Source organism: Accumulibacter sp. (genome assembly GCF_036625195.1).
In the GTDB taxonomy this organism is placed as follows: domain Bacteria; phylum Pseudomonadota; class Gammaproteobacteria; order Burkholderiales; family Rhodocyclaceae; genus Accumulibacter.
This window is the reverse complement of record NZ_JAZKUG010000001.1, coordinates 2461497-2519167: the sequence shown is the minus strand read 5'-3', so window position 1 is coordinate 2519167 and position 57671 is coordinate 2461497. Positions and strand designations below refer to the sequence as shown.

49 protein-coding genes and 4 pseudogenes are annotated in these 57671 nt (G+C 63.6%); 25 read left to right on the top strand and 28 right to left on the bottom strand.

Annotated elements, in window-relative coordinates; all coding sequences use genetic code 11:
• The first annotated feature begins 18 nt into the window (after positions 1-18).
• The 8 genes and pseudogenes from V5B60_RS11165 to V5B60_RS11130 form a co-directional block, all read left to right on the top strand.
• Positions 19-1140 carry a PDDEXK nuclease domain-containing protein gene (locus V5B60_RS11165; protein ID WP_332347067.1) on the top strand — a complete coding sequence of 374 codons (1122 nt, stop codon included), beginning with the start codon at positions 19-21 and terminating at the stop codon, positions 1138-1140.
• Positions 1137-2372: a Shedu immune nuclease family protein gene (locus V5B60_RS11160; RefSeq protein ID WP_332347066.1), complete on the top strand. Its 1236-nt coding sequence runs from the start codon at positions 1137-1139 to the stop codon at positions 2370-2372. Before V5B60_RS11165 ends, V5B60_RS11160 begins: the two co-directional genes overlap by 4 nt.
• 55 nt (positions 2373-2427) lie before the next feature.
• Positions 2428-2649 (top strand): annotated as a pseudogene (locus V5B60_RS11155) (BREX-1 system adenine-specific DNA-methyltransferase PglX); the annotation flags it as partial.
• 169 nt (positions 2650-2818) lie between these two features.
• Positions 2819-3865: a PDDEXK nuclease domain-containing protein gene (locus V5B60_RS11150; RefSeq protein ID WP_332347065.1), complete on the top strand. Its 1047-nt coding sequence runs from the start codon at positions 2819-2821 to the stop codon at positions 3863-3865.
• Positions 3862-6474, top strand: coding sequence for a BREX-1 system phosphatase PglZ type A (gene pglZ, locus V5B60_RS11145; protein ID WP_332347064.1), 2613 nt, complete (start codon positions 3862-3864; stop codon positions 6472-6474). The genes V5B60_RS11150 and pglZ overlap by 4 nt, the downstream gene beginning before the upstream one ends.
• Before the next feature lie 8 nt (positions 6475-6482).
• Positions 6483-8525, top strand: coding sequence for a protease Lon-related BREX system protein BrxL (brxL, locus tag V5B60_RS11140; protein WP_332347063.1), 2043 nt, complete (start codon positions 6483-6485; stop codon positions 8523-8525).
• 24 nt (positions 8526-8549) lie between these two features.
• Positions 8550-10046 carry an NYN domain-containing protein gene (locus V5B60_RS11135; RefSeq protein ID WP_332347062.1) on the top strand — a complete coding sequence of 499 codons (1497 nt, stop codon included), beginning with the start codon at positions 8550-8552 and terminating at the stop codon, positions 10044-10046.
• Between the two features lie 117 nt (positions 10047-10163).
• A pseudogene (locus V5B60_RS11130) lies at positions 10164-10514 on the top strand (phosphohydrolase); the annotation flags it as partial.
• Positions 10515-11851: 1337 nt separating this feature from the next.
• Here the strand turns inward: V5B60_RS11130 and V5B60_RS11125 are convergent.
• From V5B60_RS11125 to V5B60_RS11070, 13 genes and pseudogenes are all read right to left on the bottom strand, one after another.
• Positions 11852-13531, bottom strand: coding sequence for an IS1634 family transposase (locus V5B60_RS11125; RefSeq protein WP_332346579.1), 1680 nt, complete (start codon positions 13529-13531; stop codon positions 11852-11854).
• A gap of 475 nt (positions 13532-14006) precedes the next feature.
• The gene (locus V5B60_RS11120; RefSeq protein ID WP_332350391.1) at positions 14007-15203 is read right to left on the bottom strand and encodes an IS4 family transposase; all 1197 of its coding nucleotides are present in this window, start codon (positions 15201-15203) and stop codon (positions 14007-14009) included.
• Positions 15204-15274: 71 nt separating this feature from the next.
• Positions 15275-15901, bottom strand: a complete 627-nt coding sequence (locus tag V5B60_RS11115) for a hypothetical protein (protein ID WP_332347061.1) — start codon at positions 15899-15901, stop codon at positions 15275-15277.
• A 181-nt stretch (positions 15902-16082) separates the two neighbouring features.
• On the bottom strand, positions 16083-16349 hold the full coding sequence (locus tag V5B60_RS22215) for an IS4 family transposase (RefSeq protein WP_434735300.1): 267 nt from the start codon (positions 16347-16349) through the stop codon (positions 16083-16085).
• Positions 16277-18148: pseudogene (locus V5B60_RS11110) on the bottom strand (IS4 family transposase); the annotation flags it as partial. The pseudogene V5B60_RS11110 and the gene V5B60_RS22215, both read right to left, overlap by 73 nt.
• 136 nt (positions 18149-18284) lie before the next feature.
• Positions 18285-19481, bottom strand: coding sequence for an IS4 family transposase (locus V5B60_RS11105; protein WP_332350391.1), 1197 nt, complete (start codon positions 19479-19481; stop codon positions 18285-18287).
• A gap of 538 nt (positions 19482-20019) precedes the next feature.
• Positions 20020-20304, bottom strand: a complete 285-nt coding sequence (locus V5B60_RS11100; RefSeq protein WP_332347059.1) for a helix-turn-helix domain-containing protein — start codon at positions 20302-20304, stop codon at positions 20020-20022.
• Positions 20301-20624 carry a type II toxin-antitoxin system RelE/ParE family toxin gene (locus V5B60_RS11095; protein WP_332347058.1) on the bottom strand — a complete coding sequence of 108 codons (324 nt, stop codon included), beginning with the start codon at positions 20622-20624 and terminating at the stop codon, positions 20301-20303. Before V5B60_RS11095 ends, V5B60_RS11100 begins: the two co-directional genes overlap by 4 nt.
• A gap of 33 nt (positions 20625-20657) precedes the next feature.
• Positions 20658-21992 carry a tyrosine-type recombinase/integrase gene (locus V5B60_RS11090; protein WP_332347057.1) on the bottom strand — a complete coding sequence of 445 codons (1335 nt, stop codon included), beginning with the start codon at positions 21990-21992 and terminating at the stop codon, positions 20658-20660.
• A gap of 351 nt (positions 21993-22343) precedes the next feature.
• A complete protein-coding gene (locus V5B60_RS11085) occupies positions 22344-23009 on the bottom strand; it encodes a DNA-3-methyladenine glycosylase I (RefSeq protein ID WP_434735323.1) in 666 nt (221 codons plus the stop codon).
• A gap of 7 nt (positions 23010-23016) precedes the next feature.
• Positions 23017-23328 (bottom strand): hypothetical protein, encoded by a 312-nt coding sequence (locus tag V5B60_RS11080; RefSeq protein ID WP_332347055.1) that lies wholly within the window; start codon positions 23326-23328, stop codon positions 23017-23019.
• On the bottom strand, positions 23258-24715 hold the full coding sequence (locus V5B60_RS11075; protein ID WP_332347054.1) for a thioredoxin domain-containing protein: 1458 nt from the start codon (positions 24713-24715) through the stop codon (positions 23258-23260). The genes V5B60_RS11080 and V5B60_RS11075 overlap by 71 nt, the downstream gene beginning before the upstream one ends.
• Before the next feature lie 501 nt (positions 24716-25216).
• Complete coding sequence (locus tag V5B60_RS11070; RefSeq protein ID WP_332347053.1) at positions 25217-26083, bottom strand: YicC/YloC family endoribonuclease; 867 nt, start codon at positions 26081-26083, stop codon at positions 25217-25219.
• Positions 26084-26186: 103 nt separating this feature from the next.
• Here V5B60_RS11070 and V5B60_RS11065 point away from each other — a divergent pair, with 103 nt between their 5' ends.
• From V5B60_RS11065 to hemW, 5 genes are read left to right on the top strand one after another with little or no spacing between them, the layout of a single operon-like run.
• Positions 26187-27146: a serine/threonine protein kinase gene (locus V5B60_RS11065; protein ID WP_034933291.1), complete on the top strand. Its 960-nt coding sequence runs from the start codon at positions 26187-26189 to the stop codon at positions 27144-27146.
• Complete coding sequence (locus tag V5B60_RS11060) at positions 27143-28066, top strand: PP2C family protein-serine/threonine phosphatase (RefSeq protein WP_332347052.1); 924 nt, start codon at positions 27143-27145, stop codon at positions 28064-28066. Before V5B60_RS11065 ends, V5B60_RS11060 begins: the two co-directional genes overlap by 4 nt.
• Before the next feature lie 8 nt (positions 28067-28074).
• A complete protein-coding gene (gene rph / locus V5B60_RS11055; RefSeq protein WP_332347051.1) occupies positions 28075-28791 on the top strand; it encodes a ribonuclease PH in 717 nt (238 codons plus the stop codon).
• 8 nt (positions 28792-28799) lie between these two features.
• Entirely contained in the window at positions 28800-29387 is a 588-nt protein-coding gene (gene rdgB, locus V5B60_RS11050; protein WP_332347050.1) for an RdgB/HAM1 family non-canonical purine NTP pyrophosphatase, read from the top strand.
• The gene (gene hemW / locus V5B60_RS11045; protein ID WP_332347049.1) at positions 29387-30625 is read left to right on the top strand and encodes a radical SAM family heme chaperone HemW; all 1239 of its coding nucleotides are present in this window, start codon (positions 29387-29389) and stop codon (positions 30623-30625) included. The genes rdgB and hemW overlap by 1 nt, the downstream gene beginning before the upstream one ends.
• Before the next feature lie 38 nt (positions 30626-30663).
• Here hemW and V5B60_RS11040 read toward each other — a convergent pair whose 3' ends face one another.
• A complete protein-coding gene (locus V5B60_RS11040) occupies positions 30664-31815 on the bottom strand; it encodes an ankyrin repeat domain-containing protein (protein ID WP_332347048.1) in 1152 nt (383 codons plus the stop codon).
• Between the two features lie 89 nt (positions 31816-31904).
• Here V5B60_RS11040 and V5B60_RS11035 point away from each other — a divergent pair, with 89 nt between their 5' ends.
• Complete coding sequence (locus tag V5B60_RS11035) at positions 31905-32429, top strand: energy transducer TonB (protein ID WP_332347047.1); 525 nt, start codon at positions 31905-31907, stop codon at positions 32427-32429.
• On the opposite strand, the gene trmB is transcribed toward V5B60_RS11035, so the two are convergent.
• From trmB to thiS, 3 genes are read right to left on the bottom strand one after another with little or no spacing between them, the layout of a single operon-like run.
• Positions 32388-33131, bottom strand: coding sequence for a tRNA (guanosine(46)-N7)-methyltransferase TrmB (gene trmB / locus V5B60_RS11030; protein WP_332347046.1), 744 nt, complete (start codon positions 33129-33131; stop codon positions 32388-32390). The genes V5B60_RS11035 and trmB overlap by 42 nt on opposite strands.
• Positions 33132-33133: 2 nt before the next feature.
• Positions 33134-33928, bottom strand: coding sequence for a thiazole synthase (locus tag V5B60_RS11025; RefSeq protein WP_332347045.1), 795 nt, complete (start codon positions 33926-33928; stop codon positions 33134-33136).
• A gap of 24 nt (positions 33929-33952) precedes the next feature.
• The gene (thiS, locus tag V5B60_RS11020; RefSeq protein ID WP_332347044.1) at positions 33953-34153 is read right to left on the bottom strand and encodes a sulfur carrier protein ThiS; all 201 of its coding nucleotides are present in this window, start codon (positions 34151-34153) and stop codon (positions 33953-33955) included.
• A 155-nt stretch (positions 34154-34308) separates the two neighbouring features.
• Here thiS and V5B60_RS11015 point away from each other — a divergent pair, with 155 nt between their 5' ends.
• Positions 34309-34842, top strand: a complete 534-nt coding sequence (locus V5B60_RS11015; protein WP_332347043.1) for a lipocalin family protein — start codon at positions 34309-34311, stop codon at positions 34840-34842.
• Between the two features lie 142 nt (positions 34843-34984).
• Here V5B60_RS11015 and V5B60_RS11010 read toward each other — a convergent pair whose 3' ends face one another.
• The gene (locus V5B60_RS11010; RefSeq protein ID WP_332347042.1) at positions 34985-37273 is read right to left on the bottom strand and encodes an SUMF1/EgtB/PvdO family nonheme iron enzyme; all 2289 of its coding nucleotides are present in this window, start codon (positions 37271-37273) and stop codon (positions 34985-34987) included.
• Positions 37274-37500: 227 nt separating this feature from the next.
• On the opposite strand from V5B60_RS11010, the gene V5B60_RS11005 reads away from it, so the two are divergent.
• Positions 37501-37743: a hypothetical protein gene (locus V5B60_RS11005; protein WP_332347041.1), complete on the top strand. Its 243-nt coding sequence runs from the start codon at positions 37501-37503 to the stop codon at positions 37741-37743.
• A gap of 54 nt (positions 37744-37797) precedes the next feature.
• Here V5B60_RS11005 and V5B60_RS11000 read toward each other — a convergent pair whose 3' ends face one another.
• Positions 37798-38949 carry an aminotransferase class V-fold PLP-dependent enzyme gene (locus V5B60_RS11000; protein ID WP_332347040.1) on the bottom strand — a complete coding sequence of 384 codons (1152 nt, stop codon included), beginning with the start codon at positions 38947-38949 and terminating at the stop codon, positions 37798-37800.
• Between the two features lie 193 nt (positions 38950-39142).
• Here V5B60_RS11000 and V5B60_RS10995 point away from each other — a divergent pair, with 193 nt between their 5' ends.
• The gene (locus V5B60_RS10995) at positions 39143-40099 is read left to right on the top strand and encodes a DUF808 domain-containing protein (protein WP_332347039.1); all 957 of its coding nucleotides are present in this window, start codon (positions 39143-39145) and stop codon (positions 40097-40099) included.
• 14 nt (positions 40100-40113) lie between these two features.
• Here V5B60_RS10995 and V5B60_RS10990 read toward each other — a convergent pair whose 3' ends face one another.
• Positions 40114-40692 carry a peroxidase-related enzyme gene (locus V5B60_RS10990; RefSeq protein ID WP_332347038.1) on the bottom strand — a complete coding sequence of 193 codons (579 nt, stop codon included), beginning with the start codon at positions 40690-40692 and terminating at the stop codon, positions 40114-40116.
• A 309-nt stretch (positions 40693-41001) separates the two neighbouring features.
• On the opposite strand from V5B60_RS10990, the gene V5B60_RS10985 reads away from it, so the two are divergent.
• Complete coding sequence (locus V5B60_RS10985) at positions 41002-42474, top strand: patatin-like phospholipase family protein (protein WP_332347037.1); 1473 nt, start codon at positions 41002-41004, stop codon at positions 42472-42474.
• 151 nt (positions 42475-42625) lie between these two features.
• On the opposite strand, the gene V5B60_RS10980 is transcribed toward V5B60_RS10985, so the two are convergent.
• Positions 42626-43507 (bottom strand): DMT family transporter, encoded by an 882-nt coding sequence (locus V5B60_RS10980; protein WP_332347036.1) that lies wholly within the window; start codon positions 43505-43507, stop codon positions 42626-42628.
• A 456-nt stretch (positions 43508-43963) separates the two neighbouring features.
• On the opposite strand from V5B60_RS10980, the gene V5B60_RS10975 reads away from it, so the two are divergent.
• The gene (locus V5B60_RS10975; protein ID WP_332347035.1) at positions 43964-44572 is read left to right on the top strand and encodes a MarC family protein; all 609 of its coding nucleotides are present in this window, start codon (positions 43964-43966) and stop codon (positions 44570-44572) included.
• Between the two features lie 124 nt (positions 44573-44696).
• On the opposite strand, the gene V5B60_RS10970 is transcribed toward V5B60_RS10975, so the two are convergent.
• A complete protein-coding gene (locus tag V5B60_RS10970; protein WP_332347034.1) occupies positions 44697-45230 on the bottom strand; it encodes a DUF2062 domain-containing protein in 534 nt (177 codons plus the stop codon).
• 174 nt (positions 45231-45404) lie between these two features.
• Here V5B60_RS10970 and V5B60_RS10965 point away from each other — a divergent pair, with 174 nt between their 5' ends.
• From V5B60_RS10965 to V5B60_RS10955, 3 genes are all read left to right on the top strand, one after another.
• Complete coding sequence (locus V5B60_RS10965) at positions 45405-45662, top strand: DUF2249 domain-containing protein (RefSeq protein ID WP_332347033.1); 258 nt, start codon at positions 45405-45407, stop codon at positions 45660-45662.
• 110 nt (positions 45663-45772) lie between these two features.
• Entirely contained in the window at positions 45773-46891 is a 1119-nt protein-coding gene (locus V5B60_RS10960; protein ID WP_332347032.1) for a hypothetical protein, read from the top strand.
• A 135-nt stretch (positions 46892-47026) separates the two neighbouring features.
• Complete coding sequence (locus V5B60_RS10955) at positions 47027-47764, top strand: GGDEF domain-containing protein (RefSeq protein WP_332347031.1); 738 nt, start codon at positions 47027-47029, stop codon at positions 47762-47764.
• Between the two features lie 29 nt (positions 47765-47793).
• Here V5B60_RS10955 and V5B60_RS10950 read toward each other — a convergent pair.
• Positions 47794-48905 (bottom strand): annotated as a pseudogene (locus tag V5B60_RS10950) (ISAzo13 family transposase).
• A 418-nt stretch (positions 48906-49323) separates the two neighbouring features.
• Here V5B60_RS10950 and thrC point away from each other — a divergent pair.
• Positions 49324-50808 carry a threonine synthase gene (thrC, locus tag V5B60_RS10945; protein ID WP_332347030.1) on the top strand — a complete coding sequence of 495 codons (1485 nt, stop codon included), beginning with the start codon at positions 49324-49326 and terminating at the stop codon, positions 50806-50808.
• Between the two features lie 19 nt (positions 50809-50827).
• Here the strand turns inward: thrC and V5B60_RS10940 are convergent, their stop codons facing one another.
• Positions 50828-50965, bottom strand: coding sequence for a hypothetical protein (locus V5B60_RS10940; RefSeq protein ID WP_287461646.1), 138 nt, complete (start codon positions 50963-50965; stop codon positions 50828-50830).
• A 153-nt stretch (positions 50966-51118) separates the two neighbouring features.
• Positions 51119-51976: a carboxylating nicotinate-nucleotide diphosphorylase gene (gene nadC, locus V5B60_RS10935; protein ID WP_332347029.1), complete on the bottom strand. Its 858-nt coding sequence runs from the start codon at positions 51974-51976 to the stop codon at positions 51119-51121.
• Positions 51977-52034: 58 nt separating this feature from the next.
• Here nadC and V5B60_RS10930 point away from each other — a divergent pair, with 58 nt between their 5' ends.
• Complete coding sequence (locus V5B60_RS10930) at positions 52035-53513, top strand: FMN-binding glutamate synthase family protein (RefSeq protein WP_332347028.1); 1479 nt, start codon at positions 52035-52037, stop codon at positions 53511-53513.
• A 117-nt stretch (positions 53514-53630) separates the two neighbouring features.
• Here the strand turns inward: V5B60_RS10930 and V5B60_RS10925 are convergent, their stop codons facing one another.
• Positions 53631-54188 (bottom strand): hypothetical protein, encoded by a 558-nt coding sequence (locus V5B60_RS10925; RefSeq protein WP_332347027.1) that lies wholly within the window; start codon positions 54186-54188, stop codon positions 53631-53633.
• Between the two features lie 50 nt (positions 54189-54238).
• Positions 54239-54799 (bottom strand): cob(I)yrinic acid a,c-diamide adenosyltransferase, encoded by a 561-nt coding sequence (locus tag V5B60_RS10920; protein WP_332347026.1) that lies wholly within the window; start codon positions 54797-54799, stop codon positions 54239-54241.
• A gap of 61 nt (positions 54800-54860) precedes the next feature.
• Between V5B60_RS10920 and hyi the strand changes: the two genes are divergently transcribed.
• The gene (gene hyi, locus V5B60_RS10915; RefSeq protein WP_332350532.1) at positions 54861-55700 is read left to right on the top strand and encodes a hydroxypyruvate isomerase; all 840 of its coding nucleotides are present in this window, start codon (positions 54861-54863) and stop codon (positions 55698-55700) included.
• A 43-nt stretch (positions 55701-55743) separates the two neighbouring features.
• Here the strand turns inward: hyi and aceK are convergent, their stop codons facing one another.
• The gene (gene aceK, locus V5B60_RS10910) at positions 55744-57495 is read right to left on the bottom strand and encodes a bifunctional isocitrate dehydrogenase kinase/phosphatase (RefSeq protein ID WP_332347025.1); all 1752 of its coding nucleotides are present in this window, start codon (positions 57493-57495) and stop codon (positions 55744-55746) included.
• Positions 57496-57671 lie beyond the last annotated feature (176 nt).

Below are 57671 nucleotides of genomic sequence, written 5' to 3'. Positions count from 1 at the left end.
GTCGACTTCTAAGTGCGCATGATCGAACCCACCATGACAGACTTTCTGACTCTCCAGCCCAATGCGCTGGCCGAATACCAAGAGTGGCTCAGCACCATCAAGCGGCGCATCGTCTCCGTGCGCTTGCGCATGGCGCTGGCGGCCAGCCGTGAGTTGATTCTGTTTTACTGGGAGCTGGGTGCGATGATTGCCCACAAACAGGCTCAAAGCCAATGGGGTGACAAGCTGATTGCCCAACTCTCGGCCGACTTGCAAAAGGCCTTTCCAGACATCAAGGGCTTGTCCACCTCCAACTTGAAGTATTGCCTGCGCTTCTTTCAGTTCTACACCGGTGCGCAAGGCATTCCCGCAATAGACAGCGCAGTCGCGCCATTTGGTCAACAGCCTGTTGACCAAATGCCCTGGGGCCATAACATCCAGATTTTTACCCGGTGCCACAGCGTGGCCGAAGCCCGTTTTTACATTGAGCAAACCCTGGAGCAAGGCTGGAGCCGCGATGTGCTGGCGCTGCAACTGAAGTCAAACTTGTATGCCCGCGCAGGCAAGGCGGTGACCAACTTTTCCCGTACCTTGCCATTCCCACAGTCTGACCTGGCCCAGCAAACCCTCAAAGACCCTTATACCTTCGACTTCATGTCCATGACGGAACCGTACAACGAACGGGATGTCGAGCGGCAACTCACCCAGCACATCACCCAATTCCTGTTGGAACTGGGCAAGGGCTTTGCCTTCATCGGCCGTCAATACCACCTGGAAATTGCCGGTAACGATTACTACATTGACCTGTTGTTTTACCACGTTACGCTGAAATGTTATGTGGTCGTAGAACTCAAGAACCGCAAATTTATCCCGGAATTCGCCGGCAAGCTCAACTTTTACCTGTCCGCAGTAGACAGCCTGCTCAAACGCGATGACGACCAGCCCACCATCGGCCTGCTGTTGTGTCGCGATAAAAACAACATCGAGGTGGAATTTGCCCTGCGTGACATGAATAAACCCATGGGCGTGAGCGAATACACCCTGGTGGAAACCTTGCCGGACAATTTGAAGGGCGCAATGCCGACGGTAGAGGAAATCGAGAATGACTTGCAGCAGTTGCAAGAAGTGGATGACGGCAATAGCAACGGTGGCAGTCAATGATCAAGATTTCAAAACAGGCTGATAGCCTGCTTTTGACCTATGTGCCCGATCGGTTCAACAGCGTGCGGTGGCTTGATGAAAAGCTCAAGCAGGATGACGAAGTTACCCTGCGTCGGACGTTTACCTTCACCACTGGTGATCTCGTTTCACAGCCCCAGCAAACTGACGACGAGGATGATGCAGAGCGTATTTTCAAATTGGGTGGAGCCGAAGACGGCTATTACAGAATTGACAAAGCCATTCTTGGCCTGAAACACGACCTGTTGCTAGACAAAGCCATGAGGCTTGATCCTCAAGTTTTCGTTGCGAACAGAGATATTTCTATCTTTCGAAAAATTGACGAATTGATCGATGAGCAAATCATTGTCGGCGGTGAAAACGAGAATGCGATTCCGTTTAGCGATTTTGAACTGCTCATTCGAACCTTCCCGACATCCACTGAACTGACCCACTACGCCAGATCACGTATCTCACGTGTGCTCAAAGATTACTTTGGAACGCTTTCAGACGCGGAAGGAAAACTCAATAGTTATCTGGCAAGGAAGAAACGTCTTGTTGCCACATCCAGAAATAGCATCCTTGAAAATTTCGAGCTGCAAAAATTTGAATATATCCACAACGAACTTGAAGGGATGCTCAAGGTTGCCGATAGTTACACAGAAAAGAATTGGCAAAAGAAGATTCTGGAACTTCTGTTATTTGTCTTCCCGAAGTACATCGCCGTGCTCGAAAACGTGCACATCAAGGACTTTTACTCGAAAGCCGGCAAGGTGACTGACCGCTACATTGACCTGATGCTAGTGGATGTCAATGGAAACATTGACATCATTGAGATCAAGAAGCCTTTCGCCAATGCGCTGCTGTCCAGCAACAAATACCGTGACAACCATACGCCGCGAACCGAACTTGCTGGGTCGGTGATGCAAGCGGAGAAATACCTGTTTCACTTGAACAAGTGGGGCCAGCCAGGAGAGCGGGAAATATACGACAAGCGCAAAAGTGAACTCCCCGATGGACTGGAATTGAAGATCACTAATCCGAAGGCGATGATCCTGCTCGGACGCGACAACGACTTTTCGGGTGAGCAGCGCTTGGATTTCGAAATCATCCGAAGGAAGTACGCCAATATGATCGACATCATGACCTTCGATGACCTGCTACGCAGACTAGAAAACATCATTGCCATGATGAGACGAAATGTGTCTGCACGAATGGGAGGTGGACATGCATAACGTGTCTATGCAACCTAACACACCTCCGGCGACAACCCTGCTCTACTGGCAAATTGACCAAATCACCCTGGCTCGCGCCGAGCGCGAAAAAGACTGCCAGCGCCTGATCTCCTACGCCATCGGCTGCATGATGAGCCGCTACAGCCGCGACGAGCTCGGCCTGATCTACGCCCATGCGGGCAATGCCGGATTCGAGCCTGAACGCTACGCCACTTTCCCCGCAGACGCCGACGGTATCGTCCCCATCTCTTACGAACTCTGGCTTGTTGACGACGCCGCCAGTTCCACCGCCGCCCGCAACAGGATGGCCAAACGGATCGAGTGGCTGAAGAAGAAGCACCTCGAGTTCCTCGCCTACGACGAGAAACTGCGCCACTACGCCCATCGGCGCATCACGCTCGATCAAGAGGATCGCGGGCGCGCCGTCGAGGTGAAAGGTCCCCGGAATGCGTGATGTCCGCGTGCTGCCAGTCGATTACGCCGCCTGGCTGTCCGGTATCAAGCAGCACGTCCAGAACGTCCAGCAGAGGGCTGTGCTTGCCGTCAATCGCGAGCTGGTCTTGCTGTATTGGCAGATCGGCCGCGACATCCTGGAACGTCAGCAAGCTCAGGGCTGGGGTGCGAAGGTTATCGATCAGCTTGCCAGGGACTTGACGGCGGCGTTTCCCGACATGAAGGGATTCTCGCGTCGAAACCTGCTCTACATGCGCAGTTTCGCCGAGGCGTGGCCAGAGCCGACATTTGTGCAAGAGGTACTTGCACAATTGCCGTGGTATCACCAGGTGACCCTGCTGGACAAGCTGAAGACGCGCTCAGACCGTGAATGGTATCTCGCCAAGGCTATCGAGCACGGCTGGTCGCGCAATGTGATGTGGCATCATATTTCCACAGCGCTGCACTTGCGATCCGGTAACGCGGTGACCAACTTCGAACAACGCTTGCCGCGGCCGGATTCCGAACTGGCGCAGCAAACCCTGAAGGATCCCTACCTCTTCGATTTTCTCGGCGTGTCCGAAGATGCGCTGGAACGGGACATTGAGGGCGCGATGGTGCGCCATATCACCAAGCTGCTGATGGAACTGGGTGAGGGCTTTGCCTTCGCCGGCCGCCAGGTGCATGTCGAGGTGGCGGACGAGGATTTCTACATCGATCTGCTGTTCTACAATTACCGCCTGCACCGCTTCCTGGTGGTGGAGCTCAAGGGCGGCGCCTTCAAGCCGGAACACGCCGGGCAACTCAATTTCTACGTCACGCTGGTGGATGAGCGGCTGAAGAGTGCCGACGACCAGCCCACCATCGGCTTGCTGCTCTGCAAGCAGCAGCATCGCATCGTTGCCGAATACGCCCTGCGCGGCATGACGCAGCCCATTGGCGTGGCGGAATACAAGCTGCAATTGCCGGATGATCTGGCGCGCTATCTCCCCAGCATCGAGCAGATCGAGGCCGAGTTGCAGGACGAGGCAGCGTCGGATGACGAGGACGCGCCAGCATGAGCCAGCAACGCATCACCGACGCGCTCACCACAGCGTTCTCCAGCCATTCGATTGTCTTCTGGCACGATGCCGACGGCGAGTTCTCTTTCTCGGTCAGGAACCTCTTGCCCGAGGGTATCGAACTGCTCTATCTCGACGACCTGCCGGCCCTGGCCATCAAGCTCAAAGTCGAGCGCGCGACGCCTCGGGCCAGGTTCCTCCTCTACAGCGCCAAACCGGTTCCCGACCCGACCAGCGACTGGCTGCTGGACGTCCGGCTGCGCAGCAGGAGCTTCCACGCCGATAACGCGTCGATCCTGCTGGAGGATCTCGGCCTGAGCTCGCAGCAACTGCGAGCACACCTGAAGGAACGCGCCAAATTCCTCAAGTCCAGGGACCGCGTCGACCGCCTCAAGCGCTGGGTTGTACCCAACGATGCCGCCAGGGATCTTGACCGCAAGATGATCGCGGTATTGGCAAGAGCCGAGCAACCGGACCTTTCCGGCATACTCCTGCGGCTCTTCTCTGCCCTCGTCCAGGACGGCGTCGCCAATCTGGATGCCGAACCGAAAGCATGGTCCGAGATTGTCGCCAATGACCTGATGGACTCGTTCTGGGTCCTGGTCGAGCAGGAAATGGGGTATCGCGATGCCGCGCCGACGCTTCGGGATCTTCTGTTCCGGATCCTGGTGACGGATTTTTCGCGGACCGTCAGCGGGGCCTGTCCTGCGCAGTTGTCGCATTTCATCCTCAACGACAAGGCACGCGCGGCGAATGCCTCGGTCTTGGTCGCCGGATGGCGCTCACACATGCAGCACTTCGGCAGCTACGACGCCTTGTCCGGCAAGGTGGCTCGCGAACTGGGGCTGACCGCGGTAATTGCCGGTCTGCCCGCTGAATCGCTGGCGGAATCGATGACTTTCGAGGAGGTCGAGCGGCGCATCATCCAGGACCTCAAGGGCCGCATCATCGCCGGTGCCGGTGCCGACATGGACAGCTTGCGCGGATTGATCGCCCGTCGTCGCGACGGCCATTGGGCCAACAAGCTGCTGGCGCACTCCAGCGCGACGACACGCGCCTTGGCGTCGTGTTACGACGCGCTGGAAGCGGCGGCCGGCTTCTTCGAGCTGAAGGAGAAGTTCAGCGCCGGATTCGGTTTCGCCAACGCCGAGGCCGGCTTGACGGCGTACCAGTCCGTGCTGTTCCGCTTCGATCAGCTCTACCGGCAGATCAACCATGCTGCTGATGGTGTCGAGCCGATGGGTTGGGCCTTGCTGCATGAGCTTCGGGAGCGCATCGAGAGCGCCTATTCGGGTTGGTTCGTGCCGCAGTTGGGCTCTGCCTGGAGCAAGGTGCTCGAGGGCAGCGACGGGCTCCTGTCACGCTGGAAGACCGGTGCCTGGGACAATCAGCCGGACTTCTTCGAGCAGCACGTCATGGCGCATCTGGAGGCAGGAATCCGCCGGGTGTTCGTAGTGATCTCCGACGCGTTCCGCTATGAGGCGGCAGAAGAGGTGGTGCGCGAGATCAACGGCAAGAGCCGCTTCAAGGCGGCCCTGACAGCCATGCTCGGGGTGCTGCCGAGTTATACCGCGCTCGGCATGGCGTCGCTGTTGCCGCACCATACGCTGGCCTACAAGCTGAACAGCAACCTCGACGTGATGGCCGACGATGCCTTGGTTTCCACGCTGGAGCAGCGTAGCGCACATCTCTCCAAATATCAGGGCGTTGCTGTCAAGGCCGATGAACTGCTGTCCATGGGCAAGGACAAGGGCCGGGAATTTGTTCGCGACCACCGGGTGATCTATGTCTATCACGACAGGATCGACCTGCTGGGCGACAAGCAAGGCTCGGAGGGGCAGACCTTCGACGCCGTAGCGCAGACGCTGACGGAACTGAATCAGATCGCCACCTTCATCGTCAACAGCCTCAACGGATCGCTGGTGCTGATCACGGCCGATCACGGCTTTCTTTATCAGGAGTCCGTGCTTGACGAGGCGGACAAGTCCACACTTGGTGACAAGCCGGCAGGGACGCTACGGGCGAAGAAGCGCTACCTGCTGGGGCAAGGGATCGGCGAGAGCAGCAAGGCATGGTGCGGCAATACGGCCATCACGGCGGGGACGACAGCGGGTGAGGGCAGCATGGATTTCTGGCTGCCCAAAGGCGCCGCCCGGTTTCACTTTGCCGGCGGCGCCCGCTTTGTGCATGGCAGCGCCATGCCGCAGGAGATCGTAATCCCGGTGATCACGCTGCGCGAAAGTGAAAACCAGTCAGCCAGGACGCGCGCGGTGGAGTTCAGCTTGCTGGGCTCGTCGAACAAGGTGGTCACCAACAAGCAGCGCTTCGAATTCATTCAGACCGAACCGGTTTCGGAACGGGTATTGGCAAGATCTATACTGGTCTCCCTGCGTGACGGCGAGACGATGATCAGCGACGAGCAGTCCGTGACCTTCGACAGTAGTTCCGGCCTGATTGACGAACGCAAGCGCTCGGTGATCCTGACCATCCGGTCCGGTCAATACGACAAGAGCAAAGACCATTTCCTGATTGCCCGTGACACCCAAACCAGGGTCGAAGTGATGCGGATTCCGCTCAAGGTGGATCTGGCCTTCGCCAACGACTTCTAGAACCGATCATGACCGAACAACTCCCCGAGAACGATGCCAATCTCGATGCCTTGCTGAATCGGCATTTCGCCGGCAAGGTGGTGCGCAAGGATCTGACCAAGCTGATCAAGGAAGGGGCGAATGTTCCCGTCTATGTCCTGGAATACCTGCTCGGGATGTACTGCGCGTCCGATGATCAGGCGACCATCGACTCCGGTCTGGTCAACGTAAAGCGGATTCTCACTGAGAACTACGTTCGGCCCGACGAAGCCGAGAAAGTCAAGTCGAAGATTCGCGAGAGCGGCAGTTACAAGGTCATCGACAAGGTGACGGTCAAGCTCAACGAAAAGCGCGATGTCTATGAGGCGCTGCTGTCCAATCTTGGGGTCAGGAATGCCGAGATTTCCGACACCTACGTTCGCCAGTTTGAAAAGCTGCTGGTGGGCGGCATCTGGTGCATCGTGACGCTCCAGTATCGATTCGAGGAGAACCAAAAGGGCTCACCATTCCAGGTCACCGATCTGAAACCGATCCAGATGCCCAACATGGACATGCAAGGACTGTTTGAAGGGCGCAAGGCATTTACGGAAGCACTCTGGATTGACGCTCTGATCCGCTCAACGGGCATGGAGCCCTCCTGCTTCAAGGAACGGGTGAAGTGGCATTTGCTGGCGCGGATGATTCCGCTGGTCGAGAATAACTACAACTTTTGCGAGCTTGGCCCGCGCGGTACGGGCAAGAGCCACATCTACAAGGAAATCAGCCCGAACAGCATTCTGGTCTCGGGTGGGCAGACCACGGTCGCCAACCTGTTCTACAACATGGCGGCACGCAAGGTCGGCCTGGTCGGCCTGTGGGACGTGGTGGCCTTCGATGAAGTGGCCGGGATCAACTTCAAGGATCAGGACGGCGTCCAGATCATGAAGGACTTCATGGCCAGCGGATCATTCTCGCGGGGACGCGAGGCGATCAGCGCGAACGCGGCGATGGTCTTCGTTGGCAACCTCCCCCAGGGGCAGACGGTCGAGTCGCTGGTCAAGACCAGCCATCTGTTCAGACCCTTCCCCGATGTGATGATCGACTCGGCGTTCTTTGACCGCTTCCACGCCTATGTGCCTGGCTGGGAGATCCCGAAAATGCGCCCGGAGTTTTTCACGAACCAGTACGGGCTGATCGTCGATTACCTGGCCGAGTACCTGCGCGAAATGCGCAAGTACACCTTTGCCGACGCGATCGACAAGTGGTTCAAGCTCGGCAACAACCTGAATCAGCGCGACACCATTGCCGTACGCCGGACGGTGTCGGGCCTGCTGAAGTTGATCTGTCCCGCTGGCGATTACGACAAGGCGATCGTGCGCAAGTGTCTTGAGTACGCGCTGGAAGTCCGCCGGCGCGTCAAGGAGCAGCTCAAGAAGATCGGCGGCATGGAGTTTTACGACGTCCACTTCTCCTACATCGATCTTGAGGATAGCCAGGAGCGTTTTGTTGCCGTTCCAGAGCAGTCGAGCGGCGCGTTGATTCCGGATGGCCGCCTCGCGCCGGGCGCACTGCACACGATCAGCATGGGTACCTCCGAAATGCCGGGGATCTACCGCATCGAAATCCAAACCATTGCTGGCGGCGGCAAGGTGTCGGCGTCGGGTGCTGCACCACGCGAACCGGTGCGGGTTGCCTTCGACTACTTCAAGGCCAACTCTTCACGCATCAGTGCATCGATCAAGCCGAGCGAACACGATTTCCACCTTCAGCTGGTCGAGTTACAGAATGCCGGCCCGCCGCAGTCATTCACCCTGGCCAGCTTCATTGCACTGTGCTCGGCCGCGCTGGGCCGCCCGGTTCAGTCGCAGATGGCGATCATGGGTGACATGAGCCTTGGCGGTACGGTGGTGCAGGTGCGCAATCTTGCGGAAAGTTTGCAGGTTTCGTTTGACGCCGGGGCGAAGAAGATACTGTTGCCGATGTCCAGCGTTGGGGATATTCCGAGTGTGCCGGGGGAACTGTTCGCCAAGTTCCAGACCAGTTTCTATTCCGACCCCGTGGATGCGGTATTCAAAGCGATTGGGGTCGAGTGAGGCGAGTCCTGAGGGAAATGGCCCATGAAAAGCGCTTTGTTCGTTGATTTTGACAACGTCTATTCCGGTCTGCGCCGCCTTGACCAGGGAACCGCCGATCAGTTTGCACGCACGCCGACGGCCTGGATGAATTGGCTGATCGAGTCCCTGGAACTGCCGGCTCCAACTCGGCCCGGTGCCAGGCGCCGTATCCTTGTGCGGCGCTGTTATCTGAATCCCCAGGCTTATCAACGATTCCGCCCCTCGTTCAATCTGGCCGGCTTTGAAATCGTCGATTGTCCGGCAATGACCAGCGAGGGCAAGACCAGCACCGACATCCACATGGTCCTGGACATCGTCGATCTGCTTCAACAGGAAACCCATTACGACGAGTTCATCGTCTTTTCTGCTGACGCTGACTTCACTCCGGTGCTGCGCAAGCTGCGGCGCTGGGACCGGCGAACGACAGTGCTGGCCATTGGCTTCCCCTCGGCGGCCTACCGGGCATCGGCTGACCTGTTGATTGATCAGGATGAGTTTGTGAGGAAGGCTCTGGCCTTCGGCGAGGTAGTCACTGAACCGCCTCCGGTGGAAATCAGCCCAACCCCCGAGTTGGCATCATCAGCTCTGACTCTGATCCGCCAGGCGGTCAAGGAAGCGCCGGCCCCGGTCCCCCTCGCCAGGCTGGCAGCGGCACTGCTTCGGACGATCGAAGACCTTGATGCGTCGTCATGGGGCAGCTTCGGTAGTTTTCGCGCTTTGATCGATTCTTTGGACCTCACGCCCTTGGCTGTCACCTGGGAGGGCGGCGGAACGATCTATGACCCCAAGCGCCATTCGCGGCCAGCGACGCTCAGTGCTGGAACGAGCGCTGGCAAGCCCAACGGAGTGCAGGTCAAGATCGAGGACCTGATCAGGACGGAGATCTCCAGAGCCCCGCAGCCGGTACCCTGCGGACGATTGGCGACGCTGATCCTCGGACAGGACAGTTCTCTGGCATCAGACTGGGCAGGCAAGGGAACATTTCGCAAGTTTGTCGAATCGCTGAACGTAAAGCCAGTCCAGTTCAACTGGAATGGTTCCGGCGGAGTGGCCTTCGACCCGAGCCGTCATGCTGTGCCCTCTGAAGTTGCAGCTGAACCGGAAAATGAGTGGGCAGACAAAACTCTGCTCGAGTTGGCAAGACACATCCATGAACTCACCGATGTACCTCTGCTCTCCCCAAAGAGATACCGAAACCTGATCGAAATGATCTCGATCGATGTGCTCGGCAGCTCGTTCAATCTCGTGGAGACCGGCAAGCGTGTCCGCGACCGATGCCGCGATTCCGGGTTGCCGGTCAGCCGTGCGGATGTCAATCATGTCTTGCGGGGCTTGTTGATGCGAGGCCACACCTTTGATGAAGGTCCCAATGACGCGCTTACCCTGTGCAGGAAGCTGGCGGACAACATCCGTTCGCTCTGCCTGCGCGAGCAGATTATGCTGGATGCCACGATGGCCAGTGCTATCGAAAACTGGATAGCAGGCGGAGATTCCCAGTGAGGGCCGACTCAGCTCGAGGAAGGTTGCGTGTCTAGCAGACCTGGTGCGTTACGGCTGCCCGGGATGTGGAAGTCAAACTGACCGTTTGCCACTGTGGAGCAAGTGATCGTCGCCATCCTGCGCGAAACGATCGAGGATACGGACACACCGAGCTGGCGCTCGTTCGCCACTTGGGCAAGGACGTTGCCAACATTGTTCTCGAGGTCAACGATGACTAGACCTTGCCCAAGGCCGAGCGAAACGGTTGCAGATCGAGCATGCCTCTCAGCTCATCCGGCGTGCCCGGCTGGTCAAGTTGTGGCGGACACGATCTGCAACCTGCGCGACCTCGCCGCCTCGCCGCCCGCGAACTGGTCGGTGGAACCTAAGCAGGCATATTTCGATTGGGCGAGGGCGGTGGTCGATGGCCTGCGTGGCACGCATCCCGGCCTCGAACACCTCTTCGACCAAAGTTACCAGGCTCGCCCGAAAAGGCCGGGCGGTCAATCGTCATTAGTTTTCCGCTGGCCATTGCCAGCAAGAGACGATGTTCCATTCGTAATGTCCCCTTGGGCGTCGATACTTGTTAGGCGCTGGTTCGTTCGTGACTCTTGGTCTCAATCGTCGGCGCATCCAGGCGAGCCCACGGCCACAAGCACCTGCTCCATGCGGTGAGGCTCGACGAAAGCACGGGGTGGCGCGGCCCGAGCACAACCATATGGGCGTTGTGCTTGGCATTCTCCAGGCATACGATGACCACTTCAGAACTTGACTGCTGGAGATCAGCTTGACCGGTTCATTGGGACGGATCGTTGCCGTTGCGTTGGCGCTGTCGATTGTCATAGGTGCCTGGCTGCTGTTCGAGTACAGCGAAACCAGCCACCAGCGTCAGGCAGTTGAGCGGTCCCGGGGAGGAGCCGACACCTCGGGGCCGCGCGGCGTCGATCCTTCGCCATCGTCGGGAGGGACTCGCCGCGATCCGGCCCCAAGTGCTTCTACCACGCCTGGACGACCCTCTGGTTCCTTGATCTACAAGTGCAGGGGACCGAGTGGTACGGCCTACCGAGATCATCCCTGCTCAAGCAAGGAAACCGAACTTCAGGTCACGGTCGCTGGCCCGATCTCTGCGCCACGCTACGACCTGGACCAACTCAAGGCCAAGGCCGACGAAATGGAAGCGGCCAGGCTGCAGCGCGAGGCGTCGCAAACTGCTCCGCAGCCCCAGGCCGAAAGGTCCACGCGGGGCTCGAGGAAGACAGAGTGTGATGCTATCGATCAGCAGATCACCGCAGTGGATGCGCGCCTCCGCCAACCGCATTCAGCCTCCGAGGGTGACTACTGGACCGGTGAACGCAGGAAACTGACAGATCGGCGATTCTCCATTGGCTGTTGAACTCTGGCTTGGTCTGGCGCCTGTGATCCAAATCACTCTGACTGTGTGGTGAGCGTGCCTTCAGTGCATGGTCACCGACAGCGCACTCAGAATTTGGCGCCATTCAGCGCACCACCCCAGTTTTTGATTGCTCGTCGGCGTTGAGGCCGTGTCGGCAGGTTGTGGTAGATCCTGCCACCGACTAGCTTGCTCTATAACTCGGGCGAATCTCGGTTCGGTAAAGCCACCAGGATACCAAGTGTCAAGAGACTCCTCGTCGGCGAGGAACCCGCCTTCGTCCTTGGGCACGACCATGCCTTGGGAGAAGAGTGTGGCGTGCAAGGCCGCTCCCCGTGGTCTTGGCTACCGCAGCAGACACGCCAGGCGCCCCCGAGTTCGACAAAAATACGGCTAAGTGATTGTTTGTGCGCAATTCACCGGTTCGGAATTGGCACTACAGACGTCTAGCGGAGGGCTCGGGCAGGGCGACGGTGTCGAACAGCTCCTTCTGTTGGGGGGTGATGGCGGACAGGCCGGAGGCTGACTGGCGTTGATGCAGCGTGACCTGGTGGTACTGGATGTGGCGGGCGATCTCCAGGGCGCGCTCCGGGGAGAGGGGGCTGGCCTTCGCCTTGAGGCGCAGGCGCAGCACCCGATAGAGCAGCAATGCCAGGAAGCAGATCAAGGCGTGCGCCCGGATGCGATCCGGCAGGCGGTGGAAGACCGGCGCGATTTCGATCTCGGACTTCAGAACACGGAATCCTCGTTCGATGTCCGCCAGCGCCTTGTAGCGCGCCACGATCTCGGCCGGGGGAGAATCCGGAACGTTGGAAACGAGGATCAGCTTGCCATCCATGAGCCGCGCGCGCCTCAGCGCCCGTTCGTCGATCTCGTAGGTGAACACCTCGGAGGCGAGATTGACCTTGATGATGTGCGCCAGATGCGCGTCAGCGACCGCCTTGTAGAAACGGGCGATCGTGCCGGCGTCTGACAGCTTCTTGCCCGGGTGTTTCTGGCCGGCCTCCTGGCCATCGAGTTTCTCCGCCCACTGCGCGGCATCCCTCTCCAGCGCCGCAATGCGCTCATCGCGTACGCGACCCTGCTCGCTGGCCCTATCGGGGCGATGGGCAACGATCAGACGAAACCCCTCCCACTTCAGCTCACCAAAGACCTCTGCCGTCGCCGGCCGGCAACTCTTCTCGTGGAACGGGGTGAGCAGGCGGTCAAAATCCCCGTAGCGCCGCGCCGGGACGGCCAGAATGAACTCCAACGGCTGATCGCCGACGCGCAGCGCCCGGATGGCTTCGAGATTGTCGAGACTCAGCAGACCCCGATCGGCGACCAGTACCACGCGTTTGATCGGATAGCGTGCCAACACTTTCTCGATCGTCGGCACCAGCGTCGTCGTCTCGCCGGTATTGCCGGCAAAGACCTCATGATGGATCGGCAAGCCGTCCGCCGTCTGGACCACCCCGAGCATCACCTGGCGTACCGTCCCACCCTCCTTGGCATGGCCAAAGTGCCGCAGGTCCTCGGACTCATCGGTGCATCCTTCGGCACGGATCGTCGTCAGGTCGTAGAAGACGATCGCCAACTCCTGATCGATCAACGGCCGCAGGAGAGCTGCCAGAGCGTCGTCAACCCGGTCGGCACCCTCCGCCAGAGTATCCATCGTGCGCAGCAGGTGCTGGTGGGTGACCGAATCGGCGCTGACCTCGGGAACACGGGTGCCCTCCAGCCAGCGCAGGATCCCCAGCTTGGACTCCGGATCACACAGCCGGTTGAACACCATCACCCGCAGCAGACCTTCGGCGTCGAACTGGTGGCGATTGCGCAGCAGCCGGCGAAAGGCGTCGGCGAAGCCCAACTCTTTCCACAGGGCGGTCAGCAGCCAGGTGTCGCCGACCGACAGCGCCGGTGCAAAGGCGACCTCGCCGGTCCCTTCCTCGAGGGAGGGCTTGCCCGCCGCCCGCAGCAGACCGTTGAGCAACGAGTCGGTCTCGCCGGATCGCACCGCTTCGATGCGCCCCAAGGTGGCGATGACCCGCTGGCGAGGTACCCCGGAGGGGTCTCGGTAGGCCTCGACGAGCTTGACGTACTGGCGCGGGCCGGACGTGGTGATCTTCACGAACATGTCGCTACTGTATCCTCATACAGACATGATCGCAATAGTCTTTTACGCCAGACGTGTCACTACACGAAATTTCCAGCTGCGCGCCAACCCCTTGTTTTTATTGGGGCCGAAGCCCCGTCTATGCGTATGGCACGCGAAAAGTGTCGAACTCGGGCGGTAACCACAGCACAGCCGACGACTGGCCTGACGAACCCCCATTCTGAACATCGCCGGTCGCTCAGACTTCAAGGGGCCTCAGCGGCCCCTTTTTATGTCGACCTCAACAGTCAACCATTCTTCGCCATCTTTGCGCGCCAGATATCCGCGGTTCTTCGCAGCCACTAACAATCTTCATCGTCGACGCTGCAAAGTGTCAGCAGGTCGCTGTAACCAACGGCGATCGCGTTGATTACCGATTGAGGTAGGTCGGTTGCAGACGTGCTCGATACTGAACCCGGGCTCTCCCCAATCCTCACAAGTTAGCATATAGGCATAATCACTTATAGGCGTGCGACAGGTGCGGTTTCGGCTGCGGTTTTCGCGGTTGGGAGCGATTGGGGACGAACTTCTGGAGGTTCAGGGCGATTTCCTCGAGGATGGGCTTGAGGCGGCGAGTGGTGGCGGTTGCAGCCAGGAGCCAACGACCGATCTGTCGCTTGATCTTGTCGATTTCCAAGGTGCGGTTGATCTTGTAGGACGAACCGGGGTCGAGAAGGGTGTGGGTCGCGACATAGGCGGCCAGTGCGTTGAGGTTGTCGAAGACCGCCTTGGCGCCGAAATCCTGGCGCGCCGCATGCCAGGACAAGCCGGAGGTATGTTCCAGTTGCAGCCGGTGCTTGATCCGTTTGAACGCCTCTTCGATTCGCCAGCGGCCGTGGTACAGCTCGGCAAACGCGGCGGCGGGAAAGGTCACTGGATCGAGGAGCGAGGTCATCACCACATGCACCCGTCCGTTCGGTGTCGTCACCCGCACCAAGCGAACCGTGGTCGGCGTGGCCGGGCATTCATAGTCCTCGGCATCACGGGCATTGGGCGCGCGCAAGACGACGACCTGCTCGCTTCGACCGGACTGCAGGAACTCGCGTACCACTTTGAATCCTTGAGACAAATCGCAGCGGATGCAGAAGGGGATGCGACGTGCCGTCAGCGCCGACACCAGCCAACGACATGGAAAGCCGCGGTCCATCACGAGCACATCGTCGGAGCGCAGACAATCGATCGCCTCGAAGAACATCTGACGCTCATCGGACAAAGGCTCATGCAGGCGGAAGTTCAGGAACAGCTCGATCCCCGGCAGGTAGAGGCCGAAAGCCATGCCTGTGACGATCGACCGGACGTTGTCCTTCATCATCGTCAGGCGAACCGCGCTGCCATCCACAGCGACCACCCGAAAGCCTCTCCAGCGCGGGATCGGCAAGTGTTCCTCCACCAGTCCCATCAGGTGCTGATTGACCTCGCCGAACACCAGCGCGTTGATCTTGTAACGTGCCTGGTAGAAGGCTTGAGCGGTGACCTCACGGACCGAGTCGGCGCGATTGCGCAGGTTGGCGAAGAACTGATCGAGTTCCGACTGGACGGCGGCGTGGACGCTGGAGAGCAGAAAACTGAGGACGGTTGGCAGGGTGAGGGTACGGCAGCGGGTGAAGTGTTTGGGGTCGAGGCGAGCCACTTGGAGCAACTCTTGAGAAAACAGATACTTGGAGAGCTTACCAAGTATGTTGGCATATTCAGGCCGTCATGCGATTCTCCTTTATAAACAATTGGTTACAGCTCTATTTTGCCGCAGGAGCGCAGCCGACACAAGGCCTGCCGCGCAATATGCTGATATGCTAACTTGTGAGGATTGGGGCTCTCCCGCCCATGCATCGGGGAAGTCTGGTCGGGTGTTGCGGCAGATGGGAGATGCTTGAAACCTTTCATGACCACGCGCTGAAGCCTCTCCGGGTAAATCAGCGGCTCAAAGTTTGGGTCGTATCCGCCTTGCTTGTATTCATCTTCTGATACCTGCCCTTGGATATAGTCTCGGCGGTGTTCAGAGATGAATTCGTCTTTCCAAACGAACACGCCGGCTGGAAGCAGCCTAATCGAATCATCCTTCCATTTCTCCAAGCCAATGCTCTTGGTTATGGCGCCGCTTTCCTCGTCCTTTTTGATCCAGTCATGAAAAGCCATTATCTTGCATGCAATCCGGCTCCATTCGCTCGGCTGGACCCGCACCGGACAACCATGGGGCGGTAGTTGGTAGGCGAATAGTTCGTCGAACCGCCCGCATTCATCGGCACGACCCATGAGAGTGACAATCACATCGGGGGACATGTTGCTCGGCACCACGAACGGAAGCGCCCGAACCGGAATGGCATCGCGGCCATTGATGAGAACCACGACGTTCATGTTGGCGCTCCTTCTCAGCGCTCCTTCGTCTGGGAGTGCCGCGCCAGCCGGGTGAAGGTGCCCGGTTTTCGATTGGCCGATCTAGGCGCGGCATTGCTGCTCGTTGCCTGCAAACCGTCAGGCGTCAGTGATGCGGTCAGGTGGCGTGGTCTTCCTTCCATGCCACGGCTAGGCCTGCCCTTTACCCGCAAGTCTTGTTGTCATCCGAAGTCCAGAGCCGGAGCGAGAGCCCTTCGCGCAGCGATTGCAGGACCGAATAGCCGTGCCACATGATTTGATGCCCTGGAGAGGGGTCTTTGGCGCGGCCAATGTATCCGCCGAGTTGGGCTACGAGACGAACGGCGTCGCCGAGCCGAGTGGGCTTGGGGATTTGTTTTTTTTTGCGTAGGCCTGCAGCACTTCGATCTCGGCGTCGGAGAACAAGACCTCGGCGGGAAGATCGGGGCACTGTCTGCCCAGGAGCGTCATGAGCATGATGCGCCAAGCGATGACGAGATTGATGGCGATGGCCCGTTTGAGTCGCTCAGCGGTCTTGTGTTGCAGCGCCTCGATGCGACAGCCGCTCTTCAATACGCGATGCCAGTCTTCGATGCGCCAGCGCAGGCAGTACCACCGCAGGCACTCCTGGGCTTGTTCTGGTGTGGTGATCTCGCAGGTGGTGATCAGGAACCACTCGAGCGGTTCGGCGTCGGCTGGCGGCGAGGGTTCCTGGACATGCACCACCCAGAGCCTGAGGGCCTTCCGGGCCGGGTATTTCGACGGCCGGCGGAGTTCGACTTCGCGGTAGCGCAAATTGACGTGCGCGGTACGTTGTGCGTGCCCGTCGCGTGCCTTCTGTTTGCTTTTCTTGGTCCGAGCGCTTTGTCGCGGCACGTTGATGCGAAGCTGGCGTCGCACGGGGCTTTGTCTGACGAGTTCGAAGAGGTTGAGTGCCTCGCGGGTGGCGCGGTCATGTTTGGCGCGAACCAACAGTTCGACGCGGCCGCTTTGGCGTGGCTCGTCAAACAGTTCGAAGAAATCCGCCTCGCGATCCATCACGCAGACCTGGCGCGTGTCGGGCAGCGCGGGGACCAGATCGTTGCATTGGCGAAGACCCTCGATCCAAGTGAAGGTCTTCTTCTCTTCGATCGGTATGGCCGACGCCGGGCGCAGGTCCTCCTTTGCCCGGTGCGTCGGTGCCACACAGTGTGCCCTCAGGACCCCCAGCGGCAGGCCCTGGGTCGTCAGCACCAGCGTCGAATGCAGGTGCAGTCCGCCACTCTGGGCACCCGTCTGGTTGCTGCCGATGACGCCCAGCCCGGCACACTGGACCAGACCAGAATAGTTCAGCTCGGTCCCGTCCTGAACGCAGAGTACCGTCGACTGCGCCTTCATCCGCTGCACCGTGCGCCGTTGGTGAGGGGCCAGGATCGCCTGCATGGTGACCAGCGAGTCATCGGCTTGCTCGATCAGCCGGTAGTACGACTTGATCGCCGGCTTGTCTCCTTGCGCGGCACCGCAGAACGCGCGCCCCGGCATCTCGCCCATCGTGCGGGCAAAGTCGGCCAGCCGCCTGTTGCTGCGCCGGTCCCCCAAATTCGCTCCGGCAAACTCATGGCCCGCCCACTCGTCCCCCTCCAGACCTTCGCTGATCTGCAGCGCAGTCACTTGGAGCGGTTCGGCAATGGCTGCCAGGCGGGCGCGTACATCGGGCTCCAGTTCATAGACGTAGATGGCCTTGACCGTCTTCGCGTTCTCGTTGAAGCGATCCTGTCGGCCACGCCCTTTGGTCTGGCCAATCTCCAGCCAGTTCGCTGCCCGGTAGCTGGTGCCGATGAAGTGTTGCGTGTCCACAAAGCTCTCCACCAGCCAAGGGCGATAGCCGTACTGGGCCTCGTAATCCGCACCCACGCGCCGCAAAACCATCCCCAGCACGTGCGAGGCCAGATTCGGGCAGTGCACCGAGTGGCGGATGAGAAAGCGGCTCATGCCAATCACCCCGTGCAGGTGCTGGCGCCGGGCATGATCGTTCCAGCCGATCCATCGCTCTCGGTCGGCCAGATGCAGCGCCGACGCCCCGAAACCAAAGCCGCCCAGCCAGCCATGCTCAGAGCCAATCAGGTAGCGCATCTGCGCCCCCACCAAAGGCCCAGCCCCCTGCGGATGCTCGCACAGCATCAACTCGTTCCACACCCGCATCAGCTCGAGAGTCTCAACGAGGACCAGCCTCAGCCCACGAAGCTCTGCGAGCACCGTCGGCACGTCCATCGCCCCATCAACGGGTTGACCCAGACGCCGCGGCCCTGCTGCCGTACGGCGCTTGCGCATCGGCGCCGGCAGAACGAAGTGCCCCGCCCCCTCCAACTCACGCAGCCAATCCTCACAAGTTAGCATATAGGCATAATCACTTATAGGCGTGCGACAGGTGCGGTTTCGGCTGCGGTTTTCGCGGTTGGGAGCGATTGGGGACGAACTTCTGGAGGTTCAGGGCGATTTCCTCGAGGATGGGCTTGAGGCGGCGAGTGGTGGCGGTTGCAGCCAGGAGCCAACGACCGATCTGTCGCTTGATCTTGTCGATTTCCAAGGTGCGGTTGATCTTGTAGGACGAACCGGGGTCGAGAAGGGTGTGGGTCGCGACATAGGCGGCCAGTGCGTTGAGGTTGTCGAAGACCGCCTTGGCGCCGAAATCCTGGCGCGCCGCATGCCAGGACAAGCCGGAGGTATGTTCCAGTTGCAGCCGGTGCTTGATCCGTTTGAACGCCTCTTCGATTCGCCAGCGGCCGTGGTACAGCTCGGCAAACGCGGCGGCGGGAAAGGTCACTGGATCGAGGAGCGAGGTCATCACCACATGCACCCGTCCGTTCGGTGTCGTCACCCGCACCAAGCGAACCGTGGTCGGCGTGGCCGGGCATTCATAGTCCTCGGCATCACGGGCATTGGGCGCGCGCAAGACGACGACCTGCTCGCTTCGACCGGACTGCAGGAACTCGCGTACCACTTTGAATCCTTGAGACAAATCGCAGCGGATGCAGAAGGGGATGCGACGTGCCGTCAGCGCCGACACCAGCCAACGACATGGAAAGCCGCGGTCCATCACGAGCACATCGTCGGAGCGCAGACAATCGATCGCCTCGAAGAACATCTGACGCTCATCGGACAAAGGCTCATGCAGGCGGAAGTTCAGGAACAGCTCGATCCCCGGCAGGTAGAGGCCGAAAGCCATGCCTGTGACGATCGACCGGACGTTGTCCTTCATCATCGTCAGGCGAACCGCGCTGCCATCCACAGCGACCACCCGAAAGCCTCTCCAGCGCGGGATCGGCAAGTGTTCCTCCACCAGTCCCATCAGGTGCTGATTGACCTCGCCGAACACCAGCGCGTTGATCTTGTAACGTGCCTGGTAGAAGGCTTGAGCGGTGACCTCACGGACCGAGTCGGCGCGATTGCGCAGGTTGGCGAAGAACTGATCGAGTTCCGACTGGACGGCGGCGTGGACGCTGGAGAGCAGAAAACTGAGGACGGTTGGCAGGGTGAGGGTACGGCAGCGGGTGAAGTGTTTGGGGTCGAGGCGAGCCACTTGGAGCAACTCTTGAGAAAACAGATACTTGGAGAGCTTACCAAGTATGTTGGCATATTCAGGCCGTCATGCGATTCTCCTTTATAAACAATTGGTTACAGCTCTATTTTGCCGCAGGAGCGCAGCCGACACAAGGCCTGCCGCGCAATATGCTGATATGCTAACTTGTGAGGATTGCTCACGCAGCGCCTTGACGCAGCCTGCGATCTGGCTACGCCCGCGGGCATCACGCAAGCCGAAGTGCTGACAAATCGACTCGGCAACCGAGGATAGACTTCGATGCTCCTTGCCCGCCAACAGCTCCCGGATAACCTCAATCGAGGCTTGCTGTCTCAGCGCTCGCTTGACTTGGTTTTGCTCATTCATACCGAACCATAATCGGTTCGATCAAGAAAGTCCAGTCCTAATTTTTCGGGTAAAGGGCAGGGCTAGGCCAGGCCGGCGTCCGATGCGGCGCTCTTTCATTCGCAATTCCGCATGGTCAGCGAAAACAAGGCGTCGCTCTCACAAACGGGGCTCCAGCGGGATGCAGGCATCCGCTGCTTCCCTCGGCGAAACCAGGTCATGCGACTTGGCCCTCGATCCGCAGGACCACACGCCCCCCCACCGCTTGCGCGAATCTCTCGACGGTGCGCATGGACGGAAAGCGCTTGCCGCTCTCGATTCTTGCAACAGCGCTTTGCGTGGTTCCCATGCGTTGGGCTACCTCGGTTTGCGACAGGCCGGCACGGGCGCGAGCGGCAATGAATTCGCGGGCGATGGCGTACTCACCCGCCATTGCGTCGTATTCGGCGCGGGTCGCGGCGTCGCCCAGCATCTCCGGCTTGATGGTCCTCAAAGTCTTCACGTCAAAGCCTCCAATCGCTTCTTGGCCGTCTCTATCGCTGCGCGTGGCGTGGCCTGAGTCTTCTTCACGAAGACATGCAGCACCACCAGCGTGCGTCCATGAACGGCGGCATACAAGGCACGGGCGATGCCATCACGCCCCCGCATCCGCATTTCCCACAGCTTGCCCTCCACGGGCCGGACATGCGGCATTCCCACTTCTTGCGGCCCGAAAGCTTCCAGCAGTTCGGCAACGTGCAGGAAGCGGGCGCGCAGGTCGGCAGGCAGGGCCAGCAGTTCAGGTTCCGCCAGCGCGCACACCTTGACCGTCCATTGGCTCATAGTATAGCCTTTCTGCTATTTTCTGATGTACCGTCAGGCGGCGTTGACCACGCGGAATCCGGGCCGCGCGTCGTCCGTGGGCTGCCCGATCCCTGCTTGTTCCAGAATCCAGCCCTCAATCTTGGTGTGCCACATGCGCAGCAAGTCGAGCGGACGCACGCGGTAATGCTTCTCGGCGGTCGCGCTCGGTTTGTGGCCCATGATCTGCGCGGATACGCCGGCAGGACACTCTACCCATTCCGCCAGCGTGCCGAAGGATCGGCGCAGACCGTGGATCGAGAGTGCAGGCAGGCCGGCAGTGGTCACTGCCTTGTTGTGCTGAATGCGCGGCTCCTGAAGCCTTCCAGATGCCGCTGTGACGCTGCTGAACACCCATTCATTGCGACGAGGTAGTGCGGCCAGCAGCGACGCGACGTAGGGCGTCAGCGGGATCGTGCGCTCGCCGTCGACCTTGTCCTTGATGGTCATGGACCGCCACTGAAAGTCCACGTCTTCCCAGCGGATACCGGCCACCTCTTCGCGGCGGGCGCCAGTCAGCAGCGCGGTCTGGAGATAGGCAGCGATGATCGGATTCCCGATCCGGCGGACGGCGGCGAACCATGCCGGCAACTGCTCGCGTTGCAGGCAGTCGTCCTTGGCAATCTTCTTCGGCAATTCGTCCTTTGCCATGCGCGTGATGCAGGCGTCGGCGCGGACTTGGTCGCGGTACTCGGGGCGGTCGCTGCACCAGTTGAGGAAGGCGCGCAGCAGAGCGAAGGAAAGGCGGGCATAGGTCGGGCGGTGCGTCGCCTCGTCCTTGAGCCATGCGCGGACGCAATCAGCGTCAATCTGCTCCAGAGGAAGTGCCAGCAGCGGGCGCAGGATGCCCGGCAACGTCTTGTCACTCTCGCCGGGCCGGCGGCCTTGGGTGCGCAGTTCGCCACCTTCCTTGACGACGGTTTCGTGTTCAAGAAGGTGTCTGGCGCTCCAGTTCGCGCGGCGCGCTTCGATGTACTTTTGCCATGCTTCCATTGCTGGCGTAGCGATGCGCTCCAACTCGACCTTCTTCGCTTCCTCCTCGGCAATCTTGGCAGCGGCGGCGGCGATGCGGTCGCGCTTCTCTTGGCGCGGGTCCATCCCTTGGTCGATCATCGTTTGCAGCCGGCGCGCTTCGTCGCGGGCTGCCGAGAGTGTCCATGCCCGAACGTCGCCGATGGTCACGCGGACCGTCTGCCGGTTCAGCTTGGATTCAAAGATGAACGACTTGGCGCCAGCGGTCACACGAACGGCCAGCCGCGGCGCGTCGGTGTCCCAAGTGAAGGATTGCCCGGCGCCCTCGGGCAGGGTCAAGCGGCGGATGCGGTCGGGTGTCAGGCGTTCGCGGTTCATGTCATCGTCTCCGGGTTTGGCTACATGGGCGATTCCGTGTAGCCACCATGTAGCCATTTTACAGCAACCCGGTTCAACATCAAGCAATGCCTGTTTTACGCAAGTGATTGTTTTAACTTGTTGTGACTACAGTTCGCGCATACCCTTCAACGTCAAAAAACGCCTAAAAGTTCAGATTCGCAATCAGAAGGTCGGCGGTTCGATCCCGCCTGTCTCCACCAAGTAACGTAGGCACGCACGTCTGGTCAACCGATCAGGTTGTGGTTTTCTCGTCCCCGCGTACGGCCTCCATGCACCCATATCTGACGCAGTCGAGGCCTGTGCGGAGCGGGGCCACTTGGCTCTCCTCGCTCAGGGCCCCACGCATGGTGGCTGCCTTGCTTGGCGCGACGCGCGCAGCGCTTGGCCGACATGACAATCGTTCTGGTGATCGTTCACCAGGCCCATCGCCTGCATGAAGGCGTACACGGTGGTCGGCCCAACGAAGGTCCAGCCCTTCTGCCGCAGATCTCTGGCAAGCGCCACCGACTCCGGGCACTGACTGAGCGTCTGCAGGTATTCGCGGGTCGGTACCGGCGGCCTGCCGGCGACGTCGACCTCGAAGCGCCAGAAGTACGCCGACAGGCTGCCAAACCGCTCCTGCAGCGCCAGCGCCCGCCTGGCATTGTTGATCGCCGCCAGAATCTTGCCGCGATGGCGAACGATCGTCTCGTCGAGCAGCAGTCGCTGCACCTCGGACTCGCCGAAAGCCGCCACAACCCGGGGGTCGAAACCGGCAAAGGCCCGGCGGAAGGACTCGCGCTTCCTGAGTATCGTCAACCAGCTCAGGCCGGACTGGAAACCCTCGAGGCAGATCTTCTCGAACAGCCGGCAGTCGTCGGTCACCGGCTGGCCCCATTCGTGGTCGTGGTAGTCGATCAAGAGCGCCGATTGCTGGCACCAGAAGCAGCGCACGGGTTGCTCTTCCGAGGCTCTCGGCGCGGTCACTGACGGCCGATCCGGTGTCACCGCCGACATGGCCGGATCAGGCAATCCGTCCGAACAGCGCGGCCAGCGCCGCGGCATCGGTGAGTGGCAGATCGCAGCGGCCGTGCTGGCAGACATACGCCGTCGGCAGACCCGCTTGGGCGCGCTTGCCGCGAACGAAAGGAACACTGCCCGCGAGCGAATCGATCACCGACTCGGCGCCACCGGCAAGCACGTGCGCCGGCAGGAGGCTCCGGCGCACGACATCGAGCAAGGGGGCCGCAGCGGCGGCGGCACCATCAGGCCAGACGAGCACGATCTCGAGGGCCGTGGAGGCGCGGAACTCGATCGCGAGCAGCGCCTCGCTCATGCTGAACGGCCGCTCCGCAAGTGCCGCCGCATGGGCGGACAGCGCATGGTCGGCAAGCTGCCGCCAATTCTCGTCGGCGGTGAAGACGGCCAGGCGCAGCACGTTCATCAGGGCAACCGATGTGCCGGATGGCTCGGCGCCATCGTAGGCAGGCTTCTCGCGTGCGATCAGGCTTTCCTGCTCGTGGGCTGGTCATGAACCAGCCGCCCGCCGGATCGGCGAACAGGTCCTCGGTGGCTTCGGCAAGCAGCAGCGCTTCGCGCAGGTGGCGCGGCTCGAACGTCGCCTCGTACAGGTCGATGAGGCCGGCGACGAGGAAGACGTGGTCGTCGAGGAACGCATTCTGGCGCGCCTGCCCGTCCGTGTAGCAGCGCTGCAGTCGCCCACCCGCGCCACGCAGCCGGGTCAGGGCGAATTCCGCTGCTCGCGCGGCCGCCAGCACGTAGGGCGCGTGATCGAGAATCCGTCCCGCCTGCGCCAGCGCCGAGATCATCAGGCCATTCCAGGAAGCCAGGACCTTCTCGTCACGCTGGGGCTGAACACGCCTGGCCCGTACCTCGCGCAGCCGCGCACGGGCGCCGGCGAGCGCTGCCCAGGCCTGCTCGTCAGGCTGCGGGACGTGCAGGATGGTGCTTCCCTGCCAGGTGCCGCCACGACGGACACCGTAATGCTCGAGGAAGCGCGTGCTCGTCGCCTCGCCCAGGGAAGCGAGTTCGTGCCGGATCTCGCCCTCGCTCCAGACGAAAAAACGCCCCTCGACGCCTTTCGAATCGGCGTCGGTTGCGCTAGGGAAACCACCGCTGGCATCGCTCAAGATGTCCGACAGGCCGTTCAGGAGCGAGACGAAGCCGAGTCTCGCGCCACGCTCGCCATCGCGTGGCGGAAAGTAGCTGCCGGCGAAGAAGGGCTCGCGTGCGGCATTCGGCCAGACGCTCATCGGCCAGCCGCCGGAACCGGTCAATTGCTGCACGGCACTCATATAGATCGCGTCGATGTCCGGCCGCTCCTCGCGATCGACCTTGACCGCCACGTAATGGGTGTTCAGGAAGCGGGCGATCTCCGCGTCCGCGAAGGACTCGTTTTCCCTCACATGGCACCAGTGACAGGTCGAATAACCGATCGCCAGGAATACCGGTCGAGCGAGCCGTGCCGCTTCGGCAAAGGCCTCGTCGCCCCAGGGAAACCAGTTGACCGGATTGTGCGCATGCTGCAACAGGTACGGGCTGCTCTCCAGCAACAGCCGGTTGCTGAAGCGGGGCCGGCCGCGCTCGTCGCTGTGCTGTGTGCGCGGCGCGCGACCGGCGGGACGGCCAGCCAGGGCACGCGCCAGCCTCTCCTGCAAAGGCAGCGCAAAGGGTTCGCTTCCGGGCAGAACGGCAGATTGCACTCGGTTTTCCAGATCGGCGGACGGGCCACGCACACGCTTCCAAGCCGCTGGAGAAGCAGCCACCGCGTCGGCCGCGTCCTCGGCGAAGCACATGCACGCGCAGCAACCGCGGCCGAACGCCGGCAAAGCTGCGGATCTGCGCGCCTCGCATTGTGCTGCCACACTGCGGCTTTCGGCAAGGCTGCCGAGGACCGCGCAGCGCCGGAATACAAGAGGAAGGACCGGGCGACGGGCGCTGCTGGTAGCAGCGACGCTTGCTGCAGTTGAGTGGCCGGAGCATCGCCGGCCGCATGTGGCGGACTGTCAGCCTGCCTTCTCCACCTCCGCGTGGAGCGGTGTCACGGTACGCCATCGCCGCTCGATCTGGTGCGCCATACGCTGAACATCTTGTGCCCGGCAAAGCATGCAGCGAGTACGCCAATGACGCCTGCAATCTGGTCCATCAGCTTGACCGCAAGTCCTCTCCGGCCGCACGGGGGTTTCAGGCAACCCCGTCGAAACCTACTCCAGATTCTGCACCTGTTCCCGCATCTGCTCGATCAGCAGCTTGAACTCGATCGCCGTCTGCGACACCTCCGCCACCAGCGACTTTGAGCCGAGCGTATTGGCTTCGCGATTGAGTTCCTGCATCAGGAAGTCGAGGCGCTTGCCGGTCGCTCCGCCGGCCGCGAGGACCCGTTCGACTTCGTCGAGGTGGGTCGCCAGTCGCGCGAGTTCCTCGGCAACGTCGATGCGGGCAGCAAAGACGGCAACTTCCTGCCGGATTCGCTCGTCGTCGACGACCTGCACCGCGTCAAGCAGCCGCTGCCGCAGCTTGTCGTTGAACGCGGCCTGCGCAGCCGGGATGCGCGGCGCCACCTCACGTACCAGCAGGCGCATGCGGGCCAGCCGCTCGCGGATCACCGCCGCCAGCTTCTCTCCCTCACGCGCGCGACTGGCGGCGAAATCGTCAAGCGCATCGGCAGCCAGTGCCAGGCACGCGGGCACCAGAGTCGCCGCGTCGACCATGTCCTCACCGAATATCCCTGGCCAGCGCAGGATGTCGTTCACGCTGAGTGGCACTGCCGACGGCAAGATGCGGCGCACCTCTTCCTCAAGGTAGCGGAGACGTTCGAGCACCTCGTTGTTGAGCCCGACCTGCGGACCACCACCAGCGGCCGAGACGAAGCTGACACGGCACTCGAGCTTGCCGCGGCTGATGCGGCTGGCAAACAACTCGCGCAATGCCGCCTCTGCGGCACGCACCTCGTCGCTGACCCGAAAGATGACATCAAGGTAGCGCGAATTGACGCTTTTCAGCTCGAAGTGCAGTGTGCCGCCCCTGACGGATCGGGTCCTGGCGGCGTAGCCAGTCATGCTGTAGATCATGCGAATCCTGGGGTGCAAACAGTGATCGATCGGTGGGCAGCTTTACAGCACACCCCCAAAACCCGGAAAATGGCCGGAAGATTGAATGATAGCCCCGACAAGGATGGCGCAACAAGCGAACCAACCTCTTCCCGCCGGTTTCAAGATCGACGAGTACTGCATCGAACGTCAGCTCTCGATGGGCGGTTTTTCGATCGTGTATGTTGCTGCCGACCGCGACCAGAAGCGTGTCGCGATCAAGGAGTACCTGCCGAACACCCTTGCCCTACGCAGCGAGGGACGAACGGCACCGCTCATTTCGGAGGAGCATCTGCCCGCCTTCCGCTACGGCATGAAGTGTTTCTTCGAGGAGGGGAGGACGCTGGCCGCACTTTCCCACCCGAATGTCATCAGGGTGCTGAATTTCTTCCGGGCCAACGATACCGTCTACATGGTCATGGAGTACGAGCACGGGCGGACGCTGCAGGATCTGATCCAGAAGAGTCCGGCGGTGGTGACGGAAAACTTCATTCGCAACGTGTTTACCAAGATGCTCAACGGGCTGCGCGAGGTGCACGCGCACCGCCTGCTGCACCTCGACCTGAAGCCGTCGAACATCTACATGCGCAACAGCCACACGCCGGTGCTGATCGACTTTGGTGCCGCCAGACAGACCCTCGCCTGCGACACGCCGATGCTGAAGCCGATGTACACGCCCGGCTTCGCCTCGCCCGAGCACTACAACCGCCGCGACTTGCTCGGCCCGTGGAGTGACATCTACAGCGTCGGCGCATCAATGTACGCCTGCATCTCGGGCAGCACGCCGCAGCCGGCCGACGAACGCATGGAGAAGGACCGCCTGGTCCCCGCCATGGTGCGCTGGCAGGGCCTCTATTCGGATCAGTTGCTCGAGACGATCGACTGGTGCTTGAGCCTGAACCACGGCTACCGCCCGCAAAGCGTTTTCGCGCTGCAAAAGGCGCTTACCGAGCCCGTGATCGCACCCGCGTCGACCTCCGTCGGGCAGAAAGACAGCCTCCTGCGGCAGGTCGTGGGCAAGCTGAAGAAGACAAGGGACCAATGAAGTTCACCATCTACCAGGATTCTCGGACCGGCAAGCGTGCCAACAATGAGGACCGCTTGGCCTACTGCTATTCACGCGAAGCCCTGCTGATGGTCGTCGCCGATGGCATGGGAGGTCATTATTATGGCGAGGTTGCTGCACAGATCGCCGTCCAGACGATGACCGAGGCGTTCCCGAGCGAGTTCAAGCCGCGCGCCCGAGACCCCTTCATGTTTCTCCAGAAGGGAATGCAGAATGCCCATCACGCGATTCTCGACTTTGCCGGCAAGCACCACCTGCTCGACTCGCCGCGCACCACCTGCGTCGCCTGCATCATCCAGAACAACGTCGCCTACTGGGCCCACTCGGGAGATTCGCGCCTCTACCTGATCCGCAACGGGAAGGTTCTGGCACAGACCAAGGACCACTCGCGGGTGCGCATGCTGGTCGACCAGGGAGTGATCAGCGAGGCCGAAATGATCAGCCATCCCGAACGCAACAAGATCTATGGCTGCCTGGGGGGCAAGCAGACCCCAGAGATCGAGTACTCGCGCAAGGCCACCCTCGAAGCTGGCGACGTACTGGTCTTGTGCACGGACGGTGTCTGGAGCGCATTCCCGGGCGACATGCTGGCGGTTGCGCTGAAGTCGGCCGACCTGATGCGGACGGTGCCGACGCTGCTCAACCAGGCCGAGACCCGTGGCGGCCCGACTGCCGACAACCTCTCGATCATTGCCGTGCGCTGGGGCGACACCTACAACGACGATAGCGGTCTTGGCAACAGTGGACTGGTTTCGACGAAAACGATGCCGCGCGATACGGTGACGACCCGCTTGGACGAATTCGGGCGCCACCCGAACCGCAAGACCGACCTCAGCGACGACGAGATCGAACGGGCCATCGAGGAGATCCGATCGACCATCCAGAAGTACTCGAAATAGGAGTTCGCATGCGTCCCAGCCAACGCCAGCCGTCGCAACTCCGCCCGGTGCGCATGGCCCGCAGCTTCACCTGCCACGCCGAAGGGTCGGTACTGATCGAGATGGGCGCGACGCGAGTGCTGTGCACCGCCAGCGTCGAGGACGGCGTGCCACCATTCCTGCGCGGCCGTGGACGGGGATGGGTGACGGCCGAATACGGCATGCTGCCCCGTTCCACCCACACCCGCACCGGGCGTGAGGCGGCGAAGGGCAAACAGAGTGGCCGCACGCAGGAGATCCAGCGGCTGGTGGGCCGCGCGCTGCGCGCGGTGACCGATCTGGAAGCGCTCGGCGAACGCCAGATCACCCTCGATTGCGACGTCCTTCAGGCCGACGGCGGTACCCGCTGCGCAGCCATCACCGGCGCCTGGCTGGCGCTCAACGACGCCTGCGTGCACTTGCTGGACAGCGGCCGGATCACCGCCCATCCGCTGCGTGATCACGTCGCAGCCGTATCGGTGGGAATCTACCGCGGCGTCCCGGTACTTGATCTCGACTACGCCGAGGACGCCAACTGCGAAACCGACATGAACGTCGTGATGACCGGCAAGCGTGGGCTGGTCGAGGTGCAGGGGACGGCCGAGGGTGAACCCTTCTCGCGCGGCGAACTGATCCACTTGCTCGACCTCGCGGAAAAGGGAATCGTCGAGCTTGTTGCCCACCAGAAGATTGCCCTCGGCCTGTGAGACCTGCCATGAGACTCGTCCTTGCCTCCAACAACGCCAAGAAACTCGGCGAACTCGACGCAATCCTCGCGCCACTGGGCTGGGAACTTGTACCACAGGGGCAGCTTGGCGTTGCCGAAGCCGAGGAACCGCACTGCACCTTTGTCGAGAATGCCCTCGCCAAGGCCCGCCATGCGGCGCGGATGACCGGCCTGCCGGCGCTCGCCGACGACTCCGGACTATGTGTGGACGCCTTCGGCGGCGCTCCCGGAGTCCACTCGGCCCGTTTTGCCGGCGATCCGCGATCGGACGCGCGCAACAACCGGAAACTCCTCGCCGAACTCGGCGACAACTGTCAGCGCAGTGCCCGCTTCGTCGCGGTGATCGTCCTCGTTCGCCACGCCGATGACCCGCAGCCGATCATCGCCGAAGGTGAATGGGCCGGGGAGATCCTGCGCGAGGAGCGCGGCAACGATGGTTTTGGCTACGACCCGTTGTTCTACGTGCGCGAACTCGGTCGCACCGCCGCCGAACTCGAAGCGGGCGAGAAGAACCGTCGGTCGCACCGCGGCCAGGCACTGGCCCACCTCGTCGAGCGCCTGCGGGACCGGAGCTGATGCCCGCTACGCTGCAGCGCGGCTTCATTCCCCTGCGCGCCGCCGGTGGCAGCCGGGCGGCATTTCGCCAGCAGCCACCGCTCTCGCTCTACGTCCACATCCCGTGGTGCGTGCAGAAGTGCCCGTACTGCGACTTCAACTCGCATGCGCTGGCGCCCCCGGGGATGGCGGCGGCTGCTTCTGCGACGATCCCGCAGGACGACTACCTGGCGGCCCTGATCGCCGATCTCGAATCGGCCCTGCCGCTGGTCTGGGGTCGCCGCGTCGACAGCATCTTCATCGGTGGCGGGACGCCCAGCCTGCTCTCGGGAGAGGCTGTCGAAGAGTTGCTGGCAGCGCTGCGCAGCCGCTTGCCGCTGCTGCCCGGCGCCGAGATCACGCTCGAGGCGAATCCCGGAACGATCGAAAGCGGCAGCTTTGCCGCCTTCCGCGCCGCCGGCGTCAACCGCCTGTCGCTCGGCATCCAGAGCTTCAATCGGCAGCATCTGCGGGCACTCGGCCGCATCCACGACGATCATCAGGCCCGCCAGGCGATCGCGGAGGCGGCTCGCCACTTCGACAACCTGAACCTCGACCTGATGTACGGCCTGCCCGGACAGGATGTCGAGCAGGCACTGGCGGACATCGAGACGGCACTGTCGTTCGCACCGGCCCACCTCTCATGCTATCAACTGACGATCGAAGCACACACCGCCTTTGCCGCCCAGCCGCCGCCCCTACCGGAACCCGACCTGTGTGCCGACATGCAGGATGCGATCGAAGGAAGACTGGCGGCGGCCGGTTACCGGCATTACGAAACCTCGGCCTTCGCGCATCCCGGTCGCCAGTGCCAGCACAACCTCAACTACTGGCACTTCGGCGACTATCTTGGCATCGGGGCCGGTGCGCACGGCAAGCTGACCCTGCACGACCGTGTGCTGCGCCAGATGCGCTGGAAGCGGCCGGAGCAATATCTGGCGCAGGCCGCGGCCGGCACACCGGTCCAGGAAGAGCTCACGGTCGCCACCGCCGAGTTGCCCTTCGAGTTCATGCTCAATGCGCTGCGCCTGGTCGATGGCTTCGACGCACGACTGTTCGAGTCGCGCTGTGCCCTGCCGCTGCACCTCATCGAGCCGCAACTCCTGCAGGCCGAAGGCGCCGGACTGCTCGAACGAACCGGGCAGCGAATCGTGCCCACCGAACAGGGGCGGCGCTTTCTCAACCGGCTGCTCGAACTCTTCCTCGCGGACCGGGACTGATCGTCGCCGCCAGCCGGCGCAGCGACGGACTGCCGCGGCTACGGTTTCAGCGCGTCGACCGCCTGCTGCAGTTGCTGGTGAAGCGCCTCGCTGGGCAAACCCTGCGCCTCGCGGACGCGGATCTGGCGCAGCAGATCGGCCGCCTGCGCCGCCGCCAGACTGCGTTCGCGCGCGGCCGCGGCCGCGCCAGACGGCTTCCCTCCGACCACGGCCGAACCGCCCGCCGCGACGCCCGGTGCGCCATCGACGACCACCTGCACGCGTTCCGCCGCGGGCTGCGCTCGACGAGCCGTGATGACCATCGAGCGCGGCTGGTAGGGCCGTGGCATCGGTCGCTGCACCAGCGGCTGCGGGCTGGCTCGACGCAACTCGCCGACCGCGGCACGCAGCCGTTCGTGCAGTTCCGCACTGGGCCGCCCCTCGGCCTCGGCCACCCTGATTTCGCGCATGATCGCTTCGACCGTCGGTGGCAGCGCCGCCGAACGACTCGCTTCACCAAAGCTCTCGGGTGGCGCCTTGACCACCACGGCGAACTCCTCCGGCGACGCGATCATCTTCGCCAGACGGAGATGGTTGTAGCGCATCGCCATTGTCAGCGCATTGTCGCCCCAGTCGCTCTGCAGGCTCGGGCTGGCCCCCGCTTCGAGCAGTTCGCGCGCCTGCTCGAGATGTCCTTCGCGCGCCGCCATCATCAGTGGCGTGGCGCCGTTGGGCGCCCGCGCGTTGACGTTGGCACCCCGAGCAATGAGATCCCTGGCGACCTTGCCATGGCCGTTGAAGGCGGCATAGTGCAGCGCGCTCCACTGGTTGCCCGAACGATCGAGCGGGGCGCCCCGTTCGAGCAGCCACTGCACCGCCTCGAGATGCCCGCCCCAGGCCGCGAGCTGCAAGGCCTGCTCGCCATGGCGATTGACCCGCCGCACGTCGGCACCGTGCTCGACGAACAGCGCCATCATCTCGATGTTCCCATACCAGGCGGCAACCATCAGGCCGGTGCCGATGTGCGCCGCCTCGTACTCGGGATTCAGCCCCTGCGCGAGCCAGCTCCGGACGGTTCGCAGATCACCCCGCTCGACCGCGAACTCAAAGCTGGCCGGACTGGGTGTCGGCACCTGCGCCGCCAACGGCGACACCATCAGGCAGCAGATCAGCAGCAGGCAGGCGCCCGCCCTGCCCAGCGAGTAGCTCACGGTCCTTTCCTCCACGCGGTTTCGGTCACACCGATCAGTCGCTCCACGCGCTGTCGCCAGCGGCACTTTTGCTTCACAATGTCAGGCTCATGTCGTTTCAGCTCCTTCCCGCACTGGCCCTGTCGCTCCTTCTGCACGCCGCCGTGCTGTGGTGGAACGTCGTCGCATTCGACTTCCAGCCACCGCCGACGCCACGGCTGCAGGCCTCGCTGCAACCGCCAATCCGGCAGCTGCCGGCCCGCGATGAGCCGCTGCTGAAGGACACGCTGTCGACCAGCGACCCATCGCCGGCAGCGGCGACCACGCCACCGCGACCGGCCGCCGCCACTGGGACGTCGCGGGCAGTGGCGCGTCGTCAGGTCGAGGCCGCGCAACGCAAGCTCGCGCAACATCTCTACTATCCACCCGAAGCCGTCGCCCGTGGCATCGAGGGTGAGGTCCGCCTGCTCCTCCGGCTGGCCGACGATGGCAGCGTCGTCGACGTCCAAGTCGCCGCCGGGAGTGGCCACGCCATCCTCGACCAGGCGGCGGTGAAGGCGGCTTACGCCATGGGTCGGGCGCACTGGGCGCAGTCACGCGAGTTGATCCTGCCGGTGATCTTCCGCCTGCAGTGAATCCTGCCGCCGGCGGAAGATCAGATCCCACACGCCGTGCCCCAGACGCAGTCCACGCTGCTCGAAACGGGTCGGCTGACGATGCGCGGGGCGCGGTGCAAAAGCGGCCGCGGTGTTCTCCAGCAGGCGGTCGGCCGACAGGACGGCCAGCATCTGCTGCGCGTACTCCTCCCAGTCGGTGGCACAGTGGATGTAGCCACCCGCGCGCAGGCGACTGGCGAGCATCTCGACGAAGGCCGGCTGCAGCAGGCGCCGCTTGTGATGACGCGTCTTCGGCCAGGGATCGGGGAAGAAGATGTGCGCGCCGTCGAGCGAGGCTGGCGGCAGCATGTCGCGCAGCACCTCGACGGCGTCGTGCTGGACGATGCGCAGGTTGGTCAGCCCCATTTCGGCGACCAGCTTGCACAGGCTGCCGACTCCGGGCGTATGCACTTCGACGCCGAGGTAATCGTTCTCCGGATGTGCCGCGGCGATCGCCGCCGAGGTCTCGCCCATGCCAAAGCCGATTTCAAGGATGCGGGCCGCCCGGCGCCCGAACAGCAGGTCGAGGTCGACCGCCGCCGCGCGATAGGGAACGCCGATGCTCGCCATCATTTGCTGGTGGTAGCGCTGCTGGGCATTCGACAGGCGCCCCTGCCGCAGCACGAAACTGCGGATGTGCGCCGCGCGTCCGGCGCGCTCCACCGCTTCGCCATCCGCCATGGCTAGGAGCCGATCAGGCCGCTCGTCGGTGATGAGGGATCCGCCGAGTAATGCTTGCGTGCCATGCGTCCGGCCAGGAAGGCCTCGCGCCCGGCCTCGACCGCCTTCTTCATCGCACTCGCCATGAGCACCGGATCACGCGCATGGGCGATGGCGGTATTCATCAGCACGCCGTCGCAACCGAGTTCCATCGCGATCGCCGCGTCGGATGCCGTACCGACGCCGGCATCGACGAGCACGGGTACCTTCGCATTGTCGATGATCAGGCGCAGGTTCCAGGGATTGACGATCCCCATGCCGGAACCGATCAGCGACGCCAGCGGCATCACCGCGACGCAGCCGATGTCCTCGAGCATGCGTGCCTGGATCGGATCGTCGGCACAGTAGACCATCACCTCGAAGCCCTCGCCGACGAGCGTCTGCGCTGCCTTGAGCGTTTCCGGCATGTTCGGGAAGAGCGTCGCCGGATCACCCAGAACCTCGAGCTTGCACAGCGGGTGCCCATCGAGCAGTTCGCGCGCAAGGCGCAGGGTCCGCACCGCATCGGCCGCGGTGTAGCAGCCGGCGGTATTCGGCAGTATGGTGAACTGCGACGGCGGCAGCACGTCGAGCAGGTTCGGCGCAGCGGCATCCTGGCCGATGTTGGTGCGGCGGATGGCGACGGTGACGATCTCGGCACCGGCAGCTTCGATCGCTGCCCGCGTCTCGGCAAAATCCTTGTACTTGCCGGTACCGACGAGCAGACGCGAGCGGTAGGTCCGGCCAGCGACCGTCAGGCCATGGGTTGCAGGATGCATGGGTCTTTCACTTGTTGATGGGGTTCAGCCGCCACCGACGGCAACCACGATCTCGATCCGGTCACCATCGACCAGCGCGGTTTCGCCGTGCAGGCCACGCGGAACGATCTCACCGTTGCGTTCGACAGCGATCCGCTTGCCGCCGTGCCCGAGGGCAACGATGAGTTCGGCGACCGTCAGCGACGAGGGAAAGCGGCGCCTATCGCCGTTGATCAGAAGTTCCATGGGGGGTGAATTCTAGCACGCCACCGCGCGGCAGGGCCGCTGGCGCCACGATCCCCAGGGTCGGTCCGGGCGGTCGGGCAGCGCACAGCGCAGATCCGGCCGAACCATCGCAGGGGTTCGCTGTCCAGGATGCATCATCCATCACGCTAGACTTCATGAACCTCCTGCGCCCCCTGCTTCTTTGCTGCGGACTGCTGCTCGGCGGCTGCACCGGCATCCCGGACGGCATCGAGCCGGTCAGAAACTTCCAGCTCGATCGCTACCTCGGCAAGTGGTACGAGATTGCCCGCCTCGACCATTCCTTCGAGCATGGGCTGAGCGACGTTTCGGCACGCTATCGACTGCTGCCGGACGGCAGCATCGAGGTGCTCAATCGCGGCTACAGCGCGCAACAGCAAGGCTGGAAGGAAGCGATCGGCAAAGCGTTGCCACTTGGCGATAGCGGCACCGGATCTCTCAAGGTCTCCTTCTTCGGCCGCTTCTATGGCGGCTACCACATTGCCGCGCTCGATGAGCGCGATTACCGCTGGTCGCTGGTAGTCGGGCCGAGCCGCGACTATCTGTGGATCCTGTCGCGCGAGCGCGAGTTGCCACCAAGACTCCGGCAGTTGCTCGTCGACAAGGCCAGCGCGCTCGGTTTCGACACCAGTCGCCTGATCTGGGTTACCCAGGAGCGCCCGGACGCCTGACTGTGACGAAATCATCACGAGCATGCAGGGATGCCCGGCGCGGGCGCGCGGGCCAAGCGGCGAATCGGTCGTAGCGTCGAATGATTCACAACCTACGGGCGAAGCGTAGCCGGCGCAGGCGGGGCGGCGCGCTGCCGCCGCGCTAGGCAGCCTCGAACGGCTGCGCGAGAACGATCCGGAAACCGATGTCGCCGTCGCGCTCGTCGGGCGGAAAGGCCTCCCGCCTGCCACAGCGCAGATCGCCCGGGAAGTCGAGCCACGATCCGCCACGCAAGGCGCGCGGCTCATTGCCACCAACCTGCACGTTGCCCGGCACATGATATTCGTTGAGACACCATTCCCAGACGTTGCCGGCCAGATCGTAGACACCAGCGGCGGCCCCCAGCGGATACATGCCGACGGCAACGGTGCGGCCGACACCGCTCTCGTGGCTGTTGGCGAGCGCCGGCCGCCAGTCGTCCCCCCACGGGTAGCAGCGACGACTGGCGCCGCCCTGCGCAATCCACTGCCACTCCCACTCCGTCGGCAGACGCACCACCTGCCCCCCCACGAGGCCCCAGCGTGCGCTGAGCCAGCGACAGAAGGCGACCGCATCAGCCCAGCAGACGTTGATCGCCGGGTAGTTGTTGCCAGCCCACCGCGCCTCGCCGGGCTGCTTGCGTTGGACCAGCCGCCGCCACCAGCGCCGGTCACGGTAGCCATCGCTGGCGGTGACAAAGGCGCCGTACTGCTGCCAGGTGACCGGATAGCGCGCCACACGCAGGGGCTCGACGACGAAGTGGCGCTGCGCCGGCCCTTCGATCTCGACCTCGCCGGCAGCGACATCGACCCAGGCGATATCCGGCAGGCCATCGGCCGCGAGCCCGACACCGCGCCGCGGATCACCCATCTGGTTTAGACGCAGACCGATTTCCTCACGGCGTTCATGGGTCGTGCCGTCGATCGCCAGTTCGTCGATGAGGATCAGCGGCTCCGGCCGCAGGAAACTGTGCAGGTAGCTCTCCATGCCAGCGGCGAGCCCACGCCAGGCGACTATACCGGCATCGCTGAAGTCGGCGTCGGATGGCGGCGGCGGACGATGGGCAAGCTCGTGCAATGCCAGCAAGGCGGGTCGCTGCTGTTCCCAGCGCCAACGCCCGGCGCTTCCCTCGCTGCCGCCTGCAGCCTGCTGCCAGGCGCCCTGCTCGCCGCCACGGCGCCAGTCGCGTGCCGCCTGTTTGGCCTGCCGACGCAACACCAGGCTGTCGCGATGATGCGCACACCACTGGCGCAGGCGCGGCCAGTGACTGAGCAGCATCTCATGCGCCAGCTCGATGTGGCGTTCATCGTTATCGACGATGAAACCCTGCCGGCGCAGAAGCTCGACCAGGCGTGCCAGCGGCTGATCGCTGCGCAGGGTCGCAATGTCCAAGATGCGGCGGGTCGGCAACTGGTCGATCACCGTCGCCAGCTCGGTGAACAGCCGCGAGCACGCCGCATCCAGTTCGGGGTCGTCCGCGATCAGTCTCTCGATGTCGGCGGCGACACTGCCGACGGCGCTCGCCAGGCCGCCGATGCGCTGATAGGCCTCCAGGGTCAGGCCCTTTTCCGGGTGGCGCTGCTCGTAGAGCCGCTCCAGGGTCAGCGAGATCAGTGGCAGCGCCCCGCGGGCAGCGGTCGCCGCCGGCAGCAGGGTGGCCAGCAGATCCGGCTGCACCGGCACACCCAGCGCGGCCGCCGGTCCCGTGATGATCTCGCGCAGCGCCGCCTCGTCGGTGATCGGGCCGAGGACGAGCAGCGAGGCGCGCAGCAGATCCTCGCCGAGCCACTCCAGCAGACGGGCCGTGAACTCGCTGCGCAGGGTCAGCACGATGTGCAGCGTGTCGATGCCGAGCAGCGAATCGAGGAGGACGCGAAAACGGCGCGCACTTGCCGGAGGAGTGCAGCTGAAAAGTTCCTCGAACTGGTCGAGCAGCAACAGCGCGGGCAGCGACATCTGCCGCAACGACGTCGTGATCGCCGTCGCCAGGCGCTCCTCGCAGGCTGCCAGCGGCTCCTGTTCGAACAGCGCGGCGCGCAGGTCGGCGCGTGCCGCCAGTGGCCCCGATCGCAGGAGCACTTCCCCCAGCTGCCGGAACGGGCTCGACTGCGGCTCGCACGGCAGGTAAGCGAGCCCACTGGGCCGCTCGGCCAGCCTGGCGGCGACACCGGCGGCGACGAGCGAGGACTTGCCGGTTCCCGAGCTGCCGACGATACTGACCAGGCGACTCGCGGCCAAGCGGGCGAGCACGCGCTCGATGTCGCGCTCGCGACCAAAGAAGAAGCGCTGCCCGGCAGGTCTGAAAGCGGCCAGGCCGGGATAGGGATTGACGACACCCGGCCCGGCAGGTGCGCCAGGTTCTGAATGCCCCGTGCCGGCCTTGCCGCCCAGCGTCTTCCGGCTGGCGTTCATCGATCCAGCCTCGGCTGGCGGCGCTGCGAATCGATTGCCTGCTGACCAATCATCTCGTTCCGCCTGCTGCTCGACCACTCCGTCTCCATTATACGGAGCGCGAACAGGCTTGGCCAGCGCGCACGACCCGCGGCCGGGCATGGTCAGGCAGCCCGTCGACACCGGCCGCGCAGCAAATGTGGAATATGTCCTTCGGCGCGCTTGCAGAGCGTCGCTAGAATCGCCGCATGTCGAGAGAGATCCCACCCGCAACGCCTGAAATCAACCGCCTGCGCGCCGCGGCGGCACTCATCCCGATCATCGAGGCAGGCCTCGCGGTATCCCGGTTCACGGCCGAAAGAGCGGCGCTGATGGCATCCTTCTGCGAATGGACGACGCAGAAGCCCTACGACGATCCCGAAGCAATCCGCCTGGCGGAAAGAGTCCGCCACGGGTTGCAACGCATCAAGCTGCCGATCGCTGCGCCCTGAACACGAGCGTCGGTATCCGCCGATCGCCGGCAATGCCTCGCATGCGACGAGCACTCAAGCCGCTTCGGCCGGATCCGGGCGAGTCAGAAGTGCCAGCGCATCGGCCAGGTTGCGCACCGTGCGGTCAGGGTTGTGCAGCTTCTCGAGACCGAAGAGACCGATCCGGAAACTGCTGAAATCGGCTGGCTCGTCGCACTGCAACGGCACGCCGGCGGCGGTCTGCAGACCGATGGCGACGAACCGGCGGCCGGACTGGATGTCGGGATCATCCGTGTAGCTGACGACCACTCCCGGCGCCTGGAAACCCTCGGCAGCAACGCTCGCGAAGCCCTTGCCGACAAGCAGCGCGCGCACGCGCAGGCCAACCTCCTGTTGCTCCTGGCGGACACGCTCGAAACCGTAGTTCTCGGTCTCGCGCATGACGTCGCGCAGCGCCGCCAGGGCGTCAGTCGGCATGGTGGCGTGGTAGGCGTGTCCGCCGTTCTCGTAGGTCTCCATGATCTGCATCCACTTCTTCAGGTCGCAGGCGAAGCTGCTGCTGCTCGTCGCGTCGATGCGGGCGCGTGCACGCTCGCCAAGCACGACCAGCGCGCAACAGGGAATCCCGGTCCAGCCCTTTTGCGGCGCGCTGATCAGGACATCGACATGGTGCGCGACCATGTCCACCCAGATTGCGCCGGAAGCCACGCAGTCGAGCACGAACAAGCCGTCGACGGAACGGACCGCCTCACCGACCGCACGCAGGTAGTCGCTCGGCAGGATCATGCCCGATGCGGTTTCGACATGCGGCGCGAAAACGAGGTCCGGCTTCTCTTCCAGGATGCGCGCCACCACCTCGTCGATCGGCGGGGGAACGAAGGGCGAGTGCCTCTCGTCGCCGACCCGCCGCGCCTTGAGGACGATGCTCGCCGACGGGATCTGCCCCATGTCGAGAATCTGTGTCCAGCGGAAGCTGAACCAACCGTTGCGGATGATCAGGCACTTGCGGCCGCTCGCGAACTGGCGCGCGACGGCTTCCATGCCGAAGGTTCCGCTGCCGGGCACGACGATGGCCGTCGTGCCGTTGTAAACCGTCTTGAGAATGCGCGCGATATCGCGCATGACTCCCTGAAAGCGCTGCGACATGTGGTTGAGGGAGCGATCGGTATAGACCACCGAATACTCGAGCAGACCCTCTGGATCGGGTTGGGGCAGCAGTGCAGGCACGATTGTCTCCAGTTCTCTGGTTGGGTTTGTTGATTGCGGCTGACGACGGAGCGCGAGCATAACGCCAAGTCCGCCCCCGGCGCTAGTCGGCGCCCTGCCTCCCGGGGCCATCGCAAATCCTTTAGAATTCGCCGATCGAGCCGCGCCGCTGCCAGCGGTGCTGCGCACCGCACCCAACAGACCGGAAACGCCCATGGCCGGAGCCAGCCTGCTCGCCCTGATCGATGACATCGCCACCGTCCTCGACGATGTCGCCCTGATGACCAAAGTGGCAGCAAAGAAGACCGCCGGTGTCCTCGGCGACGACTTGGCGCTGAACGCGCAACAGGTGTCCGGCGTGCGCGCCGAGCGCGAACTGCCGGTCGTCTGGGCGGTTGCCGTCGGTTCCCTGAAGAACAAGCTGATCCTGGTGCCTGCTGCCCTGGCGATCAGCCGCTTCATGCCGTGGGCGGTGACCCCGCTGCTCATGCTGGGCGGCATCTACCTGTGCCTTGAAGGGGTCGAGAAACTCGCGCACAAGTGGTTGCACCCGGCGCCACACGGCGATGCTGACGCGGCCGAACTGGCAGCCCTCGCCGGCGGCGACGCCGACCTGCGGGCCCTCGAGGCCGACAGGATCAGGGGCGCCATTCGCACGGACTTCGTGCTTTCGGCCGAAATCGTCGTCATCGCCCTCGGCACGGTCGCCGGACAGCCGTTCACGATGCAGGTGGTCGTGCTATGCGGCATCGGTCTGCTGATGACCGTCGGTGTCTATGGCCTCGTCGCCGGTATCGTCAAACTCGATGACCTCGGCTGCCACCTGCTCAAGCGACCCGGCGTGCTGGCGCAAACGATCGGCAACGGCCTGTTGCTGGCGGCGCCGCGACTGATGCGCGCACTGACGGTGATCGGGACGGCGGCGATGTTTCTCGTCGGCGGCGGCATCCTGACGCACGGCATCGCGTCGCTGCATCACGCCATCGAGCATGCGGCGGCGCTGGCGGGCGAAGTCGCGCTGGCAGGCGGCGCACTCAAGCTGCTGACCTCGGCCCTGCTCGACGCCCTCGTCGGCATCTTCGCCGGCGGCCTGGCATTGCTCGGCCTGAAGACCATCGCCGCGGCGCGGCGAGCGCTCGGCGCTGCCGGCCGGACGCCGCCGAGCGCCTGAACCCGCCCGGCCGGCTAGCTCTTGGGCAGCCGACCCATGAGGAAGAACTCCTCGTTCGGCCGCATCGACGTCATGTTGGCCAATCGGTTCGACATCGCGAAGAAGGCGGCGACCGCACCGATGTCCCAGATGTCCGGGTCGGCGAAACCGTGCTCGCGCAGCGCTGCGAAATCGGCATCGCCGATTTCAGCCGAATGCAAAGCCACTTTCAGGGCGAAGGTGAGCATCGCCCGCTGCCGCGGCGTGATGTCCGCCTTGCGGTAATTCACCGCCACTTGGTCGGCCAGCAACGGATTGCGCGCACGCACGCGCAGGATCGCTCCGTGCGCGACGACACAGTACTGGCACTGGTTGGCACCGCTGGTCGCCACGACGATCATCTCGCGCTCGGCCTTGCTGAGCCCGCTCTCCTTCTCCATCAGCGCGTCGTGGTAAGCGAAGAAAGCGCGGAACTCATCGGGGCGGTGGGCCAGCGTGAGGAAGACGTTGGGAACGAAACCGGCCTTCTCCTGGACCTCCAGGATGCGGTTGCGCACATCCGCGGGCAATTCGTCGAGCGCGGGAACGGGGAAGCGACTGATCGGTGATTGCATGGCCATCTCCATGGTGGTCGGGTGATGCGATCGCGACATGATACACAATGGCCGCGACCGGCAGAGCAAGCGCCGACCGGGACCCCGCTGTCCGCCTCTCCTCGCCGTCCCGCAGGCGACGCCCGATGCCCGGTGACGGCTGGTGGCGACCGCTCGCGCGCGACATCGCGACATCGCGACATCGGATCCTTCGCCTCCGCGACCAGCTGCGCCGGCAAGCGCGGGGCCACGGCCTGTCGGAAAATCGTGTCGCGGCGGCTGCGGAACGGGTTAGACTGCAGTCTTCCTGCAGACTGCCGAGCCGAACCGATGACTCCATCACCGCTGCGATCCCTTGTCCTGCTTCTACTGCTCCTTTTCCTCGGCGGCTGTGCCAGCCGCCCGGTGAATCCGCCTCTTGCCGAGGCCGACCCGCATGCTGGGTACCGTTTCCAGGTGCGCCACGCACAGCAGGCCAAGGGAAAGGAAAACCTGGTCATTCTCGCCTTCTCCGGAGGAGGCACGCGCGCGGCGGCATTTTCCTACGGCGCTCTCGAGTTCCTTCGGCGTACGGAAGTGGTGGGACAGCAGGGCCAGACCGTCCGCCTGCTCGATACCGTCGACATCATCACCGGCGTCTCCGGCGGCAGCTTCACCGCACTTGCCTATGGCCTCTACGGCGACCGCCTGTTCGCCGAGTACGAACAACGCTTTCTCAAGCGCGACGTGCAGGGCGAGATCATCGCGCGTGTCCTGAGCCCGAAGAACTGGGGCGCCCTCTGGTCGCTGGGCTGGGGTCGTTCGGAGCTGGCAGCGGAGCTGTACGACGAGATCCTGTTCCAGGGAGCCACCTTCGGCGATCTGGACCGTGGCCGCGGACCGCTGATCCTCGCGTCAGCGACCGACATCTCGACGGGTGCCCGTTTCGTCTTCAACCAGAACACCTTTGACGTCATCTGCTCGGAGCTCAATGCCGTGCGCCTGTCGCGCGCCGCCGCCGCGTCCTCGGCGGTACCGGTGGTTCTCTCACCGGTGACGATCAACAACTACGGTGGCACCTGCCGGACGCAACTGCCCCCCTGGGTGAAGGTCTTCACCGATGCCGCAGAGCCACCACGCCCGGCAGCACGGGCGATCCGTTCGCTGCGCGACCTGCAGGGCTTTGGTGACGGCGCCCACCGGCCCTTCCTGCATCTGGTCGACGGCGGCGTCTCGGACAACGTTGGTATGCGCGCGGTGCTCGACGCGCTCGAAATCTCGCAAGCGCTGCACGAGGCCGGCGCGCCCACTCCGCTCGACGGCATCCGCCGTGTCATCGTCTTCATCGTCAATTCCCTCTCCTCGCCGCCGACCGACTGGGACGAATCGGAGAGCCCGCCGGGCCCCGTCAGCATCCTGCTGAAGTCGGCTGGAGTGCCGATCGACCGCTACTCCTATGAAGCGGTCGAGCTGCTGCGGGACATGGCGGCGCGCTGGAAGACCCTGCGCCTGATCGGCCAGTCGTCGGCAATGGCCGCCAACAGGGATCCCGCGGTAGCCGCAGCGCTGCGCGTTCCGGAGGCCGAAATCTATGCCATCGACGTCTCGTTTGGCGAGCTGCACGACCCGGATGAGGTGGCTTACCTCAACGCCCAGCCGACTTCCTTCGTGCTGCCCGACGAGGCCGTCGATCGTCTGCGCGCGGCGGCGGGACGAATCATCATGGACTCGCCGGAATTCCAGCGCCTGCTGCGCGACGTGGACGCGCGCATCGTCGCCGACCCGCAACGGCCGCAGGCATCGACGGCTGGGCGCACGCCGTAGGACGGACGGGCAGCAAGGCCGCCATTCCCGGCGGGGCGGACGAGCGTGCGCCGCCGCCGACCCTGTCCGTCGTGCCAGCCGTCCGCCGTCCGGATACCCCGTGGCCCGGTTCGGAGTCGGTAGCGTCTGCCGCACCGCGGCACCGGCGGTCCTATGCCGGGCGACGCGAAGGCCAGCGCAGCACCCCCGTTGCCAGGGCCGTCCCGAGCACGACGATGGCGCCACCGAGAAGCATCCCCGCGTCGAGGCGCTCAGCAAGGAAGATGCCGCCCCAAATGATGCCGAAAAGCGGGATGAGGAAGGTCACGGTCACTGCGCGCGCAGCGCCGACGTTGGCGATCAGGCGAAAGAAGATGAGAAAGGCGAAAGCGGTACAGCCCACGCCGAGCGCGATTGCCGCCGCCCATGCCAGGCAGCCGGGCGATTTGGCCGGCCAGAACCAGAACGCGAGGGGCGTCAGGACGATCGCGGCGATCATCTGCGACCCGGCGGCACTGACCAGCGCCGGCACCTCGCCGAGAAGCCGTCGCGTCAGATGGGCGGCAAGGCCATACGACAGGGTGGCCAGCAACATGGTGATGATCGCCCATCCGCTGCCGCCGGGCTTGAAGTCGGCCTGACCGGCGGCGAGCACGAGAACGCCGACGAAACCGACGACGAGACCGGCAGCGCGCGCCGCGCCGAGGCGTTCGCGCAGCCAGAGGGCGCCGATCAGCGCGGTGAAGATCGGCACCGTCGCATTGAGAATCGACGCCAGACCGGCGGTGATCGACAGCATCGCCCAGGCAATCAGCGTAAAGGGCAGCGCCGAGCTGAAGACACCGACGACGACGATGCCGAAGGCGTGCTCGCGCAGAGCCCCGACCTGCCGCCGCAGCAGCAGCAAGGGCGCCAGGCAGGCCGCCGCCACCGCAACCCGCATCCAGATCAGCGGCAGCGGGCCGAAGGCCGGAGCGGCGTAGCGCATGAACAGGAAGGAGCCGCCCCAGAGAGCGGCCAGCAGGACCAGGTCACACAGGTCGCGCATGCGCATCAGTTCGCTCTCTCCACAGGCATCCGCTGAGCTTCCGGCGCCACCGACAGCAGCAATCGGACTGCCGCCAGCCGACGGTGCAGGCTGCCGGCGCTGACCTGTCGGCATGCGGGCGACGCGTTGCGGCCACAGCGCTGACACCCCGGCACGCCGTACCCCCGGGGCCAGCCCTGCGGATGAAAAAGGTGCGAGCCTACGGCATGCCGCTGCCCGCTGTCCAGGAGATTCCGCCTTGTCACCCGGATGGCAATGCCTGCTATCCTGCGCGGTGGCCGCGCCCTTCCCGGCAGGCAAGCGGTCCGACCGCTCCCGCCACGACCCGCCACGACCCGGCGCGATCGCCAGCATCTGCCGACGCAATCAATGGCCGAGCGCCGCCCGGCCGGCCAACCCGAGACGCCGCGATGCCGCGCTGCCGCCAACACGCGGCGTCACCACCAGCCAGAGTGAGAACGAATGAGCTATACCTTTGCCTCTGCCACCATCCTGCTGATCCTCATCACCGACCCGATCGGCAACATTCCCATCTTCGCCAACGCGCTGCGGCACGTGGCGCCGGCTCGGCGGCCGTGGGTCATCCTGCGCGAGGTGCTCATCGCCTTCATTCTCCTGCTGACCTTCATGTTCGTCGGCGAGGGCTTCCTGCGCCTGATGAACCTCAGTGAACTGTCTCTGCAGATCGGCGGCGGCGTAATCCTCTTCCTGATCGCGCTGCGGATGATCTTTCCGCCACCGGGCACCGACGCCAGAGACCCCGCCGGGGAGCCGTTGATCGTGCCGCTCGCCGTTCCGGCCATCGCCGGCCCGTCGGCACTGGCGACCGTCCTGCTGCTCGTGTCGCAGGCGCCCGCTCGCCGGCTGGAATGGATCGGCGCTCTGTGCATCACGATGGCAGTCAGTGCCATCATCCTCGTCCTCGCCGAACGCATTCAACGCGTCGCCGGCGAGCGCATCGTGATCGCGCTGGAACGGCTGATGGGTCTGGTGCTGGTGGCGATGGCGATCGAGATGATGCTGCGGGGCATCAAGACATTCGCGCTGCAGATCTCGCAGACTCACCCCTGAACCTTGCCCGCGCCGGCCGCCGGCCGCCGGCCGCCGGCGCCGCGGGCAGCGGGCTTGGGGTAGCGGGAAAGCGCGGCCTGGTGTGGCGCACCGGCGGCAGGACGACGATGCCCGTTCGCTGCGCTCAGGAGGAACGCAACCGTCGCCGCCACGACCGGATCAGATACAGCCGCCAGATGGCGCGAGTGGCCAGGAAACCCAGCACCGAAAGGCTGCTGGCGAGCGCGAGCAGACCGACTGCCAGCGGCTGGGCGACGGCCAGCATCCACATCTGCATCGCTTCGGTCCAGTCAGTGAAAGCGCTGACGCTGAACGCGGGCGGCGCGACGAAACCGCCGCTGTCGCCGATCAGCAGGCGACCGATCTGGTAGGCGACGAGGTAGAGCGGCACGATGGTGAACGGGTTGGTGTAGAGCGTGACGAGCAGGGCAAGCGGCAGGTTGACGCGCAGGAGCAGCGCACTGAGCGCCGCCCCGATCATTTGCAGCGGGCCGGGAATCAGGCCGCAGAACATACCGACGGCAACCGCCCCGGCAGCCGAGTGACGGTTCAGGTGCCAAAGCCGGGGATGCAGCAGCCACGACTCGAACGGACGCAACCAGCGGTTGTTGCGGATCGACTCGTGGTCGGGAAGATACTTTCTCAGGAAACGACGCATGCCGGCATTATCGCAGGCTGCGCCCGGCGATGGTCGATCGCCCGGCGGCGATGTACCCAGCGACTTCGCTGGCGACGGTAGGCCGGATGCACTCGCTTGCCGGCCCAGATCAAAGACAGGAGCGCACTACGGGCGCAGACTGGCGGTCCATTCCCATCACCGCCGGAGACCACCATGCACGCCTGCGATCAGCCCCGTATCGATGCCAGACACGCCTTCGACGCTCGCGGTGTCGCGAAACGCTTTCGCCACGCGGCGATCTTCGGTGCTCTCGATGTTCTGGTCCCGGGAGAGACCATGCGTTTCTGCAACGACCACGACCCCCTGCCACTGCTCGCGCAGCTGCAAAGCCGCTATGGCAACGCGTTGCAGGTCAGCTACGTGCAGCGCGAACCCGGCGCCGTCGTCATCGACTTCCTGCGCACCGCCTGAGGACACCGATCGTCTGCCGTACGCGCCCGCCTGTCCCCTGCCGCACGCGCAGCCGGTGAAGCCGGCGCGGCGGACCGACGCGCGGTCAGCCGGCTGTGTGGAATGAGCGCTTGCTGATCTACCTCGGTCTCTCGGCCCTGGCGACCTTCGTCGCTGCGCTGGTGTCGCTGCTTCTCGGACAGGCATCGCTGCCAGCAGTCGCACACCTGCTGCTGGCGGCCGGAATCATGCCGCTGATCTTCGGCGCCATCACCCATTTCATACCCGTCCTGACCCGTAGCGGTGCCGCACCACGAAGCCTCCTGCTGGCGCCGATCCTCCTGCAGCTTGCCGGCGGTGTGTCCTTTCTCGGCTTCGTCGGCGAAGCGCCACCACCAGCCCTCACGGCTGCTGCCAGCAGCACGCTACTGCCGGCAGCGGCTCTCGCCGGATGGATGAACCAGCGCGCGAGGCGGGCGCTCGGCACCCCGCATCCATGTTGGCACTGGTACCTGGCAGCGGTCAGCCTGCTCGGCGTCGCGCTGCTGCTGGTCCCGGCGATGGCCTGCTGGCCACAGGCGCGCAATACACTCAGGCTGCTCCACCTGCACCTCAACGTGCTCGGCTTCGTCGGCCTGACTGCCCTCGGAACGCTGCATGTCCTGCTGCCAACGGTACTGAACACTGCCGACCCGACCGCCAGCCAGCGCTTGCGGCGACAGTTGCCCGTCGCGGTTGGCGCCGTCCTGCTGATCGCCATCGGTGCTGCCCTCTCGCTGCCCCTGGCGCTGACGGGTACCCTCCTGCTGTCAGTCGTCGTCCTCAGTCTCGGGCGCGCCATCCTGACTTGGCAAGGCTGGCGCCGGCTGCTCGACGATGGTGCGGCTGCCCCCCTTGCCGGCGCACTGGCGGGGTTTCTGCTGCTGCTTGGACTCGGAGTCGGCCACGCCGTCGGAGCGCTCGACGGCCGTGACAGCATCCTCGCCTTCATCGTCGGCTTTCTCCTGCCCCTGGTCACCGGCGCCCTCACGCACCTGCTCCCGGTCTGGCTACTGCGCGGCAAGCGGACGGCGCGTCGTGACCGGCTGCACACCGCCCTGCGCCACGGCGGCACGCAACGGGCATTGCTGTTCCTGACCGCCGGCGCTCTGCTCGGCCTCGACGTTGCGGCTGGCCTGTGGCCAGCGCTGTTGGCGCTGCTCCACTTCCTTGGAGTCGTGCTGAGGGCGCTCTGTGCAGACCGGGAGTGACTTGCCGATTGGTCAACTTTATACTTTAAAACAACACTATCGGAGATTTTTGTGAAAAAAGTCTCAAGATCTGCGAGGTGCCTCCGTTGACCGGGATATGATCCACTCGGTCGAGCACCAACCGCGGAGCGAGAGATGTTCAAGCACGATCATTTCCCTCAGATGCACTCATCACGCCAGGCATCGCGTCGGCTGCATCGTCGTCCGGCCCTGCCCGGCGATCTGCAGACGGGCCACTCGCAAGCCGCGAGCGCCGTCTTCGAAGGCGGGGTGCAACACCGGCGAGTACAGCGCGACAGGATCATGGCGACGCAGGCGACGATGCTCGCGCTGCTGGCGGCCGAGGCACGCATCGCGGATCTCGAGCGCGCCCTGAGCAGGGCCGAAGCGGCAGCGGTGACTGATACACTGACCGGCGCGCTCAATCGCCGTGGCTTCGACCAGGCGCACGAGTGTGAGGTTGCCCGCTCGCGCCGCAACGGAAGCCCGCTGGCACTCGCCCTGATCGACTTGGACGATTTCAAGCGTCTCAACGACACGCTTGGCCATCACGCCGGGGATGAGGCACTGATCCATCTCGTCCGGATCCTGCGCTCGGCATTGCGGCCATCCGACGTCATCGGCCGGTTCGGTGGTGAAGAATTCGTCGTGATGCTGCCCGACACCGGGCTCGACGAGGCAGTGAGCGCCCTCACCCGCTTTCAGCGACAGCTCGCGGGCTGCCGCGTCGCCGGCAGCGGTGTCACGCTGACCTTCAGTGCCGGCGTCGTCGTGCAGGCGTCCGGCGAATCGCTCGCGGAGTCGATCGAGCGTGCCGATGCGGCGACCTATGCCGCCAAGCGGGCGGGAAAGAACCGTGTACTGGCTGGCTGAGAGGTTGTTAAGGTGATTGCCGCGAATAGTCATACCGTGGAAGCTGGCCGGATCAGGATGTCCCACTTGGGCAGGAGCGGGTTTCTTGCCAGTCGGGACTCAACAGCCTGCATGGCAACCTTGGCCACGGTGACTCCTTTTTCATAGGTGGTCCGGCTCAGTTGGACGACGGGATGGATGCCTTTCCAGGTCATGCTTTTCGCCCACGCCAACATTGTTTCGGTATCGGTGAGCTTGGCGCCGTTCCAGTGCTTCTCGAGGATTCCCCAGCAGCGCTCCACGGGATTGTATTTGCTGTGGTACGGCGGATAGTAGAGGAGGCGAATGGACTTGTCGATGTGGTCGGCGAACTCGACCATGCGCTTGAGAAACTGCGTGCGCCGACCATTGCTCTCGGGCCCGTTGTCGGCCTTGATCTGGATGTGGGTGACGCGCGCACACGCATCGGGGTCTTGACATGCCCACCAGGCGTACAGGCTGTCGATGATGAAATCGCTGGTCTTCGCCGAACTTCCGAAGGACAGATGAAGGGAGCCACTGTCTTCGTTGACGACACCAAATGGGGTGTGCTTCTCTTGGCACCCCATGTCGTGGTCTGCCGCCTGGTTGTCACCCCGCGTCTTGCCACCGCGCGAGTAGTCGCCAATATTCACCGTCGCCTTGCAGTCCATGCTCAGGCGCATGAACGCTGCGCCTTGGCAATCCCGGTCATGTTCCCGGATGTTGGCGAAGATGGCGTCGGTTTCGGGGACTTTTTTTGGGGTTTGGCCTTGAGCACCGGACGCAGCCGGTACCCGTTCCGGTTCAACACTTCCGACATGCAGCTTCGGGACGGCAGCACCTCGTCGGCAAATCCCAGCGCTTGCAACTGCTTGCGGGCCTCCTCCGCCGTCAAGCGGGTGAACGACAAGGTCGTGCGAAAAGTCGGATCCTGCTGGGCATGACTCTCCGCCAGTCTCCACAGCGCTTCCGCCACCTCCGGGTGTTTCTGCTCCCACAACTTCGCACCACAGAACGCGTGATGCCCCACACAAACGATCCCGGTGCGTTTCTCGTTCAGACCAAGCCGAACAGCCTCCCGACTCCAGCCGAAAACCTCCTCTGCGCACCGAGCGCTGCCGCTACAGTACTTCACCGCCATCTCCGCCTGAAACGCCCGGCGCTCCGATCCCGTCATCTTGCTCGACGCAAGCCGGATGTCTTCCACATGACTGGCTTCAAGAGAAACCCCCCCTTCACTTACCATGGCGACCTTCATCAGTGACTCCAACAATCTGAGAACTGACTCGAAGTATCGCATACAACACTATGAGCAAGAGACCATATCTAATCAGACAAGCCTGCCACCATGGCCGCTGGTATGACGTCTTGCGGAAATCGCCTAAGAAGTCGTCGCCAGCAGGCGGGGATGCAAGGGGCGAGCGAGCGACAAGACCCACCAGATGGATAGGTGAGGGCGAAGGCGGGGGTTTCGCGCAGCATGCCGCACGCCGCCGGGACTGGGGCTGGAAGCGGCATGGTAGACTGCGCGTCTTGCCATCTGCCGGACAGCCATCGCCATGCGTTACGTCTCGACTCGTGCCCGACCCGCCGGTGCGGCGGATTCGTCGAACCGGACCTTCTCGGAGATCCTCCTCGCCGGTCTGGCGCCCGACGGAGGACTCTATCTCCCGGCCAGCTATCCCAGGATCGACCAGTCAGAGCTCGCCCAGTGGCGCGACCTCTCCTATGCCGATCTCGCCAGCGCCGTGCTGGCCCATTTCATCGATGATATTCCGCTTGACGATCTGCGGACCCTGATCCACAGGACCTACACACCCGCCATTTACGGCAACGGGCGCAACGACTCGGCCGCCAGCGAGATCACGCCGCTGCGCTGGCTCGAACCGCCGGCGCCGGGAAGTGGCGAGGGCGGACTGGCGATCCTTGAGCTGTCCAATGGGCCGACCCTGGCCTTCAAGGACATGGCCATGCAGTTGCTCGGCAACCTGTTCGAGTACGTCCTGACGCGCAACGGCGAGGAGATCAACATTCTCGGCGCCACTTCTGGTGATACCGGCTCGTCAGCCGAGTACGCGATGCGCGGCAAGCAGGGCGTGCGCGTCTTCATGCTCTCGCCGCATCAGCGAATGAGCCCCTTCCAGCGCGCCCAGATGTACTCGCTGCAGGATCCCAACATCTACAACATCGCCGTGCGCGGAACGTTCGACGACGCCCAGGACATCGTCAAGGCGGTGTCGAACGACCACGCGTTCAAGACGCGCTACCGGATCGGTGCAGTCAATTCGATCAACTGGGCACGCGTCGCCGCTCAAGTGATCTACTATTTCAAGGGATACTTCGCAGCGACCCGTGAAATCGGCGGCAGCGGCGGGCAGCAGGTGGCCTTCGCCGTTCCCTCGGGCAACTTCGGCAACATCTGCGCTGGCCATATCGCGCGCATGATGGGACTGCCGATCGGCCGCCTGGTGCTGGCGACGAACGAGAACGACGTCCTCGACGAGTTTTTCCGCAGCGGCGTCTACCGCCCGCGCGCGCCCAGCGAAACCGCAGCGACCTCGAGTCCGTCGATGGACATCTCGAAGGCTTCCAACTTCGAGCGCTTCGTCTTCGATCTGGTCGGCCGCGACCCGGACCTCATCCGCCAGTTGTGGTCAAAAGTCGACGCCGGCGGCAGTTTCGACCTGTCGTCACTGCCCTGCTTCGCCCGTCTGCCCGACTTCGGCTTTGTCTCTGGTCGCAGCACGCATGCTGACCGCCTTGCGACGATCCGCCGCACCCATGACCGCTACGGACTGGTCATCGATCCCCACACCGCTGACGGGCTCAAGGTCGGCAGCGAACACCGCACGGCCGATATGCCGATGGTCGTTCTGGAAACCGCACTGCCGACAAAATTCGAGGAGACGATCGTCGAAGCGCTCGGGCACAGACCCGATCGACCCGCAGGCATGGAAGGCATCGAGACGCTGCCGCAGCGCGTCGAGGTCATGGACGTCAATGTAGACCAAGTGCAGCGCTTCATCGCGCAGCACGTACCGTGAATCGGCACCGATCGGGGCTTCAGAGATAGATGACCGCTGGAAAGACGGCCGCAGCCAGGACCAGGACCAGCCATTCGAGATTGTGTCGCGCCAGGAACCCCGTGAAGTGCATGATCAGTATCGTGATCGCCAGTACGTAGAACAGCGCAAATAGCATCAGACCACCCTCTCCCTGTTGGTGGAAGCCACAACCTCCGGCCCGCTCGCGTCGTCCGGATGATATCACCGCTGAACTCGCTGGTGGCAGCACGGGGCACCCCGCTGGCGCGGCGCTGCCCCCTGCGGTCCACCGCGTGTTGCAGTGGGCCGGTCAGCCCTGGAAACGCATGGACAGATCGAGCGCCCGGACATCCTTGGTCAGGCCACCGATCGAGATGCGGTCCACACCGGTCTCGGCGATTGCGCGGACGGTGTCGAGGCTGACGTTGCCCGACGCCTCGAGCACCGCGCCACCAGCCGTAACGGCCACCGCAGCGCGCAGTTGATCCAGGCTCATGTTGTCCAGCAGGACCATCTCCGCACCACTGGCGAGCGCCTGGCGCAGTTCGTCGAGGTTCTCGACCTCGATCTGCACGAACTGGCAAACCCCGCCGCTGGCGGCTGCGACCTGCTTCGCCGCCGCCAGCGCGGCAGCGATGCTGCCGGCGGCAAGGATGTGGTTCTCCTTGATCAGGATTCCGTCGTAGAGACCGAGGCGATGATTGCCGCCGCCACCGCAGCGGACGGCATACTTCTGCGCCAGCCGCAGTCCGGGAACCGTCTTGCGCGTGTCGACCACATGCGCCCGTGTTCCCGCAACCCGCTCGGCGTACTCCCCGGCCTTGGTCGCGACGCCGGAAAGCAGTTGCAGGAAATTCAGCGCGCTGCGCTCGCCAGTCAGCAGGGCGCGCGCCGGCCCCTCGACCTCGCACAGCGGCTGGCCCGGCCTGATCCGTTCACCATCGCCCGCCTGCCAGGCGATGCGCACCGCCGGGTCGAGTTGCCGGAAGCAGGCGGCGAACCAGGCCGAACCGCAGAGGATGGCGTCCTCGCGCGCAATGACCGTCGCCCGCCCGATCCCCGCAACCGGTACGAGTTGCGCCGTCAGGTCGCCGCTGCCGACATCCTCGGCAAGTGCTGCGGCAACATTACGCTCGACTTCGCCCTCGAGCATGGCTGCAAAGTTCATGAGGAATCCCGTACACTGGCGTCAGCTACGCGGATTCTATCACCAATGGGAGGCACCCATGCTCGACCTGTTGCTCGTCACGACGGGCGTCCTGCTCGCCCTGGCCTTTGCCGGAGGTCTGGTTTACCTGTACGTGCAGGACGTGACGCAGGAAAAGCACGCCGTGCTGCGCAACTTCCCGCTCGTCGGCCACCTGCGCTATCTGTTCGAGAGTCTGGGCGAGTACTTCCGGCAGTATTTCTTCCTGGGCGACCGCGACGAGATGCCCTTCGACCGGGCAACGCGGAGTTGGGTCTACCGCATGGCGAAGAATCAGGGCGGGATCATCGGTTTTGGCTCGACCTACCGCATCCACGAGCCGGGCGCACTGGTATTCGTCAACGCCCCCTTCCCGGTCCTCGACGAAGAACAGCGACCGACACCGCCACTGCCGATTGGCGAAGGTTACTGTGCCACCCCGTTCAGTGGCCGCTCGCTGGTCAACATCAGCGCCATGAGTTTCGGAGCCATTTCGCGACCCGCCGTGCGTGCATTGTCACGCGGCGCTGCCGCCGCCGGCTGCTGGCTGGACACCGGCGAAGGAGGCCTGTCACCCTACCATCTCGAGGGCGGCTGCGACATCATCTTCCAGATCGGCACCGCCAAGTACGGCGTCCGCGATGCCAGCGGACAGCTTTCCACCCAGCGGCTGCGCGAACTGGCAGCGCACGAATGCGTCCGAGCCTTCGAGATCAAGCTGTCGCAGGGAGCGAAGCCGGGGAAAGGAGGCGTACTCCTGAGCAACAAGGTGACACCCGAAATCGCCGAGATACGTGGCATTCCCCTCGGCGAGGATTCACTCAGCCCAAACCGTCACCGCGATGTCGCCAACATCGACCAGTTGCTCGACCGGGTCGAACACGTGCGCGCGATCACGGGCAAACCGGTTGGCGTCAAGACCGCGATCGGCGGCAACGCGTTCATGGACGAACTGACGGAGGCCGTCAGGCGTCGGGGGCTGCATGCCGCACCGGACTTCCTGACGATCGATGGTGGAGAGGGTGGCAGCGGTGCGGCGCCGCAAGCCTTGGCCGACCACATGGCGCTGTCGATCGACGAAGCGCTGCCGCTGGTGGCCGATGCACTGATCGCCAGCGGCCTCAAACAGCGCGTTCGCCTGATTGCAGCCGGCAAGCTGGTCACTCCGGCGCGCGTCGCGTGGGCACTCGCCGCCGGTGCCGACTTCGTCAACACGGCACGCGGTTTCATGTTCTCCCTCGGCTGCATCCAGGCCCTGCGCTGTCACGCCAACACCTGCCCAACCGGCGTCACGACGCATGACCCCCGGCTGCAACGCGGCCTGGTCGTCGAAGACAAGGCGGAACGCGTTGCCGCCTACTGCCGCAACATGAACAGGGAGCTCGAGATGATCGCCCACTCCTGCGGTCTCCCGCACGCGCGCGGACTGCGCCGCGAGCACGTACGCATCGTCCAGCCCTCAGGGCGCAGCATCTCTCTCCACACGCTCCATCCCTACCCCGACACCCCAACGCAATGAGAGAGTGTGAGGACAGCGGCGCGAGCGAGCGGACGAAGCCCCACTCCGGTCAGCGCGCTGCCCGGATCACTGCTGCCGGCGATTCAGTCGTCGGACCGTCGGAGCAACCGCTCGGGTTCACTGTCCTTCGGCGACCCAGGCATCGCTCGGCAGATCCGGCACGCCGGGAGTAATGACGAATCGCGTCAACGCGCGCGGGTTCATCAGGCCGATCCCCCCTTGCGCGAGGCGATAGTGGAGCGCCGGTCGTTCGAAGAGGCCAGTCAGGTTCATCAGCGGTTCGGCTAGCGCCGGCTTGCGGACACCCTCGGCGGCCATGTACAACACGTGGCCACCGATGAAGAAAAACTCGATCCGCGCGCTGAAGTGGTCGCCGTTCAAGCCGCCAGAGAAGGGTTCGACACGCTGCTCCGGCGTCAACGCGCTCAGGCTCAGGTTGTGCTGGCTGGGCAAATGGGCCGCAAGGTCGCGTGTCGTCTCGATCTCGACACAGGCGATCGCGGCGGCGGCAAAAACCTCGGTGTGCGCGCCCGAACCGATGATCAGCGGCTTGCCGCTAAAGAGCTGCCCGCTGCGCCGCAGGCTGTCGACAATGGCCTCCAGGCTGGTTTCGTCTGTGGGAACGAAACGCCGCGCACGGTTCGCGGTGGTGATCACGGTGATGTGGCTTGTCATCCTGGCACTCCATCGATACGAAGCATGGCCGGCCCGCACTTCTGGCGTTGTCAGTCAGCCGTGCGGTTCCTGCCCTGCACCCACAGCACATCGCCGCAACCAGCGGTGCGGTTGAGCGCGCGACCGAGGACGAACAGCAGATCCGACAGGCGATTGAGGTACTTTCGCGCGAAGTCGGAGACGCTCTCGCTGTTGGCCAGAGTCACCACATGTCGCTCGGCGCGGCGGCATACCGTCCGTGCCAGATGGGCCAGCGCTGCGGCGCGGCTGCCGCCGGGGAGAATGAAGTCCTTCAGCGGTGGCAAGTCGTCGTTGAAGCGCTCAACGAGGGCTTCGAGGCGAGCCACCTGCGCGTCGCTGATCATGTTCATACCGGGAATGCACAGCTCTCCGCCAAGATCGAAGAGGTCGTGCTGCACGCCGGTAAGAGCATTTCTGAACTCATCCGGAATTTGTTCCGCCAACAGCAGGCCAATGGTCGAATTGAGTTCGTCGACCTGGCCGATCGTCTCGATGCGCAGACTGTCCTTGGCCACGCGCGTACCATCTCCAAGGCCGGTGGTACCGGCATCACCGGTTCGCGTGACGATCTTCGACAGACGATTGCCCATGCTGGCTTTCCTGATCAAAATATTGCTGATTATAGACGAAGGAGCCGCCGTGACTGGGCCTGTGCTGAACCTGAGTGCCAATCTGAGCTTCCTGTTCACCGAGTATGAGTTCGGTGAGCGTTTCGAACGGGCAGCACGAGCGGGCTTTCGCGGAGTCGAATTCCTGTTTCCCTACGCCTGCGATGGCGATGAATTGCGCACGCTGCTGCGTGCGAACGGACTGGTGCAGGTCCTGCACAACCTGCCGGCCGGAAACTGGTCGGCCGGCGAACGAGGCATTGCCTGTCTGCCGGGACGGGAGGCCGACTTCCGCGAATCGGTCGCGCAGGGCATCGACTTCGCACGCACGCTGGACTGCCGGCAGCTCAACTGTCTTGCCGGGATCGCACCGGACGGCATTCCCGACGAAGAACTGCGCGCAACCCTGACGCGCAATCTGCGCTACGCCTCCGAGCAACTGGCCAGGCATGGCATCCGGCTGCTGATCGAACCGATCAACAGTCGCGTCGACATGCCCGGCTTCTGGCTCGACACGCCCGCCAAGGGACTTGCATTGATCGCCGAGATGGCACTCCCCAATCTCTGGCTGCAATACGACATTTACCACGCCCAAGTGATGGCGGGAGACCTGGCACGGACGATCGAAGCCAACATCGATCGCATCGCGCACTTCCAGCTGGCCGACAACCCGGGCCGCAACGAGCCCGGCAGCGGCGAGATCAACTATCCGTTTCTCTTCGATTTGCTTCGCCGCCTCGGCTATGACGGCTGGCTGGGCTGCGAATACCGGCCAAGGCGGGTGGATACTGAAAGCAGCCTCGGCTGGGCGCGCGAATGGCTGGCCCCCCGTGCGACCGCAGAGCACTCGCCGGGCGTGCCGTCCAGCCCACTCCCGCTTTGACGGCTCGCAGCGCGACTGCGGCAGCCCGCGGCGGGAAAAGCGCTCAGCCCTCGGCAAAGGCCTTGCAGAAACGGAGGTCTTCCGAATAGGGGAAGAAATCGTCGACGTGGCCGGCGCGGATTCTTTCCTGCGTCGTCTGCCAGAAGCGGACGTTCAACAACGGACGATGGTACTTCAGGAAGGCCGAGCGGACCTTCGCCGAGCCGAGCAGGAAGCTCGCGAACTCCTCCGGGAAGACGTCGTTCCTGCCGACGGAATACCAAGGCTCACCGGACATCTCCATCTCGGGATACGGCGGCTCCGGGATGGCACGAAAGTTGATGTCGGTCATGTACTCGATCTCGTCGTAGTCGTAGAAAACCACGCGTCGGTAGCTGGTCACACCGAAGTTCTTCCACAGCATGTCGCCCGGAAAGATGTTGGCGATCGCCAGTTCCCTGATCGCGTTGCCATACTCGCACACGGCCTGATCGATCTCCGCGGGTGTTGCCGCGTCCAGGTAGATGTTGAGCGGCGTCAGGCGGCGCTCGATGTACAGGTGCTTGATCACCAGATTGTCACCCTCTTCCTCGATCAGCGACGGCGCCAGCGTGCGCAAGGCGTCGAGGAGTTCGACCGAGAAGCGCTTCTTTGGCAGCAGAACCTGCGAGAACTCGAGAGTATCCGCCATGCGGCCGACCCGGTCCACCTGCTTGACCATCAGATACTTGCGCTTGACCGTGTCGCGATCCATCTCCTTGCTCGGTCCAAACACATCCTTGATCAGCTTGAAGACATAGGGGTAGGAAGGCAGGGTGAACACGAGCATCACGAGGCCGGCAATACCCGGCGCGATGATGAACTGGTCCTGCGAATGCCGGAGATGCTGCTTCAGGTCGCGGAAAAAGAGGATCTTGCCCTGCTTGCCAAGGCCGAGCATCGTGTAGATCTCCGACGGCGGTTTGTGCGGCATGATGCTGCGAAGGAACTGCACGTAGCCCGACGGCACCTCCATGTCGACCATGAAATAGGCGCGCGAGAGGGAGAACAGGATGCTGATCTGCGCGCTGTCGAGCAGGATGGTGTCCACCACCAGCTCGCCGGCCGGCGAATGCACGACGGCTACCGCAAACGGGTACTCGGCGTGGCCGTTGATTCCCTTGCCAAAGATGTAGGCTCCCTTGTTGCGATAGAAGGCCGAATGCAGGACCTCGATCTGGGCGTTGGCGTCGGCCACCGGCCACTCGCCCATCCGCTGCCGGAGCGTCCGCATGATGTAATCGACGTCGCGATCGAGGTTCTCGAAAGGACGCTGCCAGTCGCAGTCGACGATGATCTGCCGGACCGTCCGTCGCAGTCCGCGCTGCGCCGGATAGTAGCTGCGATAGACCGGTGGATAGGACTGGATGTACTCGGTCGACACCGCCGGCCGGGCAAAGATGTAGTCGTTGTTGAAGTAGGTGCGATGCAGGATCTTCGTGCACACCGAGTTGAAGAAGGTCTCGGCGAGTTCGGGTTGCTTGTGGTTGATCAGCTGCCCGATGTAGAACAGCTTGAGCTGCTGCCAAGTCGCGTCGTCGAGTGCCGCCGCACCGTAGTTTGCGCACAGTAACTCGGCGGTCTCGCTGACCCGATCATCGTAGGACCGGATACGCTCGCGGACCGCATCATGAACGCCCTTCCAGTCCGCCGCCTCGAAGAGTAGCTTGGCCTGCTGGCCGTAGTGGCGAATGATGCGGTAGTGGCGGTTGAAGCCATCGATCATCGCCTCGGCGATACGGCGTGGAAGCAGGTTTTCACTGCTCGGAAGATCCATGGCAAGCACTCGCGAATCCAACACGACGGCATTGTAGCACCGTGCCTGCTGCGCCGCACCAAAGGCGCTGCGGGCAGCGCTCACGGTATCAGCAGCGGCTGGGCAAAGCTGCGCGGAAGCACGTCGGCGAGTCCCTGAGAGCCGTCCATGGGGACGTGAAGCACTGGCAAGTCGTC

What these genes read in the sequence shown, in the direction of transcription:
- V5B60_RS10955 (WP_332347031.1), top strand. Translation starts at nt 47,027, where the DNA reads ATGTTCAAGCACGATCATTTCCCTCAGATGCACTCATCACGCCAGGCA.
- rdgB (WP_332347050.1), top strand. Translation starts at nt 28,800, where the DNA reads ATGAGACTCGTCCTTGCCTCCAACAACGCCAAGAAACTCGGCGAACTC.
- V5B60_RS11150 (WP_332347065.1), top strand. Translation starts at nt 2,819, where the DNA reads ATGCGTGATGTCCGCGTGCTGCCAGTCGATTACGCCGCCTGGCTGTCC.
- V5B60_RS11135 (WP_332347062.1), top strand. Translation starts at nt 8,550, where the DNA reads ATGAAAAGCGCTTTGTTCGTTGATTTTGACAACGTCTATTCCGGTCTG.
- V5B60_RS11080 (WP_332347055.1), bottom strand. Translation starts at nt 23,328, where the DNA reads ATGAGCGAGGCGCTGCTCGCGATCGAGTTCCGCGCCTCCACGGCCCTC.
- V5B60_RS11005 (WP_332347041.1), top strand. Translation starts at nt 37,501, where the DNA reads ATGTCGAGAGAGATCCCACCCGCAACGCCTGAAATCAACCGCCTGCGC.
- V5B60_RS10965 (WP_332347033.1), top strand. Translation starts at nt 45,405, where the DNA reads ATGCACGCCTGCGATCAGCCCCGTATCGATGCCAGACACGCCTTCGAC.
- V5B60_RS11160 (WP_332347066.1), top strand. Translation starts at nt 1,137, where the DNA reads ATGATCAAGATTTCAAAACAGGCTGATAGCCTGCTTTTGACCTATGTG.
- V5B60_RS11115 (WP_332347061.1), bottom strand. Translation starts at nt 15,901, where the DNA reads ATGAACGTCGTGGTTCTCATCAATGGCCGCGATGCCATTCCGGTTCGG.
- V5B60_RS11060 (WP_332347052.1), top strand. Translation starts at nt 27,143, where the DNA reads ATGAAGTTCACCATCTACCAGGATTCTCGGACCGGCAAGCGTGCCAAC.
- V5B60_RS10940 (WP_287461646.1), bottom strand. Translation starts at nt 50,965, where the DNA reads ATGCTATTTGCGCTGTTCTACGTACTGGCGATCACGATACTGATCATG.
- V5B60_RS10975 (WP_332347035.1), top strand. Translation starts at nt 43,964, where the DNA reads ATGAGCTATACCTTTGCCTCTGCCACCATCCTGCTGATCCTCATCACC.
- V5B60_RS11070 (WP_332347053.1), bottom strand. Translation starts at nt 26,083, where the DNA reads ATGATCTACAGCATGACTGGCTACGCCGCCAGGACCCGATCCGTCAGG.
- V5B60_RS10985 (WP_332347037.1), top strand. Translation starts at nt 41,002, where the DNA reads ATGACTCCATCACCGCTGCGATCCCTTGTCCTGCTTCTACTGCTCCTT.
- V5B60_RS11165 (WP_332347067.1), top strand. Translation starts at nt 19, where the DNA reads ATGATCGAACCCACCATGACAGACTTTCTGACTCTCCAGCCCAATGCG.
- thrC (WP_332347030.1), top strand. Translation starts at nt 49,324, where the DNA reads ATGCGTTACGTCTCGACTCGTGCCCGACCCGCCGGTGCGGCGGATTCG.
- trmB (WP_332347046.1), bottom strand. Translation starts at nt 33,131, where the DNA reads ATGGCGGATGGCGAAGCGGTGGAGCGCGCCGGACGCGCGGCGCACATC.
- thiS (WP_332347044.1), bottom strand. Translation starts at nt 34,153, where the DNA reads ATGGAACTTCTGATCAACGGCGATAGGCGCCGCTTTCCCTCGTCGCTG.
- rph (WP_332347051.1), top strand. Translation starts at nt 28,075, where the DNA reads ATGCGTCCCAGCCAACGCCAGCCGTCGCAACTCCGCCCGGTGCGCATG.
- V5B60_RS10920 (WP_332347026.1), bottom strand. Translation starts at nt 54,799, where the DNA reads ATGGGCAATCGTCTGTCGAAGATCGTCACGCGAACCGGTGATGCCGGT.
- V5B60_RS11025 (WP_332347045.1), bottom strand. Translation starts at nt 33,928, where the DNA reads ATGCATCCTGCAACCCATGGCCTGACGGTCGCTGGCCGGACCTACCGC.
- aceK (WP_332347025.1), bottom strand. Translation starts at nt 57,495, where the DNA reads ATGGATCTTCCGAGCAGTGAAAACCTGCTTCCACGCCGTATCGCCGAG.
- pglZ (WP_332347064.1), top strand. Translation starts at nt 3,862, where the DNA reads ATGAGCCAGCAACGCATCACCGACGCGCTCACCACAGCGTTCTCCAGC.
- V5B60_RS10980 (WP_332347036.1), bottom strand. Translation starts at nt 43,507, where the DNA reads ATGCGCATGCGCGACCTGTGTGACCTGGTCCTGCTGGCCGCTCTCTGG.
- V5B60_RS11035 (WP_332347047.1), top strand. Translation starts at nt 31,905, where the DNA reads ATGTCGTTTCAGCTCCTTCCCGCACTGGCCCTGTCGCTCCTTCTGCAC.
- V5B60_RS11065 (WP_034933291.1), top strand. Translation starts at nt 26,187, where the DNA reads ATGGCGCAACAAGCGAACCAACCTCTTCCCGCCGGTTTCAAGATCGAC.
- V5B60_RS11090 (WP_332347057.1), bottom strand. Translation starts at nt 21,992, where the DNA reads ATGAACCGCGAACGCCTGACACCCGACCGCATCCGCCGCTTGACCCTG.
- V5B60_RS10930 (WP_332347028.1), top strand. Translation starts at nt 52,035, where the DNA reads ATGCTCGACCTGTTGCTCGTCACGACGGGCGTCCTGCTCGCCCTGGCC.
- V5B60_RS10995 (WP_332347039.1), top strand. Translation starts at nt 39,143, where the DNA reads ATGGCCGGAGCCAGCCTGCTCGCCCTGATCGATGACATCGCCACCGTC.
- V5B60_RS11095 (WP_332347058.1), bottom strand. Translation starts at nt 20,624, where the DNA reads ATGAGCCAATGGACGGTCAAGGTGTGCGCGCTGGCGGAACCTGAACTG.
- V5B60_RS10925 (WP_332347027.1), bottom strand. Translation starts at nt 54,188, where the DNA reads ATGACAAGCCACATCACCGTGATCACCACCGCGAACCGTGCGCGGCGT.
- hemW (WP_332347049.1), top strand. Translation starts at nt 29,387, where the DNA reads ATGCCCGCTACGCTGCAGCGCGGCTTCATTCCCCTGCGCGCCGCCGGT.
- V5B60_RS10970 (WP_332347034.1), bottom strand. Translation starts at nt 45,230, where the DNA reads ATGCGTCGTTTCCTGAGAAAGTATCTTCCCGACCACGAGTCGATCCGC.
- V5B60_RS11010 (WP_332347042.1), bottom strand. Translation starts at nt 37,273, where the DNA reads ATGAACGCCAGCCGGAAGACGCTGGGCGGCAAGGCCGGCACGGGGCAT.
- brxL (WP_332347063.1), top strand. Translation starts at nt 6,483, where the DNA reads ATGACCGAACAACTCCCCGAGAACGATGCCAATCTCGATGCCTTGCTG.
- V5B60_RS10990 (WP_332347038.1), bottom strand. Translation starts at nt 40,692, where the DNA reads ATGCAATCACCGATCAGTCGCTTCCCCGTTCCCGCGCTCGACGAATTG.
- V5B60_RS11125 (WP_332346579.1), bottom strand. Translation starts at nt 13,531, where the DNA reads ATGTTCGTGAAGATCACCACGTCCGGCCCGCGCCAGTACGTCAAGCTC.
- V5B60_RS11085 (WP_434735323.1), bottom strand. Translation starts at nt 23,009, where the DNA reads ATGTCGGCGGTGACACCGGATCGGCCGTCAGTGACCGCGCCGAGAGCC.
- V5B60_RS11015 (WP_332347043.1), top strand. Translation starts at nt 34,309, where the DNA reads ATGAACCTCCTGCGCCCCCTGCTTCTTTGCTGCGGACTGCTGCTCGGC.
- nadC (WP_332347029.1), bottom strand. Translation starts at nt 51,976, where the DNA reads ATGAACTTTGCAGCCATGCTCGAGGGCGAAGTCGAGCGTAATGTTGCC.